This is a genomic window from Rhizobium sp. 3T7, assembly GCF_020166565.1.
Classification (GTDB): domain Bacteria; phylum Pseudomonadota; class Alphaproteobacteria; order Rhizobiales; family Rhizobiaceae; genus Rhizobium.
In genome coordinates this window covers 55,193-110,977 of record NZ_JAIQXS010000011.1, presented here as the reverse complement: position 1 = coordinate 110,977, position 55,785 = coordinate 55,193, and the positions used below count along the sequence as shown (strand labels likewise).

At 60.0% G+C, this 55,785-nt stretch carries 57 protein-coding genes and 1 pseudogene (2 of these 58 only partly in view); 37 read left to right on the top strand and 21 right to left on the bottom strand.

The window, feature by feature from the left end:
• The 4 genes from uvrC to K9B32_RS17225 form a co-directional block, all read left to right on the top strand.
• Positions 1-1,791, top strand: the 3' portion of a protein-coding gene (gene uvrC / locus K9B32_RS17240) for an excinuclease ABC subunit UvrC (RefSeq protein ID WP_224564261.1). It extends 249 nt beyond the left edge of the window; 1,791 of the gene's 2,040 nt are visible here — the last part of the coding sequence; its start codon lies beyond the left edge, outside the window; it ends in the stop codon at positions 1,789-1,791.
• A 110-nt stretch (positions 1,792-1,901) separates the two neighbouring features.
• A complete protein-coding gene (gene pgsA, locus K9B32_RS17235; RefSeq protein WP_007800987.1) occupies positions 1,902-2,492 on the top strand; it encodes a CDP-diacylglycerol--glycerol-3-phosphate 3-phosphatidyltransferase in 591 nt (196 codons plus the stop codon).
• A complete protein-coding gene (moaD, locus tag K9B32_RS17230; protein WP_132591833.1) occupies positions 2,489-2,743 on the top strand; it encodes a molybdopterin converting factor subunit 1 in 255 nt (84 codons plus the stop codon). Before pgsA ends, moaD begins: the two co-directional genes overlap by 4 nt.
• Before the next feature lies 1 nt (position 2,744).
• The gene (locus tag K9B32_RS17225; protein WP_224564258.1) at positions 2,745-3,212 is read left to right on the top strand and encodes a molybdenum cofactor biosynthesis protein MoaE; all 468 of its coding nucleotides are present in this window, start codon (positions 2,745-2,747) and stop codon (positions 3,210-3,212) included.
• On the opposite strand, the gene K9B32_RS17220 is transcribed toward K9B32_RS17225, so the two are convergent.
• Positions 3,213-4,109 carry a branched-chain amino acid ABC transporter permease gene (locus tag K9B32_RS17220; protein WP_224564255.1) on the bottom strand — a complete coding sequence of 299 codons (897 nt, stop codon included), beginning with the start codon at positions 4,107-4,109 and terminating at the stop codon, positions 3,213-3,215.
• Positions 4,110-4,172: 63 nt separating this feature from the next.
• On the opposite strand from K9B32_RS17220, the gene K9B32_RS17215 reads away from it, so the two are divergent.
• Positions 4,173-4,724, top strand: a complete 552-nt coding sequence (locus K9B32_RS17215; protein WP_037084032.1) for a CGNR zinc finger domain-containing protein — start codon at positions 4,173-4,175, stop codon at positions 4,722-4,724.
• Complete coding sequence (locus K9B32_RS17210; RefSeq protein ID WP_224564252.1) at positions 4,721-5,224, top strand: hypothetical protein; 504 nt, start codon at positions 4,721-4,723, stop codon at positions 5,222-5,224. The genes K9B32_RS17215 and K9B32_RS17210 overlap by 4 nt, the downstream gene beginning before the upstream one ends.
• A gap of 69 nt (positions 5,225-5,293) precedes the next feature.
• On the opposite strand, the gene ndk is transcribed toward K9B32_RS17210, so the two are convergent.
• Positions 5,294-5,716, bottom strand: coding sequence for a nucleoside-diphosphate kinase (gene ndk, locus K9B32_RS17205; RefSeq protein ID WP_007800975.1), 423 nt, complete (start codon positions 5,714-5,716; stop codon positions 5,294-5,296).
• Positions 5,717-5,916: 200 nt separating this feature from the next.
• Between ndk and K9B32_RS17200 the strand changes: the two genes are divergently transcribed.
• Positions 5,917-6,432: a DinB family protein gene (locus tag K9B32_RS17200; protein ID WP_224564249.1), complete on the top strand. Its 516-nt coding sequence runs from the start codon at positions 5,917-5,919 to the stop codon at positions 6,430-6,432.
• A 145-nt stretch (positions 6,433-6,577) separates the two neighbouring features.
• Positions 6,578-7,627, top strand: a complete 1,050-nt coding sequence (locus K9B32_RS17195; protein ID WP_224564247.1) for a sensor domain-containing diguanylate cyclase — start codon at positions 6,578-6,580, stop codon at positions 7,625-7,627.
• Positions 7,628-7,692: 65 nt separating this feature from the next.
• On the opposite strand, the gene K9B32_RS17190 is transcribed toward K9B32_RS17195, so the two are convergent.
• Both K9B32_RS17190 and K9B32_RS17185 read right to left on the bottom strand, forming a co-directional pair.
• Positions 7,693-9,297 carry a methyl-accepting chemotaxis protein gene (locus tag K9B32_RS17190; protein WP_224564246.1) on the bottom strand — a complete coding sequence of 535 codons (1,605 nt, stop codon included), beginning with the start codon at positions 9,295-9,297 and terminating at the stop codon, positions 7,693-7,695.
• On the bottom strand, positions 9,294-9,605 hold the full coding sequence (locus K9B32_RS17185; protein WP_224564245.1) for a hypothetical protein: 312 nt from the start codon (positions 9,603-9,605) through the stop codon (positions 9,294-9,296). Before K9B32_RS17185 ends, K9B32_RS17190 begins: the two co-directional genes overlap by 4 nt.
• A 189-nt stretch (positions 9,606-9,794) precedes the next feature.
• Here K9B32_RS17185 and K9B32_RS17180 point away from each other — a divergent pair, with 189 nt between their 5' ends.
• From K9B32_RS17180 to K9B32_RS17165, 4 genes and pseudogenes are all read left to right on the top strand, one after another.
• A complete protein-coding gene (locus tag K9B32_RS17180; RefSeq protein WP_224564244.1) occupies positions 9,795-11,678 on the top strand; it encodes an ABC-F family ATP-binding cassette domain-containing protein in 1,884 nt (627 codons plus the stop codon).
• Positions 11,679-11,778: 100 nt separating this feature from the next.
• A pseudogene (locus tag K9B32_RS17175) lies at positions 11,779-11,937 on the top strand (polysaccharide deacetylase family protein); the annotation flags it as partial.
• Between the two features lie 96 nt (positions 11,938-12,033).
• Positions 12,034-12,960, top strand: a complete 927-nt coding sequence (locus K9B32_RS17170) for a Gfo/Idh/MocA family protein (protein WP_224564243.1) — start codon at positions 12,034-12,036, stop codon at positions 12,958-12,960.
• A gap of 61 nt (positions 12,961-13,021) precedes the next feature.
• Entirely contained in the window at positions 13,022-13,570 is a 549-nt protein-coding gene (locus tag K9B32_RS17165; RefSeq protein WP_224564242.1) for a GrpB family protein, read from the top strand.
• Positions 13,571-13,573: 3 nt separating this feature from the next.
• Here K9B32_RS17165 and K9B32_RS17160 read toward each other — a convergent pair whose 3' ends face one another.
• On the bottom strand, positions 13,574-14,023 hold the full coding sequence (locus K9B32_RS17160) for a DNA polymerase III subunit chi (RefSeq protein WP_224564241.1): 450 nt from the start codon (positions 14,021-14,023) through the stop codon (positions 13,574-13,576).
• Complete coding sequence (locus K9B32_RS17155) at positions 14,020-15,513, bottom strand: leucyl aminopeptidase (protein ID WP_224564240.1); 1,494 nt, start codon at positions 15,511-15,513, stop codon at positions 14,020-14,022. The genes K9B32_RS17160 and K9B32_RS17155 overlap by 4 nt, the downstream gene beginning before the upstream one ends.
• Before the next feature lie 190 nt (positions 15,514-15,703).
• On the opposite strand from K9B32_RS17155, the gene K9B32_RS17150 reads away from it, so the two are divergent.
• The 7 genes from K9B32_RS17150 (at position 15,704) to rsmA (ending at position 24,188) form a co-directional block, all read left to right on the top strand.
• Entirely contained in the window at positions 15,704-16,474 is a 771-nt protein-coding gene (locus K9B32_RS17150; RefSeq protein WP_224564378.1) for a phosphatase PAP2 family protein, read from the top strand.
• A gap of 97 nt (positions 16,475-16,571) precedes the next feature.
• Entirely contained in the window at positions 16,572-17,750 is a 1,179-nt protein-coding gene (gene lptF, locus K9B32_RS17145; RefSeq protein WP_224564238.1) for an LPS export ABC transporter permease LptF, read from the top strand.
• Positions 17,747-18,835: an LPS export ABC transporter permease LptG gene (gene lptG, locus K9B32_RS17140; RefSeq protein ID WP_224564235.1), complete on the top strand. Its 1,089-nt coding sequence runs from the start codon at positions 17,747-17,749 to the stop codon at positions 18,833-18,835. Before lptF ends, lptG begins: the two co-directional genes overlap by 4 nt.
• Positions 18,835-21,192, top strand: coding sequence for an LPS-assembly protein LptD (locus tag K9B32_RS17135; protein ID WP_224564232.1), 2,358 nt, complete (start codon positions 18,835-18,837; stop codon positions 21,190-21,192). Before lptG ends, K9B32_RS17135 begins: the two co-directional genes overlap by 1 nt.
• A gap of 187 nt (positions 21,193-21,379) precedes the next feature.
• A complete protein-coding gene (locus K9B32_RS17130) occupies positions 21,380-22,330 on the top strand; it encodes a peptidylprolyl isomerase (protein ID WP_224564229.1) in 951 nt (316 codons plus the stop codon).
• A 5-nt stretch (positions 22,331-22,335) separates the two neighbouring features.
• Positions 22,336-23,361 carry a 4-hydroxythreonine-4-phosphate dehydrogenase PdxA gene (pdxA, locus tag K9B32_RS17125; protein ID WP_224564226.1) on the top strand — a complete coding sequence of 342 codons (1,026 nt, stop codon included), beginning with the start codon at positions 22,336-22,338 and terminating at the stop codon, positions 23,359-23,361.
• Complete coding sequence (rsmA, locus tag K9B32_RS17120) at positions 23,361-24,188, top strand: 16S rRNA (adenine(1518)-N(6)/adenine(1519)-N(6))-dimethyltransferase RsmA (protein WP_224564223.1); 828 nt, start codon at positions 23,361-23,363, stop codon at positions 24,186-24,188. The genes pdxA and rsmA overlap by 1 nt, the downstream gene beginning before the upstream one ends.
• Positions 24,189-24,296: 108 nt before the next feature.
• Here the strand turns inward: rsmA and gmk are convergent, their stop codons facing one another.
• The 7 genes from gmk to fabD all read right to left on the bottom strand — a co-directional run bounded on the left by gmk (position 24,297) and on the right by fabD (position 30,815).
• A complete protein-coding gene (gene gmk / locus K9B32_RS17115) occupies positions 24,297-24,962 on the bottom strand; it encodes a guanylate kinase (RefSeq protein WP_224564220.1) in 666 nt (221 codons plus the stop codon).
• A 3-nt stretch (positions 24,963-24,965) separates the two neighbouring features.
• Positions 24,966-25,853 (bottom strand): YicC/YloC family endoribonuclease, encoded by an 888-nt coding sequence (locus K9B32_RS17110; RefSeq protein ID WP_224564217.1) that lies wholly within the window; start codon positions 25,851-25,853, stop codon positions 24,966-24,968.
• 15 nt (positions 25,854-25,868) lie between these two features.
• On the bottom strand, positions 25,869-27,104 hold the full coding sequence (mltG, locus tag K9B32_RS17105) for an endolytic transglycosylase MltG (RefSeq protein ID WP_224564214.1): 1,236 nt from the start codon (positions 27,102-27,104) through the stop codon (positions 25,869-25,871).
• Positions 27,105-27,220: 116 nt separating this feature from the next.
• Positions 27,221-28,483 carry a beta-ketoacyl-ACP synthase II gene (gene fabF / locus K9B32_RS17100; protein ID WP_224564210.1) on the bottom strand — a complete coding sequence of 421 codons (1,263 nt, stop codon included), beginning with the start codon at positions 28,481-28,483 and terminating at the stop codon, positions 27,221-27,223.
• A 93-nt stretch (positions 28,484-28,576) separates the two neighbouring features.
• Positions 28,577-28,813 (bottom strand): acyl carrier protein, encoded by a 237-nt coding sequence (locus tag K9B32_RS17095; RefSeq protein ID WP_003547058.1) that lies wholly within the window; start codon positions 28,811-28,813, stop codon positions 28,577-28,579.
• A gap of 290 nt (positions 28,814-29,103) precedes the next feature.
• Entirely contained in the window at positions 29,104-29,841 is a 738-nt protein-coding gene (fabG, locus tag K9B32_RS17090) for a 3-oxoacyl-[acyl-carrier-protein] reductase (RefSeq protein WP_007800929.1), read from the bottom strand.
• 29 nt (positions 29,842-29,870) lie between these two features.
• Positions 29,871-30,815, bottom strand: coding sequence for an ACP S-malonyltransferase (fabD, locus tag K9B32_RS17085; protein ID WP_224564208.1), 945 nt, complete (start codon positions 30,813-30,815; stop codon positions 29,871-29,873).
• Positions 30,816-31,021: 206 nt separating this feature from the next.
• Between fabD and K9B32_RS17080 the strand changes: the two genes are divergently transcribed.
• The 6 genes from K9B32_RS17080 to rplI all read left to right on the top strand — a co-directional run bounded on the left by K9B32_RS17080 (position 31,022) and on the right by rplI (position 36,747).
• Positions 31,022-32,065 (top strand): aldo/keto reductase, encoded by a 1,044-nt coding sequence (locus K9B32_RS17080; protein WP_224564206.1) that lies wholly within the window; start codon positions 31,022-31,024, stop codon positions 32,063-32,065.
• A gap of 194 nt (positions 32,066-32,259) precedes the next feature.
• Entirely contained in the window at positions 32,260-34,035 is a 1,776-nt protein-coding gene (locus K9B32_RS17075; RefSeq protein ID WP_224564203.1) for an adenylate/guanylate cyclase domain-containing protein, read from the top strand.
• 255 nt (positions 34,036-34,290) lie between these two features.
• Complete coding sequence (gene rpsF, locus K9B32_RS17070; RefSeq protein WP_007800921.1) at positions 34,291-34,749, top strand: 30S ribosomal protein S6; 459 nt, start codon at positions 34,291-34,293, stop codon at positions 34,747-34,749.
• A 12-nt stretch (positions 34,750-34,761) separates the two neighbouring features.
• Positions 34,762-35,010 (top strand): 30S ribosomal protein S18, encoded by a 249-nt coding sequence (gene rpsR / locus K9B32_RS17065; RefSeq protein ID WP_004680498.1) that lies wholly within the window; start codon positions 34,762-34,764, stop codon positions 35,008-35,010.
• A gap of 156 nt (positions 35,011-35,166) precedes the next feature.
• A complete protein-coding gene (locus tag K9B32_RS17060) occupies positions 35,167-36,150 on the top strand; it encodes a DUF2232 domain-containing protein (RefSeq protein WP_224564200.1) in 984 nt (327 codons plus the stop codon).
• Between the two features lie 21 nt (positions 36,151-36,171).
• The gene (gene rplI, locus K9B32_RS17055; RefSeq protein WP_224564197.1) at positions 36,172-36,747 is read left to right on the top strand and encodes a 50S ribosomal protein L9; all 576 of its coding nucleotides are present in this window, start codon (positions 36,172-36,174) and stop codon (positions 36,745-36,747) included.
• Between the two features lie 60 nt (positions 36,748-36,807).
• Here rplI and K9B32_RS17050 read toward each other — a convergent pair whose 3' ends face one another.
• From K9B32_RS17050 to K9B32_RS17040, 3 genes are read right to left on the bottom strand one after another with little or no spacing between them, the layout of a single operon-like run.
• On the bottom strand, positions 36,808-37,872 hold the full coding sequence (locus K9B32_RS17050; protein WP_224564195.1) for an HlyD family secretion protein: 1,065 nt from the start codon (positions 37,870-37,872) through the stop codon (positions 36,808-36,810).
• 14 nt (positions 37,873-37,886) lie between these two features.
• Positions 37,887-39,569 (bottom strand): MFS transporter, encoded by a 1,683-nt coding sequence (locus K9B32_RS17045; RefSeq protein WP_224564193.1) that lies wholly within the window; start codon positions 39,567-39,569, stop codon positions 37,887-37,889.
• A gap of 10 nt (positions 39,570-39,579) precedes the next feature.
• On the bottom strand, positions 39,580-40,023 hold the full coding sequence (locus K9B32_RS17040; RefSeq protein ID WP_007800909.1) for a MarR family winged helix-turn-helix transcriptional regulator: 444 nt from the start codon (positions 40,021-40,023) through the stop codon (positions 39,580-39,582).
• 341 nt (positions 40,024-40,364) lie between these two features.
• Here K9B32_RS17040 and K9B32_RS17035 point away from each other — a divergent pair, with 341 nt between their 5' ends.
• A complete protein-coding gene (locus K9B32_RS17035; protein ID WP_007800907.1) occupies positions 40,365-41,861 on the top strand; it encodes a replicative DNA helicase in 1,497 nt (498 codons plus the stop codon).
• Positions 41,862-41,892: 31 nt separating this feature from the next.
• On the opposite strand, the gene K9B32_RS17030 is transcribed toward K9B32_RS17035, so the two are convergent.
• The 3 genes from K9B32_RS17030 to K9B32_RS17020 form a co-directional block, all read right to left on the bottom strand.
• Positions 41,893-42,195 (bottom strand): AzlD family protein, encoded by a 303-nt coding sequence (locus tag K9B32_RS17030; protein WP_224564191.1) that lies wholly within the window; start codon positions 42,193-42,195, stop codon positions 41,893-41,895.
• Positions 42,192-42,896 (bottom strand): AzlC family ABC transporter permease, encoded by a 705-nt coding sequence (locus K9B32_RS17025; protein ID WP_224564189.1) that lies wholly within the window; start codon positions 42,894-42,896, stop codon positions 42,192-42,194. The genes K9B32_RS17030 and K9B32_RS17025 overlap by 4 nt, the downstream gene beginning before the upstream one ends.
• Before the next feature lie 70 nt (positions 42,897-42,966).
• Positions 42,967-43,788: an AraC family transcriptional regulator gene (locus tag K9B32_RS17020; protein WP_224564375.1), complete on the bottom strand. Its 822-nt coding sequence runs from the start codon at positions 43,786-43,788 to the stop codon at positions 42,967-42,969.
• 179 nt (positions 43,789-43,967) lie between these two features.
• On the opposite strand from K9B32_RS17020, the gene alr reads away from it, so the two are divergent.
• Entirely contained in the window at positions 43,968-45,134 is a 1,167-nt protein-coding gene (alr, locus tag K9B32_RS17015) for an alanine racemase (protein ID WP_224564187.1), read from the top strand.
• Between the two features lie 4 nt (positions 45,135-45,138).
• Here alr and K9B32_RS17010 read toward each other — a convergent pair whose 3' ends face one another.
• Positions 45,139-45,774, bottom strand: coding sequence for a LysE family translocator (locus tag K9B32_RS17010; RefSeq protein WP_224564185.1), 636 nt, complete (start codon positions 45,772-45,774; stop codon positions 45,139-45,141).
• A gap of 150 nt (positions 45,775-45,924) precedes the next feature.
• Here K9B32_RS17010 and radA point away from each other — a divergent pair, with 150 nt between their 5' ends.
• The 4 genes from radA (at position 45,925) to K9B32_RS16990 (ending at position 50,527) form a co-directional block, all read left to right on the top strand.
• Positions 45,925-47,328 (top strand): DNA repair protein RadA, encoded by a 1,404-nt coding sequence (gene radA / locus K9B32_RS17005; RefSeq protein ID WP_007800895.1) that lies wholly within the window; start codon positions 45,925-45,927, stop codon positions 47,326-47,328.
• Positions 47,329-47,421: 93 nt separating this feature from the next.
• Positions 47,422-48,048, top strand: coding sequence for a CvpA family protein (locus tag K9B32_RS17000; protein WP_224564183.1), 627 nt, complete (start codon positions 47,422-47,424; stop codon positions 48,046-48,048).
• A 170-nt stretch (positions 48,049-48,218) separates the two neighbouring features.
• Positions 48,219-49,709: an amidophosphoribosyltransferase gene (gene purF, locus K9B32_RS16995; RefSeq protein WP_224564181.1), complete on the top strand. Its 1,491-nt coding sequence runs from the start codon at positions 48,219-48,221 to the stop codon at positions 49,707-49,709.
• Positions 49,710-49,786: 77 nt separating this feature from the next.
• Entirely contained in the window at positions 49,787-50,527 is a 741-nt protein-coding gene (locus K9B32_RS16990; RefSeq protein ID WP_224564178.1) for an SDR family NAD(P)-dependent oxidoreductase, read from the top strand.
• A 7-nt stretch (positions 50,528-50,534) separates the two neighbouring features.
• Here K9B32_RS16990 and K9B32_RS16985 read toward each other — a convergent pair whose 3' ends face one another.
• Entirely contained in the window at positions 50,535-51,281 is a 747-nt protein-coding gene (locus tag K9B32_RS16985) for a GH25 family lysozyme (protein ID WP_411969715.1), read from the bottom strand.
• A 349-nt stretch (positions 51,282-51,630) separates the two neighbouring features.
• Here K9B32_RS16985 and cysS point away from each other — a divergent pair, with 349 nt between their 5' ends.
• The 6 genes in view from cysS to cimA are tightly spaced (at most 30 nt apart) and all read left to right on the top strand, a layout consistent with a single transcriptional unit that may run on beyond the window.
• Positions 51,631-53,022 carry a cysteine--tRNA ligase gene (gene cysS, locus K9B32_RS16980; RefSeq protein ID WP_224564172.1) on the top strand — a complete coding sequence of 464 codons (1,392 nt, stop codon included), beginning with the start codon at positions 51,631-51,633 and terminating at the stop codon, positions 53,020-53,022.
• Positions 53,019-53,495, top strand: a complete 477-nt coding sequence (locus K9B32_RS16975) for a GFA family protein (RefSeq protein WP_224564169.1) — start codon at positions 53,019-53,021, stop codon at positions 53,493-53,495. Before cysS ends, K9B32_RS16975 begins: the two co-directional genes overlap by 4 nt.
• Positions 53,492-53,980 carry a GFA family protein gene (locus K9B32_RS16970; RefSeq protein WP_224564166.1) on the top strand — a complete coding sequence of 163 codons (489 nt, stop codon included), beginning with the start codon at positions 53,492-53,494 and terminating at the stop codon, positions 53,978-53,980. The genes K9B32_RS16975 and K9B32_RS16970 overlap by 4 nt, the downstream gene beginning before the upstream one ends.
• Positions 53,977-54,453, top strand: a complete 477-nt coding sequence (locus K9B32_RS16965; RefSeq protein ID WP_224564163.1) for a GFA family protein — start codon at positions 53,977-53,979, stop codon at positions 54,451-54,453. Before K9B32_RS16970 ends, K9B32_RS16965 begins: the two co-directional genes overlap by 4 nt.
• A complete protein-coding gene (pip, locus tag K9B32_RS16960) occupies positions 54,450-55,409 on the top strand; it encodes a prolyl aminopeptidase (protein ID WP_224564161.1) in 960 nt (319 codons plus the stop codon). Before K9B32_RS16965 ends, pip begins: the two co-directional genes overlap by 4 nt.
• A 30-nt stretch (positions 55,410-55,439) precedes the next feature.
• Positions 55,440-55,785 carry the 5' end (the start) of a citramalate synthase gene (gene cimA, locus K9B32_RS16955; RefSeq protein WP_224564159.1) on the top strand. 1,271 nt of this gene lie beyond the right edge of the window, so 346 of the gene's 1,617 nt are visible here — the first part of the coding sequence; its start codon is at positions 55,440-55,442; its stop codon lies off the right edge, out of view.

The window sequence follows — 55,785 nt, the reverse complement described above, 5'->3', positions numbered from 1 at the left end:
AAGGCCCGCAGTCTGAAGAAGCGCGTTAGCAATTATGCGCTCGGCCGCGTGCACTCCAACCGTATCGCGCAAATGGTGCGCCTGACGGCGAACATGGAGTTCGTAACGACGCGCACCGAAACCGAAGCGCTGCTCTTGGAAGCGAATCTGATCAAGCGCTTGCGGCCACGCTTTAATGTGCTGCTGCGCGACGACAAGTCGTTTCCCTACATCTTGATCACGGGCGACCACCGCGCCCCGGCGATCTTCAAACACCGCGGCGCCCGCGCCCGCAAGGGCGACTATTTCGGCCCCTTTGCGTCAGCTGGCGCCGTCGGTCGGACGATCAACTCGCTGCAGCGCGCCTTCCTCATTCGCACCTGTACCGACAGCGTTTTCGAGACGCGCACCCGCCCCTGTCTTCTCTATCAGATCAAGCGTTGTTCCGGGCCATGCACGCGTGAGATCAGCGACGAGGGCTACAGCGAGCTCGTTCAGGAGGCCAAGGACTTCCTTTCCGGCAAGAGCCAGAAGGTGAAGGAACATATGGCCGAGGCGATGAACCTCGCGGCGGAGGATCTCGACTTCGAACGCGCCGCCGTCTACCGCGACCGCCTGGCCTCGCTCTCGCATGTTTCCAGCCACCAGGGCATCAATCCGGCGGGCGTGGAAGAGGCGGATGTCTTCGCCATCCATCATGAAGGCGGCGTCTCCTGTATCCAGGTGTTCTTCTTCCGCACCGGACAGAACTGGGGCAACCGCGCCTACTTCCCAAAGGCTGATCCGCAACTATCGGCAGCCGAGGTGCTGAACGCCTTCCTGGCGCAATTCTATGACGACAAGCCAGTGCCGAAGCAGATCCTGCTGTCGGAGACAGTCGAGGAAATCGAATTGCTTGCCGCCGCGCTCGGCGAAAAAACCGGACATAAGGTGTCCATCCTCGTGCCACAGCGCGGAGAGAAGCGTGATCTGGTCGAGCATGTGATCGCCAACGCACGCGAGGCGCACGGTCGAAAGCTCGCGGAGACGGCTTCGCAGTCACGCCTGCTCGAGGGCTTCAAGGAGACGTTCCGGCTTCCCTATACGCCGCAGCGCGTCGAAATCTACGACAACTCCCACATCATGGGCACCAACGCGGTCGGCGGCATGGTGGTGGCGGGCCCGGAAGGCTTCGTGAAGAACCAGTACCGAAAGTTCAACATCAAATCGACCGACATCACACCGGGCGACGACTTCGGTATGATGCGCGAAGTGATGACCCGTCGCTTTTCCCGGCTAATGAAGGAAGAGGGAATTCCGGACCGTAGCCAGCAGGCACCGCCGGCAGATGCAGCCGACATGTCCTTCCCCGCCTGGCCCGACGTCATCCTGATCGACGGCGGACAGGGACAGATGACGGCCGTGCGCGCCATCCTTGAGGAGCTCGGGATTACCGACAGCGTGATCGCCATCGGCGTCGCTAAGGGAGTCGACCGAGACGCTGGGCGCGAGCGCTTCTTCCCGCCGGGACGCGAGAGCTTCACCCTGCCGCCGCGCGACCCCGTCCTCTATTTCATTCAGCGCATGCGTGACGAGGCCCACCGCTTCGCCATTGGCTCGCATCGTGCCCGGCGCAAGAAGGAGATGGTTAAGAATCCGCTCGACGAGATCGGCGGGATCGGGCCGTCGCGCAAGCGCGCCCTGCTGCAGCATTTCGGAACCGCCAAGGCGGTCTCCCGCGCCGCTCTTTCCGACCTGATGGCCGTCGAGGGCATTTCTGAGACCGTCGCCAAGCAGGTTTACAACCATTTTCACGACGACGCCGCGAAATAGGTGGAGACGGTCGCAAATTCCACGCAAAGGCAGCGAAAAAAAAGAAACAATGTTGACGCTTTGCGGGCAAAGCCGTCATCTACGGGCACATCACTTCAGAGACATGTTTCATGGCATCGCGCGCTTATAACATACCGAACCTGCTGACCTACGGCCGCATTCTGGCAGTGCCGCTGATCGTGCTGTGCTTCTTTCTCGAAGGAAAGCTTGCGATCAGCAATACGGCGCGATGGGTGGCGCTGTGGATCTTCGTCATCGCGTCGATCACCGACTTTCTCGACGGCTATCTCGCCCGCATCTGGAATCAGACATCGAACATCGGCCGGATGCTCGACCCGATTGCCGACAAGCTGCTGGTCGCGTCCATTCTCCTGCTGGTGGCCGCCGACCAGACGATCGCCGGCTGGTCCATTTGGGCAGCGATCACCATTCTCTGCCGCGAGATCCTTGTCTCCGGATTGCGCGAATACCTGGCGGCCCTCAAGGTCAGCGTGCCCGTGACCCGGATTGCCAAGTGGAAGACGACGGTACAACTGGTCGCGATCGCATTCCTGCTGGCCGGCCCTGCTGGTGACGAAATATTCCCCTATACGACGAAGACCGGCATCGGCCTTCTCTGGATCGCAGCGATTCTGACGATCTACACCGGCTACGACTATTTCCGGGCCGGCCTGAAGCACATCGTGGATGATGAAGAATGACAAAGCTCGTCTATTTCGCCTGGGTGCGCGAACGGATCGGCAAGGCTGAAGAAGAGATAGCCCTGCCCTCTTCCGTCGTTACCGTTGCCGATCTTCTGAATCATTTGAAGACGATGGGCGAAGAATATGAGACCGCGCTTCAGTTTCCCGACGTCATTCGCGTCGCGATCGACCAGGAGCATGTCGAGCACGACGAGCCGATCGGGAATGCCAGGGAGATCGGCATTTTCCCGCCGATGACCGGAGGCTGACGTGAGCAGCAAGGTCGAGCCCGATATTCGCGTCCAGCGCGAGGATTTCGACCTTCAGGCGGAAGTCGATCGGCTCAGCACGCGTGCCAGCGGCATAGGCGCGATCGTGACATTCTCCGGCTTGTGCCGTGACGAAGGCGGCAGGCTCGCAGCGCTCGAACTCGAACATTATCCTGGCATGGCCGAGGCGGAGATGAGCCGGATCGCCAGCCTTGCGATCGAACGCTTCGGGCTCCTCGGCCTGACGGCGATCCACCGCTACGGCACGATCGCTGCGCGGGAGAATATCGTGCTCGTCGTCGCCGCTGCGCCCCATAGACAGGCTGCATTCGACGGTGCGAATTTCGTGATGGACTACCTGAAGACAGCCGCTCCCTTCTGGAAGAAGGAGCACGGCAAGGATGGCGCTACGGGCGAATGGGTTGCGGCCAGGGACGCGGATGACGCCGCACGCGACAAGTGGAAATAATCAGGGTATCGCTCGCTCCCTCCTGCTGAGGACGAGAAGAAGCACAAGCAGCGAGAACACCACAAGATCGCGCCAGAGATAGGGGCCGTAGGCGCTCCACATCGTCTCCGCGACACCGAGACCGGCCGCGCCGGCGGCCGACTTGAACGGGTCCGAATATCCGCCGACGGCAGCAACCATCAAGACCTTGAGGCCGAACATCAGACCGGCACCGAAATCCATCGTGCCGTAGTAGAAAGTGGCGAGGATGCCACATGCTGTGGTAATCAAGCCTGCCGCCGCGTAGGCAACGAGGAAGACGCGATCGGCGCTGGTGCCGCATAGTTCCGCCGCGAGAGGATCATCGGTGACGGCCCGCCACAGGCGCCCCCAGGACGTCCCCCTCATGATAATAACGCCAAGCGCGATCATGGCGCACATCAATCCAGTATTGATGAGTTGGATCTCCGTAAGCGCAACCTTGAACGCCCCGTCGCTCCAGAACACAACGACGCTGTTCAGGAAGGGCGAAAGCCACAGGCTTTTCGTGTCGGATGCAAGCCTGGCCGTTTCCATGAGGACAATGGTGATGCCGAGCGCCGCCACGATCACTGTGTTCGAGGACTGGCGGACCAGCGGCAGCATGATGGAGCGGCCGATCCAGGCCGCCGCCAGCATTGAATAGATTAACGAGAACAGCGTCCCCATTGCCAGGGCGGCCGGCAGGATCAGCCAGAGCCTGTTGTAGCCGAGGTCGGTGAAGAGCAGCAGGATCTGACCCGAGAAGGCGAAGATCGCCCCATAGGTGATATCGGCGCGCTTGGTGACCCCAAAGGCGATGGCGTAGCCGAACGCGAGCGCAGCGTAGAGTGCAGCCACAGGGACCGCGTTCGCCAATTGCTGCAGCAGATAGGCCATAAAGAACTCCCGATTGCAGAAATCATAACTAGCAAAACGTATTTTACCAGTTATATTTTCATCATGAGCTTTTCCTGGACCCCACACCGCTTTTCCGGAGGCGCATTGGCACTGGATGTCGCCAACAGCGTCGTCCTGAGGCATGACGAGACGCGGCGGATCGACCGTTTCGAAGCACCCGCCCAACTGGAAACCTTTCCGCAGGCTGCAGCGGAGTTCTGCGCGGAGCGGGCGATCTTCGGTGACATGGTTGGTCCGACACCACATAACAAAAGGAACTTCCTGGAGTTGCGCGAGGCGACGGATAGGTATTTCCGGGCTCGCGTCTCAGGCGACAACGACGACCAGCTGCTCGCCACCCTTCTGGAGGCGCTGGCACGCACGCTGCGCGGCGCCAGTGACGCAAACGGGCTCGACGCGGCCACCGCACATTCGGTGTTGCGGCTGATCGCGATGCAGGATCCCGAGCGGATGAAGATCTGCCGCAATTGCGGCTGGCTCTTCATCGACCGTAGCAAGAACAGAAGTCGCGCCTGGTGCGACATGGCGGTGTGCGGCAATCGCGCCAAGGCGAGCCGCCACTATCGCCGGAGGAAAGAGGAGGAGGCGCCATGAAAGCGCTATCGATGGCCGTTTTCGTTGCAGCCGCAATGCTGACGGGGTGCCAGCGAGAGACCGACAAGCTGGTAGAGGTCAGTGGTCGCGTCTTCGTTTTCAACTACCGGATCGCGGTTGCGACCTATGTCGTGACCCTCAACAAGAAGGCGCCGATCCCGGAAGGCACCGTCGCCATCGCGGAATTCGAGAACCCTGCGGGCGGCGACGTGTTAGTGACCAGTGAAAAGATCTATCCGTTCTGGGACAAGATCACGCTGCAGAGCCCGGCAATTCATTGCGTCAAGAAGGACAAGCCTTACGCCGTGAGCGTGCGCCTTGTCGATGCCAAGGGAGAGACGTTGCAAAGCCTGAAGACCGAGGTAATTTCGAGCCTTGACCAGTCTGTCATGCCCGGTAAGCCACTGGTCGTTGGGCCGTTCTATACGAAGAACCCTGAGGTCTTCAAACCGGACGGCACCGTAGACTACGATTCCGCTGCGACCTGTCCTTCAACGTAAAAAGCCGGAGCACAGCCCCGGCTTTCAGCGTCAATTCAACAGTTTCAGCGGTTTCGCTGAGAGCCTGAATCAGCCGACGATTTCGGTGTCGGAGAACCAGTACTTGATTTCCTGAGCAGCGGTTTCCGGAGCGTCCGAGCCGTGAACCGAATTTTCGCCGATCGACAGGGCGTGAACCTTGCGGATCGTGCCTTCGTCAGCATTGGCCGGGTTGGTCGCACCCATGACTTCGCGGTTCTTGAGGATCGCGTTTTCGCCTTCCAGGACCTGAACGATGGTCGGGCCGGAGGTCATGGTTTCAACAAGTTCACCGAAGAACGGGCGATCCTTGTGAACGGCGTAGAAGCCTTCCGCTTCGCGCTTGCTCATCCAGACGCGCTTGGAAGCGACGACGCGCAGGCCGGCGTCTTCGAGAATCTTGGTGATGGCGCCCGTCAGGTTGCGCTTCGTTGCGTCCGGCTTGATCATCGAGAAAGTGCGTTCAATCGCCATTGGTCAAAATCCTTTATTCCGTGGGAAAAGTGGGCGGTGTTTACCCGTCTGATAGCCCGAAAACAAGTGGGCATCGGCAATTTCACGCCGCTGTCATGTTCCAGCCTACCGTCCGACCATCATCAACTTTCATGGTCTTATCAAAGATGATTGACCTAAATTGCCTTAACATCAGCTGCCAAATGGAGGCAGGAGAGAAAATGCTGAAACAATATAGGATGTTTGCGGATTACAATCGTTGGGCCAACGCGATCGTATACGCCGCCGCGTCCGAACTGACAGAGGCGGAATTTCAGGAAAATCGGGGTGCCTTTTTTGGTTCGCTGCAGAGAACACTCAACCATCTCCTGGCGGCCGATCGGATCTGGATGAAGCGCTTTACCGGCACCGGCGATGCCCCTTCAACGCTCGACAGCGTGCTTCACGAGGATCTTCCGTCACTACTCGGGGCCCGTCAAATCGAAGACCAGCGGATCATAAACTGGATAGATACGCTCGATGAATCCTCTCTTGCTGCGAACTTCACCTACATGCCGATCATCCAGCCGATCGAGATCAGGCAACCGCTGTGGTCGGGCCTCTCACATTTCTTTAATCATCAAACCCATCACCGTGGCCAATGCCACATGACGCTGACGGCGCTCGGAAAAGCCAGTCTCGGCCTCGACCTCGCATACTACCTGCGCGCAGACGGCAAACGATGGCTCGACAACTGAGTATCAAGCACCCATTAACCGCGTCACAAGAACCACCCGGGCGCACACCCCCTCAGACGGTCGGGATTCAACCTATCTTAAGCCATTGCACGCATAGGAAGAACAACGCCAGGCCGAAGAGGGCCGAAGAGCGAAGGGGACGGTCATGCGACATGCAGCATCGGATTTACAGGTGCAACGCGAAGCCTCACGCCCAGGCTCTGGAACGGACATCCAACGCGTCAGCCAGCATATCACGCGTCTCGGCATTGCGGGCCTGCCTCGCAACTACGAACTCCTGTACGAGGCAATCATCGGGCAGAACGCAGCCTTGGCACAGGATATCGCATCCCTCGGCTCGGCTCCGAACCAGGCTTCCCTCGATGATCTCGGCCTGAAGTACCGTCTCGTCAGTCATTGCGGCATGATCGACAGCACGTCCCAGGCAGAGGCCGCCAAACTCCTGCGTGAGGCAGCAGAGCACCTTGCCGACTGCCTTATCCACAGACGAGCGTTCACGCGGGCGGCAGAAACCGTATTGAACTCAATCGTCGACGATCCGCAACAGAGCCTGTCCTCTCTGATGAACGAGGTGGAGTATCTCTCGCAAGCGCTTGAGGAAGCGACAAGCGGAGAAACGGCGCTGCAGACGAAGCTGCAAGCCGATCTCGAACGGCTTGAGACGCTGGCACGCGGTGTGGCGGCGGCGCAGGTTGCCTCCGCGACCGACAAACTGACAGGCCTGCCGAACCGTATCGCGCTCAACAAGGCAATCGCCGATCTTTATGAACGCAACGAAGGCTTCGCCGGCAGCGCTCTCATCATGGTCGATATCGATGACTTCAAGGCATTCAATAGTCGCTACGGCACACACACCGGCAGCCGGCTGTTGAAGAAGCTGGCGGACATCTTCCGTAAATCAATCAAGAAGAATGACGTTGTCGCGCGAACGGACGGTGACGAATTCTCCTTTCTGTTTGCCAATGTCGGCATGCAAGAGGCCGTCGTGATTGCTGAACGCCTGCGCACGTCGGCGGAGGACAACCTGGTCTTCGCGACCTCCGACAACAGCACCGGGACGAGACTGACGATTTCACTCGGGATCGCGCTGAGCGCCGACGCAGCGACGGCATCGCAGTTGCAGGCAAATGCGCGTGTCGCACTCTACGCTGCCCAATCAAACCGCCGGCAGCCCCTGCAAGCGTTTGGGCGCTGAGCGCCGGCCTCAAGCTTTCATCCGCCCCAAGGCCACCATGCGCTTATGCGCAAAGTACTGCGCCCTCATTCTCCCGCCGCCAGTCGAAGCACTGACTGTCTTCCAACGACCGCAAAGCGACCGAGGATATCCTCAAGGCGTTCGGCCTCCGTCGTGAGCAGGCGGGCCGCGGAAGTCGAGTCCTCAACCATCGCAGCATTCTTCTGCGTGATCGCATCAATCGCACCGATTGCCGAACCAATCTCGCCGAGAGCAGCTGACTGTTCGCGTGCCCCCTCGACGATGGCGTCGATGTGCACGCGAATATCCGTAACGCTCTCGGCGATCAGCGTCAGCGTGTGTCCAGTATCGTTTACCAGGGAGACGCCTTCCCGCACCTGCGCATCCGAACAGGCAATCAGCGTCTTGATCTCGCGCGCGGCGACCGCGGAGCGCTGTGCCAGTTCGCGAACCTCTTGAGCGACGACTGCAAATCCCTTGCCCGCTTCGCCAGCTCGCGCCGCCTCGACGCCCGCATTCAAGGCGAGAAGGTTGGTCTGAAACGCGATCTCGTCGATGACCCCAACGATATTGCCGATTTCCCTGGCTGATCCCTCTATTCTCCCCATGGCACCAACGGCGGCAACCACCACAGCGTTGGACTTCTGCGCCACCTCAACGGTTTGCGCCACCAGCTGCCCCGCCTCCTCCGCGCGCTTCGCCGATTGTTGGACGGTTCCCACGATCTGCGTGACGGCAGCCGCGGTCTCCTCAACCGATGCAGCCTGCCGTTCTGCACGCCGGGCAAGATCGTTGTTGGAATCGCGGATCGACGACGAACTGGAGCGAACGGCCCTGGCTGCATCGCCGACCGTCAACATGACCTCCTGCAGATTCGCGGCAGACAGGTTGAAAGCCGTACGCAAGCGCTCGAGATCACCAGCGAAGGGTTGCTGCAACCGGAACAGTAGATCACCATTTGCCAAAGCGGCAAGGGCTTCATCGAGCCGCCTGACAGCAAAGAGCGTCTGTTCGGCTTGCTCGATGCGCTCGCGGTCCCGCGTAGCGCGCTCGTCCGCCGCACGCGCTTCCGTCTCCATCATCTTGATTCCCATTTCCTCGGCAGCCCTTTGGGCTGCCGTCGCCCGCTCGGCCGCCTCTTCCGCGGTTTCCACAGACGCGAGCGCTTTGGCTACTCGGTGAACGAGGGCGACTAGCACAGCACTCTGCAGGACCAGAACCGTCGCATGCAGAAGCACGCGCGTGAAATCCGAGGTTCCGGGAAAAACCGCCACCGGCAACAGGAAGAAAAGCACCAGGTGATGGACCGCAACGACGGCGGCATAGGCGATGATGGCGCGCCAATCGATCCATGCCGCGCAGATCGCCAGCGATGCGAAGAAATACATATGGATGTCAATCTGCAGCGGCGAGCCGCTGAAACTGTACACGAGCAAGGCGACGAGCGCCGCGTGTGCCATGGACGATACCACACGGGTGACAGCACCTGCTCGATCAATGAGCCAGAGAATGGTTGCCAACGCCACAATGGCGACGCCGCAGAGAGTAACCACCATTGCCGGCAGGCTGGAATAGGCGAACAGTCTGAGGGCCAGAAGGCCCAGATCTATCCAGAGCAGCAGCAGAATGCCACCGGCGACGCGCATGCGCAGGCTGTCGATCGATTTCATACATTCCCCCTCATCAAACAACTCTCGGTCATCCAGTGGTTAGTAACGAGCAGCGCTCCATGCCTGAGGAGGCGCTGCGCGAAATCGGCATGGTCGGAATGGGCGACTGCCATCCATGGGTAGCGTCCTTCCGCGATATATTGCCCGCCCGCTTCGCCGATCATTTGGTGCATTTGCGCTGCCCGAATGTCGGGCGAGGCGATAACGACGACGAACGGGCCGGTGGGAAAGAGCAAGGCGACGGCTGAAAGCAGGCAGATGAAGGTAAAACTCGCGACCACCACGAGAATATCGGCGTTGCGGGACATGAATGCCTATCCTTCAATCCGCGCCGACATCGCACGAGCCCACCGCCGAAACAATCATGGCGTGCAATGCACTTCAACACACGCCAATTAGAAAAAGGTTACGAAAGTTATGTAACTTTCCGCCACATCGTGCCGTCCGGCTTCGCGGCGCCCTTGCCTTCGGCCAAGAGTTCCGACAAAACCCGACCCATGATCACGATTTCCGATATTTCCGCGCGCGTTGCCGGCCGCCTCCTTCTCGATCACGCCAGCGTTTCGTTACCGGCCGGCACCAAGGCCGGCCTCGTGGGCCGCAATGGTGCGGGCAAGTCCACGCTTTTTCGGGTCATCACCGGCGACTTGGCTTCGGAAAGCGGTTCGATATCTATCCCGAAAAATGCCCGCATCGGTCAGGTGGCGCAGGAAGCACCAGGAACAGAAGACGCGCTGATTGAAATCGTACTGGCAGCCGACAAGGAGCGCTCAGCCTTGCTGGCGGAGGCGGAAAGCGCCACAGATCCGCACCGCATCGCCGAAATCCAGATGCGGCTGGTCGATATCGACGCGCATTCTGCGGAAGCGCGCGCCGCCGCCATTCTGGCCGGCCTCGGCTTCGATCAGGAAGCGCAGTCGCGATCGGCCTCGTCCTTTTCAGGCGGCTGGCGGATGCGCGTCGCCCTCGCTGCGGTTCTATTTTCCGAGCCCGACCTGCTGCTCCTCGACGAGCCGACCAACTATCTCGACCTCGAAGGCACATTGTGGCTCGAGGATTATGTGCGCCGATATCCGCACACGGTTATCATCATCAGCCATGACCGTGACCTGCTGAACAACGCCGTCAACGCGATCGTCCACCTCGATCAGAAGAAGCTCACCTTCTATCGCGGCGGCTACGATCAGTTCGAAAGGCAGAAGACCGAAGCCGACGAGTTGCAGACAAAGGCACGAGCAAAGAACGAGGCTGCGCGCAAACACCTGCAGAGCTTCATCGATCGCTTCAAGGCGAAAGCCTCCAAGGCGCGCCAGGCGCAGAGCCGTGTCAAGGCGTTGGAGCGCATGGGCACAGTGGCAGCCGTCATCGAAGATCACGTACAGCCGATCACCTTCCCCGAGCCGGAAAAGCAGCCGGCCTCCCCCATAGTTGCCATCAGCGGTGGCGCGGTCGGCTATGAGCCCGGCAAGCCGATCTTGAGAGGCCTCAATCTGCGTATCGACAACGACGATCGCATCGCACTGCTCGGCTCCAACGGCAACGGCAAATCCACCTTCGCGAAATTCATTTCCGGCCGCCTGTCGGCAGAGGCAGGAGAAGTCAAGCTCGCGCCAAACCTGAAGATCGGCTTCTTCGCGCAGCATCAACTCGAGGACCTGATCCCCGACCAGTCACCGGTCGAGCATGTGCGCCGCTTGATGCTGGATGCGCCGGAAGCAAAGGTGCGGGCGCGTGTCGCCCAGATGGGCCTTGCAACCGAAAAGATGTCCACGGCGGCAAAGGATCTCTCCGGTGGCGAGAAAGCCCGCTTGCTGATGGGTCTCGCCGCCTTCCACGCGCCGAATTTGCTGATTCTCGACGAGCCGACGAACCATCTCGACATTGACAGCCGGCGGGCACTCATCGAGGCGCTAAACGACTACGAGGGCGCCGTCATCCTGATCTCCCACGACCGCCATCTTATCGAGGCGACAGTCGATCGATTGTGGCTCGTCAACAACGGCACCGTGACGACTTTTGATGGCGATATGGATGAGTACCGCGACCTCGTCGTCGCGTCGGGCAAAAAAAAGGATGAGAAGCCTCAACTCGCTGAAGAGTCCGCCTCGAAGGCGGACCAGCGCAAGCTGAATGCCGAAAAGCGAGCTTCGTTGGCGCCGCTCAAGAAAAAAATCAACGAAATCGAATCCTTGACCGGCAAGCTGGAGAAACTGATTCAGGCGCTTGATGCAGAACTTGCGGATCCGCTGCTGTACGAGAAAGCGCCCGCAAAAGCTGCCGAGAAAGCCAAACAGCGTGGCGAGGCTGCCGCAAAGCTCGCTGTGGCTGAAGAGCAGTGGCTGGAGCTTTCGTCGGAATACGAGGAAGCCATGGCCGGATAGCCACAGCTCTACTAGAGCTAGTCGGACACCGCACTATTCGGTTCATTCCCGGACGATCGAAACCGATCGACAACGATAATCATCAAGGTTGTCTCAACATTACAAGCGCGGCCGCGGCATCATTCTCATGCACGACATCCACAATCGCACCGCGACAATGCTGTCGACGCTTCTTTCAACGCTCGAGGCCGAGGGGTATAAGGTCGTGACGCTGCAGTTCAAGAAGCCGACAGCGCCCGCCGAGATGGCGTCTCTCTGATGGGGCTATCGACGCTTGCCCGCCGGTTTCTTTCTGTTAAAACAGGCGCAAAATAAATCATACTTTTGAGCGAAACACCGAACGCGAGCCACCAGCATGTCACCTATCAACCTCGCCATCGTTGGCGTCGGCAAGATCGTCCGCGACCAGCACCTTCCTTCGATCTCCAAGAATTCCGACTTCAAGCTCGTTGCAACGGCGAGCCGCCATGGCACCGTCGAGGGTATCCAGAGCTTCACCACGATCGATGCGATGCTCGATGCAGTCCCGGCGATCGACGCAGTTTCCCTCTGCATGCCGCCGCAATACCGCTACGAAGCGGCACATAAGGCGCTTTCCGCCGGCAAGCACGTCTTTCTCGAAAAACCTCCGGGCGCAACGCTGAGCGAAGTGGCCGATCTTGAAAGTCTCGCTGCAAGCAAGGGCGTTTCGCTGTTTGCGAGCTGGCATTCGCGCTATGCGGCGGCCGTTGAAGCCACGAAGTCCTTCCTCGCGTCGACGACGATCAAGAGCGTTCACGTCATCTGGAAGGAAGATGTTCGCCATTGGCATCCAAACCAGGACTGGATCTGGCAGGCCGGTGGCCTCGGTGTCTTCGACCCGGGCATCAACGCCCTTTCGATCGTCACCCACATTCTGCCGAAAGCGATCTTCCTCACGGGCGCAACGCTCGAATTCCCGGAAAATCGTGACGCACCGATTGCTGCCGATCTGCATTTCAAGAACGCTGATGACGTGCCTGTTTATGCCGAATTCGACTGGCGACAAACCGGCAAGCAGAGTTGGGACATCCTCGCGGAAACGGACGCCGGCCATGTGCAGCTTGCGGAAGGCGGTTCCAAGCTGTCGATCAATGGCGAGCTGAAGTTCTCGGCGCCGGAAGAGGAATATCCGGCGCTCTACCGTCGCTTCGCGGAAATCGTCAAGGCCGGCAAATCCGACGTCGATCTCGCGCCTCTTCGCCATGTTGCCGACGCGTTCATGCTCGGCAAGCGCAAATTCGTCGACGCTTTTCACGATTGATAGAAACGTGCCGAACCTCCTAATATTGTGAAGAGCTCGCGGTCTGTCACGGAGGTTCGGAATGCGAGACGATGCGTCCTACGGTCTTGGCTTGAAGAACATGACGGTTTCTCTCGCCGAACCCAATACCCTGTGGCAACAAGCCTATGCCAACGAGGCGCAAGCCATCCGACAAGTGCTCGGGGACATCGCAATCGACATGCAGCACGTCGGTAGCACCGCCATTCCTGGTATCAAGGCAAAGCCGATCATTGACATACTTGTCGGTGTCAAACACTTGGATGACGGTCCGCGCTGCATCGGCGCCATGGAAGCAATAGGCTACGACTATGCCGGTGGCGACATCGTTCCTGACGATCACATCTTCGGCCGCGGCATCAAGAATGAAAGCCGGACCCATCTGGTTCATGTCGTGGAGTATCGTGGCGACAACTGGAACCGGATGATCGCCTTTCGCGACGCCTTGCGCAGCGATGTCGGGCTCGCACGTGCCTACGAGCAGTTGAAGGTTGGCTTGGCCGGAGAGCATGCAGAAAGCCGCGCGCAATATACCAAGGCAAAGCAGGCTTTCATCGACGAGGTCGTGATGGCTTCCGGCCTGGGCCAATAGAGCTCAGGCCTTCTTCTCCCATCGCCCCTCGGATGTTTGCTGCCAGTATGTCAGGCTGTGCCCCTCACCTTTCAGCTTCTTCCATTGCGCGCGGGCACCTTCCAGCTGCTCTTGGTCGTGACCATCGAACATGAAGACGATCCGCTGATAGGTTTGAACTGGAGGTGGCTCCGCCCCATCGACAATAAACCGAACTGCCGCGGCGTTGGCATTCCCTTCGGAAACCGTGAGGAGAACCGGCTGATTTGCTGCCAGGCCCCCCTCATCAGTGCCATGCGGCAGGAAGCTATCCTCGCGAAATGTCCAGAGATGATGATCGAGCAGGTCGCGCCGCGCCGCGTCTTTCAACTGTACGGCAACCCGCCAGCCGCGCTCGACGCTTTTCTCGAGCAGAGGCGGCAGGGCGTCCTCCAATTTGGATTCTGTCAGATGGTAGAACAGAACTTCCGTCATGACTCGTAGTTGGCGCGCACCAGCTCATCAAGCAGGCGCACGCCGTAGCCGGAGCCCCAGGATTGGTTGATCTCGTCCTGTGGCGACCCCATCGCAGTTCCCGCGATGTCGAGGTGCGCCCAAGGCGTATCCTGCACAAACCGTTTCAGGAAATGAGCCGCGGTGATCGAGCCTGCATGACGGCCGCCGGTGTTCTTCATGTCGGCGAACTTGCTGTCGATCAGCTTGTCATATTCTTTGCCGAGCGGCATGCGCCAGAGCTTCTCGCTCGTCGTCAGCCCAGCCGCAGTCAGCTGCTCAGAGAGCTCGTCATCATTCGAGAACAAGCCGGCATGGACGTTGCCGAGCGCAACAAGAATCGCGCCCGTCAACGTTGCCAAATTGATCATGAATTTGGGCTTGAAGCGGTCGTTACAATACCAGAGCGCATCACACAGCACGAGCCGGCCCTCGGCATCGGTATTGATGACCTCGATCGTCTGACCAGACATCGAGGTGACGATGTCGCCGGGACGCTGGGCGTTTCCGTCGGGCATGTTCTCGACGAGGCCGATGATGCCCACGGCGTTCACGGCCGCCTTACGCGCCGCGAGGACATGCATCAGGCCGGTGACCGCGGCAGCGCCGCCCATGTCGCCTTTCATTTCCTCCATGCCGGCAGCGGGCTTGATCGAAATGCCACCTGTGTCAAAGACGACGCCCTTGCCGATGAAGGCGATCGGGCTTTCATTGTCCTTGCCGCCCTTCCACTGCATGACAGCAAGTCGCGGAGGTCTGACAGAGCCTTGCGCAACGCCCAATAGGGCGCCCATGCCAAGCTTCTGCATCTCCTTCTCGGTCAGGATTTCTACCTCGACGCCGAGCTTCGTCAGTTCGCTCGCCTTGGCGGCAAACTCCACCGGGCCCAGAACATTCGGCGGCTCGTTCACGAGATCGCGCGCCAGATTGACCCCTGCCGCAACGGCTTCCGAGACCTTGAAGGCTTCTGCGGCATCGGTGGCATTTGCGGTAACGATCGTCACTGCCACCCGTCCATTGCGGTTATTGCCGTCCTCGTCCTTCTTCTTGGTTTTGTAAGTGTCGAAGCTGTAAGCGCGCAGAAGCATTCCAAGCCCAAAATCCGCCGCCTCTTTCGCGCTGACGCTGGCGCCCGGCGCATCGACAAAGATCGCGACCTTTTCGGCCTTCTTGATCTTGGACGCCACGACACCACCGGCCTTGAGCCAATCGTGAGCGGTCTGATCCTCCTGCTTGCCAAGGCCAACGACGATAAGCCGCTCGGCTGCCGAACCCTCCGGAGCGACAAGATCCAATACAGTCGTCGCCTTGGCGGAGAAGCCAGCGATCTTTGCCGCTCTCGAGATCACCCCAGTTGGGTCCGCGACCTTGGCCCCGGCGGCAAAATCTGCACCGCTTGTCTGCAGTAGGACCGCGTAGGCACCAGCGATCTCGGCGGAGGTTGCAAATGAAATATCGAACTTGGCTGACATATCTTCTCCAGTGGGATTGTCCTAAATCCGCTTTATCCGATCATTTCGGGTTTCACCCCCGAAGACAAGTCTTCGGACCGAAGACGTGGCCACTCGACTAGCCGCCAACTCGTTAACGGGATGTCATCTTCGGCGCATATTCCTCCCGTGGAACTAAGTCCACAGGAATTCCAAATTGCTCTCTCTTCTGATGTCGGCAAGGACAAGGGCGTCTTGGCGCGTACGGCAGCCTGACGGCGATACCACACATGCGTTCATAGGCCTCTTCTGTCTGTGGTGGCTGCTGCTCCTGCTGTTCAATGCCTTTCCGCAGATCGATATCGACGTGTCGGCGCATTTTTTTGTGCGCGAGGCATGCAGCGCTTCCGCGACTCTCGGGGAAAACTGCGGTTACTTTCCCTATCGGCATGAGACGTACCTTGGGCTCCTGAGAACGCTCTTTTTCCGGCTTCCGTATCTCATCGCCATCGTGTTGCTGTGGAAACTGGTGGAGTGCTATTGGCACTGTGGAACCACTTTCAATGTCACACGCGCCCGCGCATTCAAGATCGCTCTTGGCTCGCTGATCATCGGCCCCGTGATCCTCACAAATCTCATCCTCAAGACATACTGGGGCAGGCCGCGCCCGTCCCAAACGCTGGATTTTGGAGGCTATCTCGACTTCGTGCAGGCGGGCTCCATGGCCGGACGATGCGTGTCGAACTGCTCCTTCATTTCCGGCGAAGCGGCAGGCGCCGGCTGGGTTTTCTGTCTTATCTTCCTGATACCGCAGCCAGCGCGTTCGGCACTTGCACTGCCACTTGCTGCAATCTCGTTTCTGGCGCCCGCCATGCGAGTTGCTTTCGGCGCCCACTATCTTTCGGACGTGGTCCTCGGATGGCTTTCGTCCGTCGTGGTCTTCGCAGGTCTTCTTGCTCTCACCGATTCGCAACAGCGCGAAAAAAAATTGAAATTTGAATGAATTTTCGACGCCCGCTTGTCGCAAAAGCGAACCAAAGAGCGTAGATGGATTTTGCTGCATAGCGGCATCGGTTCGCAAATGGCGTTCAAGGGCATGAATGAAACTGCTTGAAACATACATACTCCGGCGTGTTGGCCAGATGTTTCTCGTTGCCCTGTTGCCGGTGCTCGCGATCATTTGGACGACTCAGGTTCTGCAGCGCGTCAATCTGGTGACCGATAGCGGCCAGTCGATGGGTTCGTTCGCCAAGTTGGCAACGCTGATCCTTCCGTCGATCATTCCCATCGTACTGCCATTCGCGCTTGTCATCGGCGTCACGCAGACGCTGACGACGATGAACAACGATTCGGAACTGACCGTCATCGATGCGGCAGGCGCCAAGCGCAGTATCATCCTGCGCCCGATTCTTATCCTCGCAGCCGTCATCAGCGCCTTTTCGTTTCTGGTGGACAACGTCGTCGAGCCAAAGGCCAAGACCGGCGTTCGCCAGATGGTGGCGGCTGCCTATGCGGATCTGCTCTCCTCCGTTATTGAGGAGAAGAACTTCCGCCGCATCGATACGGGACTTTACGTGCAGATATCGGAGCGACTGGCCGGTCGTGTGCTCAAGGGCTTGTTTGTCGTTGACGAGCGTGACCCTGCATTCGAGCTCATCTACTACGCACGCGAAGGCGCTGTTGACGAGAAGGGCACGTCACTCATCATGCATGATGGCGAGGTTCACCGCAAAACGCAGACCGGCGACGTCTCCGTCATTCGCTTCGATTCCTACTCTTTCGACCTGTCCGATCTGACCCAGAACCGCGGTCAGGCAACGCTTCGTGCATCCGACCGCGAGCTTCCATTCCTGCTTAGTCCGGATCCGAACGACAAGGACTACATCGCCAAGCCCGGCAGTTATCGTGCCGAATTGCACCGCCGTCTGACGGATTGGGCTCTGCCGATGGTGTTTGCGCTGATTTCACTCGCGATTGCCGGCGATGCGCGCTCCCATCGTGAAGGGCGGCTGCATCCGATGGTGGCGGCGCTCATCTTTGCATTCGCGATTCGTTGGGCCTCATTTTACGCAGCAAATCAGATCGACACCGACCCGGAGTATATCGGTGTGCTGTATGCGATTCCCGTGATCGCCAGCCTCCTCGCAATCGCATCTCTGTCGCATCACAAGCGTCTGTCGGTCGTGTCCGCAATGAGCGACGGCATCGCCGCATCTTGGCAGAGATTGCTGCAACGCTTCGGCCGGTCGGCGGATCCCTCCGCGGGAGGCAGTGCATGATCTTCGGGACGCTCGGCCGTTACTTCTTCCGTCGCTATGTGCTGACCACAATGTGGTTCTTTCTCGGCGTGATCGGCATTGTCTACCTCGTGGATTTCAGCGAGACGGCCGGCCGCCTATCGGGCCTTCCCGGCTATACCGTGACCGGGGGCCTCGTGATGACAGCCGTGCGCCTGCCGCTCATCCTGCAGCAGACCGTTCCCTTCATTGCCCTCTTTGTGGGCATGACGGTTTTGATCGGCCTCAACAGAAAATACGAACTGGTCGTGACGCGCGCTGCCGGCATCTCGGTTTGGCAGTTCATGTCGCCCTTCCTTATCGGCGCCTTTTTGCTTGGCGTCCTGGTCATGACTGTCCTCAATCCGCTGGCAGCATGGGGGCAACGCCAGGCGGCCATCGTAGAGAGCAACTGGCGCGGAGAAGGCTCAGCACCGAATACCGCACCGCAAGTTCCGTGGCTTCGGCAGATCAGCGGTAGCGACGATGCGATCATAGGTGCGCATACGGTTCTCGAGAACGGCACGCTACTAATGGATGCGGTATTCGTGCATTTCGATTCGACCGACCACATCATCCTGAGACAGGACGCCGCGTCGGCAAAATTGGAAGATGGTTACTGGCTTCTTAAGAATGTTGTCGAGCGCCGTCCCGGCGAAGTCGCGGCGCGCAAGGATGAGGTGCGTGTCCGCACCAATTTGAAACAGGATTTCGTCCAGCAGAGGCTAACAGCCCCTGAAAGTATTGGATTTTTTGATCTTTCGAGCCGAATCGACGCCGCGAAATCCTTTGGGATTCCGACCAAGGCTCTCGAGACGCAATTTCATTCGTTGTTGTCCCAACCACTGCTACTTGTCGCCATGACTCTCATTGCTGCAACAGTGTCCCTAAAATTTAGCCGGTTCAACCAATCGAGGTCAGTGATTCTGGGTGGAATCCTGTCAGGCTTCGTGCTTTATGTGGTCACCGTGCTTGTAAAAGCATTCGGAAGCAGTGGGGTTGTCCCGCCTTTCGTGGCGACGTGGATTCCGGTCACCGTTGCCTTGGCTTTGGGTGCAACAATTCTGCTTCATCAGGAGGATGGCTAGTGGCGGCAGGCGACCGCAAGACTCTTAGTAAACAGTTGGTTGCCCTGTTCGTAGGCGCAGCTCTGTTTACCTATTCCAATGGCTTTCCTGCTGCCTTCGCGCAGGATGCCCTGCAAGGTTTGAAGCCGAACGTATCGGACGACCAGAAGCTGATTCTGTCGGCAAACGAACTCGTCTATAACAAGGACGCGCAGATCGTTTCGGCCATCGGCGGCGTGCAAATTAACTACGGCGGCTACAGGATGGTGGCGCAGCGCGTAGAGTATAATCAGCAGACCGGGCGCCTGATGGCGCTAGGCAACGTCGAACTCATCGGCCCCGATGGCAACCGCATGTACGCCGACAAGCTTGATGTCACAGACGACTTTGGAAACGGCTTCGTAAACGCACTCAGAATCGAGACCGCCGACAATACGCGCCTGGTTGCTGAAACCGGCGAGCGTGTTGGCGGCACGCAAATGATCCTGAACAAGGGCGTCTATACTGCCTGTTTGCCTTGCGCCGAGAAACCGGAACGGCCTCCCTTCTGGCAGGTCAAGGCTGAGCGTGTCATTCAGGACGGCGTCAAGCACACGATTCGCCTCGAAAAAGCGCGCTTTGAGCTCCTTGGTCATCCACTTGCCTACGTGCCGTGGATCGAAGTCCCCGACAACACCGTGAAGCGGAAGTCCGGCTTCCTCTTTCCTAGCTTTGTCACCGCTCAAAATCTCGGCTTCGGTCTGTCCGTCCCGTATTACTACGTTATTTCGCCAAGCAGCGATATAACGGTGACGGGCACAGGTTATACCACTCAGGGCTTCCTGCTGGACGCGGAATATCGTCAGCGATTCGAAAACGGCACGCACATATTGCGCATGGCTGGTATCAATCAGCTCAGCCCGGAGACCTTTACGCCCGGCACCAGTGATGCCGAAAATGACTTCCGCGGCGTTGTAGCGTCCAAGGGAGATTTCAGGATCAATCCGCGCTGGGCGTTCGGCTGGGACGTTATGGCGCAGAGCGACAATAACTTTTCTCGGACCTATAGTCTAAAAGGGCTGGACAACTCAACGCAGACAAATCAGGTCTACCTGACCGGTCTCGGCAAACGGAATTACTTCGATCTGCGTTCGTTCTATTTCGACGTTCAGGACGCCGATCCGAACGACGTTAAGGAGAAGCAACAGGCGATCGTCTATCCGGTGATGGACTATCACTTCGTGGCGCCGCAGCCGCTAGCCGGGGGCGAACTTTCCGCCGACGTCAACTTCACGAACCTGTCGCGCACCCATGACGACTTCTACAGTGTCGCGGGCTTCGATCGGTTCCGTGGCCTTGAGGGCCAGACGTCCCGCCTGACGGGCGAACTGGAATGGAAGCGGACGTTTGTCACGCCTGAAGGTTTTCTGATCACGCCGTTGCTCGCTGCCCGTGGCGATGCCTTGGCACTGAACATGACGCCACCGCCTACTTCCGGTACGTTTGTCTATGATGGTAATTATGATGACAGCAATGCGGCGACGCGTTCGATGTTTACTGCCGGACTGGAGATGCGCTATCCGATCCTCGGGACGACCGAAAACAGCACGCACCTGTTCGAACCCATCGTTCAAATCTATGCACGGCCTGACGAACGCCTTGCTGGCGGTCTTCCGAATGAAGACGCACAGAGCTTCGTGTTCGATGCGACCAATCTTTTCGAGCGTGACAAGTTCTCCGGCTATGATCGCATCGAAGGCGGCACACGCGCTAATGTCGGCTTCCAGTACACCGGCACGTTCGACAATGGCTACAAACTGCACGGCATATTCGGCCAATCCTACCAGCTGGGCGGCCAGAACTCTTTCGATACAGCCGATCTGGTGAATGTCGGTGCGGATTCCGGTCTGGAAAGTGACGTCTCCGACTTCGTCGGTCTCGGCGGTATCGAAACGCCGCAGGGCCTCGCCCTCGCAGCCTCCTATCGGCTTGACGAAAAGAGCTTGGCTTTCCGTCGCGGCGATTTGACGGCCGGCTTCCAGAACGACAATCTCCAAAGCCAGCTGATCTACACGCATGTCGCAGCCCAGCCAGCGTATGGCTTTGCTGAGGACAACGATGAGATCCAGGCCAAGGGAACTGTTAAGTTCAAGGATTATTGGTCGGTATTTGGCGGCATAGCCTGGGATCTTCAGGACAACAGCATCGTCAGGAAAACATTCGGTCTGACCTATGAGGACGAATGCACGATCTTTACGATCGCATATAGCGAGAAGCGTGATACCACCGCCGAAACCGCTAGCGACTGGAGCATCGGCGCCAGGTTGACCTTCCGCACGCTCGGCGACATCAACCTCGGCGGCGCGGTCGATACCAACACAACCATCTACCAGAATTGACGGCGAGTTCAGTCTTACGGTGAAAGAAAGGGCCTTTCTTTCGCCGTAAGACTATGCAGGACATTGTCGCCAGTTGATATCTGGGGCATATGCTGAATTTTCAATTTAGAGCGGCAGTGCCCGTTTGTCTCGAGAAGGTATGCGCGCCGCGACGTAAATGCGCGGCGTCAATGGGAAGGGTCGATAGATGACTGGCGCAAGAAAAACCGTAACGACGATGATTGCCGGCGCGGCTTTCGCGATGCTGGCGGCTTTTGCCTCGCCTCAGACCGGCTCAGCTTTCGCTGCAAGCGAAGTCACGGTGGTCGTCAATGGCACAGCAATTACCAGCGGTGATGTTGCCAAGCGTCAGGCATTCCTCCGGCTGCAGCACCAGAAGGCAGATGCCAAGGCTGCAGAAGAGCAACTGATCGACCAGACGCTGAAGCAGCAGGAAATCGCGCGCGTGCGCATGTCAGTTTCCAAGGACGACGTCGATGCATCGTTCGCGCGGTTTGCGACCGGCAACAAGCTGACGACCGATCAGATGGCGCAGATTCTCGAACGCGCCGGCGTCGGTGTCGCGCATTTCAAGGCTTTTATTGCCGTGCAGATGAGCTGGCCGCGTCTTGTCAATGCGCGCTACGGCTCAAGCAACCGTATGTCGAATTCCGACCTTGTTGCCCGCATGATGCAGAACAAACAGAAGCCGGAAACCACGGAATATATTCTGCAGCAGATGATCTTCGTCGTCCCGGCCAGCAAGAAGGGCATCGTCGGCAAGCGCAAGAGCGAGGCCGAAGCATCCCGGTCGAAGTATCCGGGTTGCGAGCAGGCCAAGGTGTTTGCCGCAACGATGCGCGACGTATCGGTGCGCGATCTCGGTCGCGTTCTCGCGCCGGAACTTCCGGCCGAATGGAAGCCGCTTGTCGAGCAGGCTAAGGGCAACACGACAGCCACGCGCGTAACGGACAGGGGTGTTGAATACATTGCCATCTGCAGCCAGCGCCAGGTTTCCGATGACCAGGCTGCGGAAATGGTGTTCCGCCAGGAAGATCTCGACAAGGCGAAGGCGGGGAAGAACGCTCCTCCGGAGAATCCGAACGCCCAGAAATACATGGAAGAACTGCGCAAGAAGGCGCAGATCTTGCGTCCCTGAGCAAAATGACGATCTCGTTCTCGCGCCCGCTTGCTCTAAGTCAGGGGGATCCGGCTGGTGTCGGCCCTGACATAACATTGCTGGCCTGGATGCGACGTAGGGAGCTTGGTCTCCCTCCGTTCGTGTTTATTGGCGATCCTAATGTGTTGGCGTTGCGTGCCAAGCTGCTGGGCCTGACGGTTGCAATTCGCGAGACCGATTGCGCCAACGCCAATGACGTCTTTGCCGACGCCCTGCCCGTGCTTCCCATATCTGCAGGTATTGAGGTCGTGGCGGGTGAGCCCCATGTCGCGACAGCCAAGCCCACGATCGCCGCGATCGAAAAAGCCGTATCGTTGACGATATCAGGTGAGGCCCTTGGCGTCGTCACCAATCCAATCGCCAAGTCGGTGCTCTATGAGTCTGGCTTCCCCTTCCCCGGGCACACCGAGTTTCTGGCAGATCTCGGTGCACGAGCGACGGGACAAACGGCCATGCCGGTGATGATGCTCGCTGGTCCAAAGCTCCGCACCATTCCGGTCACGATCCATATTCCCCTTAAGGATGTGCCTCAAGCACTCAATGCGGAACTCATCATCAAGACCTGCCGAATTGCCGATGCCGATCTCAGGAATCGCTTCGGGATCGCGAGTCCCCGCCTGGCTGTTGCGGGTCTCAATCCGCACGCGGGGGAAGATGGTACCATCGGCAAAGAGGATGAAGCGGTCATCAAGCCGGCCATTCAATTCCTGAGGTCCAAGGGCATCAACGCAATTGGGCCGCTGCCCGCCGATACCATGTTCCACGATGAGGCCAGGGCGCGCTACGACGTTGCGATCTGTATGTACCACGACCAGGCCCTGATACCGGCCAAGGCGCTTGGTTTCGACGACTCGGTCAACGTGACACTTGGATTGCCTTTCGTGCGCACCTCGCCAGATCATGGCACCGCCTTCGGCATTGCCGGCAAAGGGCTTGCCCGCGAAAGCAGCCTCGTCGCGGCCCTAAAGCTCGCAGGCCACCTCGGACGCACCGCGGAAGGGCGCATTTGATGGCTGCCTTGGATGGGCTTCCGCCTCTTCGCGACGTCATTCAACGCCATGGCCTCGATGCACGAAAGGCCCTCGGCCAGAACTTCCTGCTCGATCTCAACCTGACGCAGAAGGTTGCTCGAACAGCCGGCTCGCTGGACGGTGTCACGGTCTTTGAAGTCGGCCCGGGTCCGGGCGGCTTGACGCGCGCCATTCTGGCACTTGGCGCAAAGAAAGTGATCGCCGTCGAGCGCGATTCCCGCTGCTTGCCTGCGCTTTCAGAAATTGCGGAGCACTATCCGGGGCGGCTCGAGGTCATCGAAGGCGACGCTTTGAAGACGGACTTCGAAGCTTTGGCGCCTGAGGGCCGTGTGAAGATCATCGCTAATCTTCCCTACAACGTCGGGACGCAGTTGCTGGTCAATTGGATCCTCCCGAAGCAGTGGCCGCCTTTCTGGGAATCGCTGACGCTGATGTTCCAGAAGGAAGTGGGAGAGCGCGTCGTCGCGACCGAAGACGACGATCACTATGGACGTCTCGGCGTGCTCTGCGGCTGGCGTACGAACGCGCGTATGGCGTTTGATATACCACCGCAGGCATTTACGCCGCCGCCGAAAGTCACGTCGACGGTCGTCCATCTGACGCCGAACGAGAACCCCATCCCCTGCTCGGTCACCGATTTGGAAAAGGTCACCCAAGCAGCCTTCGGCCAGCGCCGAAAAATGCTGCGGCAAAGCCTCAAATCCCTCGGGGGCGAAGCCTTGCTCAACAAGGCGGACGTAGATCCTCAGCGACGCGCCGAAACGCTTTCGGTCGCCGAGTTCGTTCGACTGGCGAACTGCCTCTAGGCGATGTGCAGGCGATCTCTCACGCAGAGCGATAGCTTAACCTTTGGAGACAGGTGGTAACGTCAAGCGGACCTGCTCACAGATACCTTTGCTTCAAACTTGCTGGTCTTAAAGCTTTGGCTCTTCCGTAAGTAGGCTGTTGACAAAGTCGAACAAACCGTGGCGGCGGTCCCGGCGGACGCGCTCGGCATTGACGATGCAGCTCACGTTGCGAAAAGCCTCGTCGAGATCGTCGTTGACGATGACATAGTCATATTCGCGCCAGCGTTCGATCTCGGCGCGAGAATTCAGAAGCCGCGTACGAATGACCTCTTCCGAATCCTCTGCACGCCGATGCAGGCGCGACTGCAGTTCGGTCATGGTAGGCGGCAGAACGAATATCGAGACGATATCGGCCTTCATCTTGTCCTGAAGCTGCAGCGCACCCTGCCAGTCGATATCGAACAGCATGTCGCGACCTTCAGCCATCGCAGATTCGACGGGTTCCCGCGGCGTCCCGTAGAAATTGCCGTGTACCTCCGCCCATTCGAGCAGGTCGCCTGCGTCTCGCATCCTCTCGAACTGCGGGACAGTGATGAAGTGGTAATGCTTACCGGCGATTTCGCTCGGCCGCTTGGCTCTGGTCGTAACGCTGACAGAGATTTCGAGGCTATGGTCGTCCCTCAGGAGGTTGCCGGCAATCGTCGACTTGCCTGCGCCAGACGGCGAGGACAGGACAAGCATCAGCCCGCGCCGGGCAATTTTGGTGGGTGTGCTCGAGTGGGCCGGGCTCATGTATCACTCCAGATTCTGGACCTGCTCGCGGAACTGGTCGATGACGACTTTCAGTTCGATACCGGCGGCCGTAACCGCCGCGGCATTCGACTTCGAACAGATAGTATTCGATTCTCGGTTAAATTCCTGTGCAAGGAAATCAAGCTTGCGCCCGACCGGGCCGCCCTTGCCGAGCAGGTCGCGAGCGGCAACCACATGCGCCTTCAGCCGATCGATCTCTTCACGCAGATCCGCCTTCGTGGCGAGCAGAGCAGCTTCCGCATGCAACCTCTCGCGATCCAGCTTTCCCGACCCGTCCATGAGCATTGCGACCTGTGCGGCCAATCGGCCAGCGATCTCTTGCGGGGAGCGCGAAGGATCACGCTCGATCACCTGCGTCAGTCCCTCAATTGTCGAGATATGATCCAGCAGTACACGCGACAATGCGGCGCCCTCCAATTCCCGCATCTGACGCAAATCGACAAGGGCGGCAATCAAGCCATCGACAATGTCGGAATCGCGCGCTGCAATCGCTTCATCGCCGTCTTCCCTGTCCCGGAATTCGATAATGCCGCGAATGGCGAGCAAAGTATCGAGCTGCAATGGCGCGGGATCGATGATGCCGCCAAGCTGGTCCCGCAAAGCGAGCACTGCGGAAAGCGCTTCTTGGTTGAGAACGGTTTCGATGCGGCTCTCACCGGCAGAGACGGACAGCGACGCCTGCATATTGCCCCGGCTAAAGCGCTCGCCGGCAAGGCGACGCACGTCATTTTCCATACGCTCCAGCCCCGGCGGGAGGCGCAAGCGCAGATCCAGGCCTTTGCCGTTGACCGAGCGCAGCTCCCAAGCCCAACGCCAGCGGCCGCTCGTGCCCTCACGCCGCGCAAAACCGGTCATGGACTGCAAAGCCATGCGAGCCTCCGAAAATCAGTTGGTCTTCTTTTTCTTCTGGGGAGCCGGAGCGGCAGGTGCGTCCGACTGCGTCTGGCTTTCAGGCTGTCCATCAACGACAATATTGGGGTCGGCACCCTTGGCCGCTTCCAGCTGACGCCAGCGTTTGACGTTGGCATTGTGTTCCTCGAGCGTGGCTGCGAAGACATGCCCGCCGGAACCATCGGCAACGAAGTAAAGATCCTGCGTCTTCCAGGGATTGGCGACAGCCTCCAGCGCATCACGACCCGGATTGGCAATCGGCGTCGGGGGAAGGCCCTTGACCACATAAGTGTTGTAGGGCGTTTCCTTCTTGAGGTCCGATTGATAGATCGGGCGATCCGCCGGCTTTCCATCGCCGCCGAAGAGGCCATAGATGATCGTCGGATCGGACTGAAGGCGCATCCCCTTGCCCAGCCGGTTGAGGAAGACCGAGGCCACATGGGCCCGCTCGTCGGGAACACCGGTTTCCTTTTCGACGATAGAAGCAAGGATGATCAGTTCGTCCTTTGACTTGAGCTGCAGCGACGGGTCGCGCTTGTCCCAGACCTGGTCGACCAGCTTCTGCTGTGCAGCAGCCATCTGCTCGATGATTTCGGCCCGCTTCGTGCCGCGCGAGAACTTGTAGGTATCCGGACGCAGGCTTCCTTCGGCAGGCACGACAGTCGGCAGGTCGCCTTCCAGCACGGCATCCTCGTTCAGCCGGTTGAACATCTGGCGGACAGTGAGGCCTTCCGGAAACGCTACGGAATACAGGATCGACTTTCCGGATTTCAGCAGTTCCATGATGTCGTTCATGGAAGCATGCGCCTTGATTTCGTACTCGCCCGCCTTGAGGCTCTCGCCGTCATCAAGATGCGTCGTGGTGAGGTAACGGAAGATACGCGCGTCCGACACGATGTTGTTGCGTTCGAGGCTTGCGGCGATCTCAGCAACGCCGGCGCCGCTTCGCACGATGAAATTCGTGTTTGTCTCCAGCGGACCGGGATTCTGGTAGGCAGAGATCGCGTAATAGAAAAGGAAGACGGCCGCTGCGCAGCCGAGCACGACAAGCGTCATCAGGAAGTTCAGGAAAATGATAACTTGGCTGCGCGCCTTCTTCGAGCGCTTCGGCGGCTCGGGTACGCGTTCCGGCCGAAGCGCCTCGCTCGGCGACTTGGGAATGATCGGCCCGCTCTGCGTCTGCTGGCTTTCCTCGCCGATCGTCCCGTTGCTCTGGTTCGTATCGCTCACCGGCAATCCTCTAACTTGGCCTCAAGTCCCGCTTCTTGCTAAGCAATGCGGCAAAATGCAGGTGGGGCCGCGCCGCGCAAGGTGCAGCCCTACTGTCAGGACGTCAACGCCTGCACTCAGGCGACGTAGCGGCGCAGCACCAATGATGCATTCGTACCGCCGAATCCGAAAGAATTCGACAGCGCGACGTTGATTTCCCGCTGGCGCGCCTTGTGCGGAACGAGATCGATTGCGGTCTCGCGCTCAGGATTGTCGAGATTGAGCGTCGGAGGCGCAACGTTGTCGCGGATGGCAAGCGTTGCGAAGATCGCCTCGATCGCACCAGCCGCACCGAGCAGATGGCCCGTCGCAGACTTCGTCGACGACATCGAGATCTTGGAGGCTGCATTGCCGACCAAGCGCTCTACGGCACCGAGTTCGATCGTGTCAGCCATCGTCGACGTGCCATGCGCGTTGATGTAGTCGATATCGGCGGGCGTCAAGCCGGCGCGCTTCAAGGCCATCGTCATGCAACGCTGCGCGCCTTCGCCGTCCTCTGATGGCGCAGTGATATGATAGGCGTCACCGGAAAGACCGTAGCCCACGACCTCGGCATAGATCTTGGCGCCGCGCGCCTTGGCGTGTTCCAGTTCTTCGAGAACGACGATGCCGGCGCCCTCACCCATGACGAAGCCGTCACGATCCTTGTCGTAGGGGCGCGATGCCTTGGTCGGATTATCGTTGTGCTGGGTGGACAATGCCTTGCAGGCGGCGAAGCCGGCCAGCGAGATGCGGCTGACCGGGGACTCCGTGCCGCCGGCGACCATGACGTCGGCATCGCCGAATGCGATGAGACGGGCGGCGTCGCCGATCGCGTGCGCGCCGGTCGAGCATGCCGTGACAACCGAGTGGTTCGGCCCACGCAGCTTGTGACGGATCGATACCTGGCCGGATACGAGGTTGATCAGACGGCCCGGAATGAAGAAAGGAGAAATACGGCGCGGGCCCTTGTCGCGCAGCGTGTAGCCGGCTTCGACGATGCCTTCGATGCCGCCGATACCCGAACCGATCAGGACACCCGTCGAAACTTGGTCTTCATCGCTTTCTGGGTGCCAGTTCGCATCGTTCAGCGCCATGTCAGCGGCTGCCATGCCGTAGATGATAAAAGGATCGACCTTGCGCTGTTCCTTGGGCTCCATCCAGTCGTCGACATTGAACGTGCCGTCGCTACCGTCGCCAACCGGAATGCGGCAAGCAATCTTTGCGGGAAGGTCGTCGATTTCGAATTCAGTGACCAGGCGGGCGCCGTTCTGACCCGCAAGCAAGCGGGACCACGTCACTTCCGTTCCGCATCCCAAGGGCGAGACCATACCGGTACCTGTTATAACGACCCGTCTCATCGACTGCATTCCCCTGCCTTTTATGTTCTTGGAGAACCATGCCCGAAATAAAAAGGGCGGACTCCGGGTCCGCCCTTTCTTAAATGCTCAGGATTAAGCCTGAGCCTTTTCGATAAACTTTACCGCATCGCCGACCGTCAGGATCGAGTCAGCAGCGTCATCCGGAATCTCGACGCCGAATTCTTCTTCGAACGCCATAACAAGTTCGACGGTATCGAGCGAGTCAGCGCCCAGATCGTCGATAAAGCTGGCGCTTTCGACAACCTTGTCGGCATCGACGCCAAGATGATCAATAACAATTTTCTTTACGCGTTCTGCGATATCGCTCATGTCGGTTTCCTCGACCTTATGTCCTGATCAGAATGCCTTGTGACATTCCTACCCTGTTTCAGCCTGCGGCGCCCCTTAAAGCCACCTCGGCAAACTCTTTGAACCCGGCTACCAGAAATGTCCCAGGCTTGCACAAAAGCCCGCCGGTCCGTCTGCTTTCTCGGGAGACTGTTCACAGTCATGGCCCGCTTAACACGGTTTAAGTCTGCCGCAAAGCCAGAAAATCAACCCCATCGGGTTGGTCAACACGCTATTGCGGGGAAAATCTGCCCGGAAGGCAGTTTCCCGTTTCAGATCATGGCCATGCCGCCGTTTACGTGCAGCGTCTGGCCTGTCATATACGCAGCTTCCGACGAGGCGAGATAGGCGACGGCGGAGGCAACTTCGGCGCCCGTGCCCATGCGCTTCATCGGGATCGCTCCCATGATCGCTTCCTTCTGCTTGTCGTTCAGTTTGCCAGTCATCGCGGACTCGATGAAGCCCGGCGCCACGCAGTTGACCGTGACGTTGCGGGTTGCAATCTCCTGAGCCAGCGATTTCGTGAAGCCGATCATGCCGGCCTTGGAGGCGCAGTAATTGGCCTGGCCTGGGTTACCGGTGACGCCAACGACCGAGGTGATGTTGATGATGCGGCCATAGCGGCGGCGCATCATCGGATGCGTCAACTCGCGCGTCAGGCGGAACATCGCCGTCAGGTTCACTTCAATGACGTTATCCCAATCCTCGTCGCTCATGCGAACAAAGAGGCCGTCCTTGGTGATGCCGGCATTGTTGACAAGAATGTCGACGCCTTCGAGATCGGCTTCGGCCTTGACGCCGAGCGCCTTGACTTCGTCGCGGTCTGCGAGGTTAGCCGGGAAAATCTTGACGCGATCTCCAAGCTCGTTCGCCAGCGCCTCAAGCTTCTCTACGCGCGTGCCGTGCAGGCCGACGATTGCCCCTTGCTTGTGCAGGATGCGGGCGATTTCTTCGCCGATGCCGCCCGAGGCGCCGGTAACCAGAGCCTTGCGGCCGGAAAGATCGAGCATGGAAGTGTTCCTTGTATTCGTTAAATCTATCAGGCCATCAGGGCGGCAACGGCCGCATCGATATCAGCAGGCGTGTTAACGGCGATGCCGTTCACGGTCTTGTCGATACGACGTGCAAGGCCGGTCAGGACCTTGCCGGAGCCGATCTCGTAGAGCGTCGTCGCGCCGTTGGCCGCGAACCACTCCACCGTCTCTCGCCAGCGGACCTGGCCCGTCACCTGCTCGACGAGCAGGTTTGCAATCTCATCTGCGATGGTCACCGGTGCAGCGCGCACGTTGGCGATCAAAGGCACGACCGGGTTCGACTTCTTCACCCCCGCCAGCGCCTCGCGCATTGCTTCGGCAGCAGGCGCCATCAGCGAAGAATGGAATGGAGCGGAGACCGGCAGCAGGATCGCGCGCTTTGCGCCCTTCTCGGTTGCGATCGCTGCACCCTTCTCAACGGCGGCCTTCTCCCCCGAAATGACGATCTGGCCGCCGCCATTATCGTTGGCGATCTGGCAGGAGCCGACGGCAGTGGCTTCTTCGCAGACGGCGACGACATCGTCATGTTCAAGGCCAATGATGGCAGCCATCGCGCCGACGCCAACGGGCACGGCAGCCTGCATGGCATTGCCGCGAATGCGCAGCAGGCGCGCAGTATCGGCAAGCGAGAAGGTGCCTGCGGCACAGAGAGCGGAGTATTCGCCGAGCGAATGACCGGCAACGTAGGAGACCTTCGCCTTCAGATCGACGCCCCTGGCCTCGAGAACACGGATGACCGCCATCGAGACCGCCATCAAGGCCGGCTGCGCATTCGCCGTCAGCGTCAGCTTGTCTTCCGGACCGTTGAACATGGTCTCCGACAGTTTTTCGCCCAGAGCTTCGTCGACTTCGTGGAAGACGGCGCGTGCCTCGGCGAAGTTTTCGGCGAGATCCTTGCCCATGCCGACAGCCTGGCTGCCCTGACCTGGGAATGTAAAAGCAATGGTCATGCTATGTCCCTTTTATACGGACCTCTGGTTATTTCGCCTCCAATTGACATTCTTTCCTGCAGAGTCAAGTGCCGGACGCCCGCGTTCCAAGGCTTTTGCGGCTGCGAGAAAGCCCGGTTTTGCCTCTTGCGCTTGCTCAATTCCGGTCTAGATTTGCGCCGTCCTTCCAGACCATTCCTTTTCCAGATTACCTTCAGGGCTTTCAGATGAAATATAAGAAACTTGGCCGCACGGATATTTCCGTGTCCGAAATCTGCCTCGGCACCATGACCTGGGGCACGCAAAACACGGAAGCCGAGGCGCATGAGCAGATGGACTATTCCGTCGAGAAAGGCGTCAACTTCTTCGACACGGCCGAGCTTTATCCGACTACTCCTGTCTCCGCGGAGACGCAGGGGCTGACCGAAGACTATATCGGCAGCTGGTTCCAGAAGACGGGCAAGCGCAAGGATATCGTGCTCGCCACGAAGGTCGCGGGTCCCGGCCGTTCCTATATTCGGGGCGGCGACGGGGCCGACGCCAAGAACATTCGCCTGGCGATCGAGGCAAGCCTGAAGCGCCTAAAGACGGACTATGTCGACCTCTACCAGATTCACTGGCCGAGCCGAGGGCATTTCCATTTCCGTCAGGCTTGGCACTACGATCCCTTCAAGCAGGACCACGCCAAGGCGATCGCCAATATCACCGAGATATTGGAAACGATGGGCGCCCTTGTGAAAGAGGGCAAGGTTCGCGCCTTTGGTCTCTCCAACGAGACAACCTGGGGCACGCAAAAATATCTGGCGCTTTCCGAACAGCTCGACCTGCCGCGCGCCGCCACGATCCAGAACGAATACAATCTGCTCTACCGCCACTACGATCTCGATCTGGCGGAGCTGTCGCATCATGAGGACGTCGGTCTGCTGGCCTATTCTCCCCTTGCCGGCGGCATCCTCAGCGGCAAGTATGTCGACGGCGCCAAGCCGGATGGCTCGCGCGGGTCGATCAACGGCGACATCGGCGGTCGTTTGCAGCCCTTGCAGGAAGCGCCGACGAAGGCCTACCTGGATATCGCTGCACGGCACGGGCTCGACCCTTGCGTGATGGCGCTCGCCTTCTGCCTGAGCCGCCGCTTCATGGCGTCCGTGATCATCGGCGCAACGACGATGAAACAGCTTGAAACGGACCTGAGCTCGGTCAGTCTCAAGCTGTCACACGAGGTTCTGGCTGAAATCGAGCAAGTTCACCGCCAGTATCCGATGCCGATCTAGGGCAGTCAGACGACGCATAGCGATCTGACCTTGCCTGGCCAGGTCGTTCGCCGCATGGAAGCCATGCGGCCTTCGCCAGCACTTACAACGACAAGTTTCGGCGACTTCGCCAGGGCGTCAATTTCTGCTTCTCCGTTCCGCGCATTTCAGCTAGGTTTGCAAGGCTCTGGTAGCGCCGCAGGAGCGCTCATACCGTGGAACGGAAGCTCGCAGTCATCCTTGCCGGCGACGTTGCCGGCTACAGCCGCCTCGTTGCAACCAACGAGGAAGACGCGCTTGCGACGCTGAGCATCTACACCGCCATGATCGGCGATTTCGTGCGAGAGCACGGAGGGCGCGTCTTCGGCAGCGCCGGGGACAGCGTCGTTGCGGAATTCCCAAGTGCCGTACAAGGTGTTCGCGCAGCTGTTGCCATTCAACGTGCGCTGCATCGACGCAATGCCGACCTGCCGGCGGACCGGCGGATGGAGTTCCGTCTCGGGCTCAATCTCGGCGATGTCGTCGTCTCCGGGGAGAACCTGCTTGGCGACGGCGTGAACGTCGCAGCCCGTCTCCAGGAGGTGTCGCTGCCTTCCGGTATCTGCATCTCTGGCGCGCTACGCGAACAAATCGAGGGGAAGCTCGACTTCCCCCTCGTGCCGATGGGCGACCGCACGCTGAAGAATATTCCTCGCCCGGTACCGGTGCATCGGGTTCATTGGAGCCGGGAGGATCCCGTGGAGGCGGGTGCGCTCGGTGGACCGCTCAGGCTGCCTGACAAGCCCTCGATCGCAGTACTGCCCTTCGTCAACATGTCCGACGACCCCGAGCAGGAGTTCTTCGCGGACGGGCTGACAGAGGACATCATCACCGCGTTATCGCTCTACCGCTGGTTTTTCGTCATCGCCCAGAACTCATCCTTTGCGTATAAGGGGCGCGCGGTCGATGTAAAGCAAATCGGGCGCGATCTCGGCGTGCGCTATCTCGTCGAAGGAAGTGTCCGCAGGTCCGGGACGCGCGTCCGTGTCACCGGACAGCTGATCGAAGCCGAAAGCGGCGTTCACCTGTGGGCGCAGCGCTACGACAGGGAAATATCCGATATCTTCGCCATTCAGGACGAACTGACGCAGAATGTCGTCGGCGCAATCGAGCCGGAAATCCTAATCGGTGAAAGCCGGCGTGCGTTGATAAGGACAACCGACAATCTGGACGCCTATGAGAGCCATATGCGCGGCACCTGGCTCCACAACGCGCAGGATACGGTCGAGCATTTCATCGAAGCCATTGTCTGGCATCGCCGCGCAATCGAGCTCGATCCCGATTTTGCACGCGCCCATATGATGCTTGCCCGCTCACTCTACGCCCGATGCTTCCATGGTTTCAGCGACGACGTGGACCGGGATAGCACAGAGCTGCGAATAGAGGCCGAGCGCGCTGTCGCGCTCGACCCGCGTGACCCCTACTCGCACTACGCAATGTGCCTTGCGCATTTCGTAGCCCATAACGCGCCGGCGGCGATTGAGGCCGCCCAGCAGGCGATTGACCTCAATCCCAACTTTGCCCTCGCACATATGGCTCTTGGCTGGGCGCGGATATTCAACGGTCACTTTGTCGAAGCTCTGGACCCCCTTTATATGGCGACAAGGCTAAGCCCGCACGATCCGCTGGCCTACCTCATACTCGACCGTATTGCGCTATCGCACTACCACTTGGGCAACTACGAAGAGGCTGTGCATTACTCCGAGCGAGGTCTTTCGCTCCGCCGCGCCTATTTCAATCGCGTTGTGCTTCTTGCCAGCCTGGGGCAACTCGGACGCCAGGAGGAAGCGCAGAGGCTGATACCGGAAATCCTCGCAAACGTACCGGCCGATCTCGAGCATTATTGGAAGATGCTGACACCCTATGTGGCGCACAGCCATTACGACCACTTCGTCGACGGCCTGCGCAAGGCGGGGCTGCCTTCGCTGAACTCACAGCAAGAACATTGCTGAGTGTCCCTTGCGTTTCCGCCAAAATTCCGTATAAGCCGCTCTGTTCGCAAACCCGGTCTTCTGGCTGGTGGCTGAACGGAGGGCCGGTTTTCGCAAGAGAATCGTCGGAACGGAAGTGTTCCAGCCTCCCGTGTCTCCGCTCTCGACCGTCTCGGAACGCTTTTCTTGCTTGGCGCTTGCCGCCTCTCAGGAGCAGTCGTTGAGGCTTAGCCGCCGATTATCGGGTTGAACCAACGCAAGAAAGGCAAAGCTGTCATGGCTCTTTATGAACATGTATTCCTTGCCCGACAGGATATTTCCGCTCAGCAGGTCGATGCCCTCGTAGAACAGTACAAGGGTGTGATCGAAGCTAACGGCGGCAAGGTCGGGCGCATCGAGAACTGGGGCCTTAAGTCCCTTACCTACCGCATCAAGAAGAACCGCAAGGCACATTACGTCCTCGTGGACATCGATGCGCCGGCAGCTGCCGTCCAGGAAATGGAACGCCAGATGCGCATCAGCGAAGACGTCCTGCGCTACATGACGATCGCTGTCGAAGCACACGAAGAAGGCCCATCTGCCATGATGCAGAAGCGCGACCGCGACGACCGCGGCCCGCGTGATGGTGCCGACCGTGGCCCGCGCCGCGAATTCGGTGACCGTCCGCCGCGCCGTGACGGCGACTTCCAGCGTGGCCCGCGTCCGGACCGCGCTCCCCGCGAAGACCGTGCATAAGGAGATCTAAGAATGTCTGAAGCTTCCTCCGCTCCGGTTCGTCGCCCGTTCCATCGTCGTCGCAAGACTTGCCCGTTCTCCGGCGCAAACGCTCCGCGCATCGACTACAAGGACGTTCGTCTCCTGCAGCGCTACATTTCCGAGCGCGGCAAGATCGTTCCTTCCCGTATCACTGCTGTTTCGCAGAAGAAGCAGCGCGAACTCGCTCAGGCGATCAAGCGCGCTCGTTTCCTCGGCCTGCTGCCGTACGTCGTCGCTTAATCAGCTGACGAGACCAAATCGAGGGAAGGCAGCGATGCCCTCCCTTCTCCCTTTCGCGATGGGCGCGGATCGGAACTCTTAAAACCCATGTTGAGGCCTTTCTGAAACCGATTCAGGAAAGTCCCTCTAACTGCTTGATGAAGCAGGACAGCGACCGTGACGCAACTGAATGCAAAAACGCTAGGCATCGGCGCGCTCGCCGGATTGACCGCCGCACTTCTGGTGCTCGGCGCAAGCATGCAGCCGTCGTTCAGTGCCGTTCTCTACGCGGCCTCCGCCCTTCCCATTCTTCTCGTCGGCCTCGGCTGGGGCAACATGGCGGCAATCTCCGCCGTCGTCACCGCCGCTGCCGTTGGCGCGATCGCCATCTCACCGTCCTTCGCGCTGATGATGACGCTGGTCACGCTGCTGCCGGCCGGCTGGCTCAGCCACCTTGCAAGCCTTGCCCGCCCCGCCTCCGAACTCGGCGGTCCCGAGCATCTGATGGCCTGGTATCCGCTTTCGGACATTCTGCTGCACCTCTGCGGTCTGGTGACAATCGCCGTCATCGTGGTCGGCGTGATGATCGGTTACGGTCCGGATCTCATCGATCGGCTCGTGGACGTGATGTTTGGCTCGCTTGCCCAGCAGCAGCCCGAGTTTTCGCCTGATCCGGCGGTGACGGCGCAGACCAAATCGCTGGTGCTCCTCATGCTGCCCGCCATTCAGGGCGGCATGTGGGTGGTCATGTTGTTTGCCGCCTATTACATCGCGACCCGGATCGTCAGCGCATCCGGCCGCGGCCTGCGTCCCCGCGAGGACATTCCCTCGGCGCTGCGCATGAACCGCAATTCGATCTTCGTTTTTCTCGTCGGTCTTGCCGCCACCTTCTTCGGCGGCATGCCGGCGATGATCGGAGCAACCGTGGTCGGCACCTTCGGCGCCGGCTTCCTGCTTTCCGGCTTTGCCGCGCTGCATTTCCGCACGCGCGGCAAGGATTGGCGCCTGCCAGCGCTTATCCTCTGCTACCTGGCATCGCTCATCCTGATGGTGCCAGCCTTTTTCATCCTCGTGGTGGGCTTGAGCGATACCCGCAAGGCAATCGCACTTACCCCAAACAAGGATGTCGATGCCCCCAAACAGACAGACACGAAAATCTAGAGACACGAAAGGAACACGAACATGGAAGTCATTCTTCTTGAACGCATCTCCAAGCTCGGCCAGATGGGCGAAACCGTAAAGGTTCGCGACGGCTTTGCTCGCAACTACCTCCTGCCGCTCGGCAAGGCGATGCGCGCCAACGAAGCCAACAAGAAGCGCTTCGAATCCGAGCGCGCAACGCTCGAAGCTCGGAACCTCGAGCGCAAGTCGGAAGCACAGAAGGTCGCCGACGCTCTCGACGGCAAGTCGTTCATCGTCGTCCGTTCTGCTGGCGAAACCGGCCAGATGTACGGCTCGGTCGCTGCTCGCGACGTCGTTGAAATTCTCGCCGCAGAAGGCTTCAACATCGGCCGCAACCAGGTTCACCTGAACACGCCGATCAAGTCGATCGGCCTGCACAAGGTTGAGCTGCAGCTCCACGCTGAAGTCGAAATCCACGTCGAACTCAACGTTGCTCGTTCGGCTGAAGAAGCCGGCCGTCAGGCCAAGGGCGAAACCCTCACCTCCGTCGATGCCATCTACGGCGTTGACGAAGACGCTCTGCGTCCGGAAGACTTCTTCGATCCGGAAGCCGACCTCGAAGGCGACGAAGCTTAATTTTCCCGAGAGATCCTCTCGGGAAATGGACGAAAGCCCGGCTCGCGCCGGGCTTTCTGCTTATCTGGCGGCTGTATTCTGCTGCGGCGGAGCGTTCTTGTCGACGTCGACGACGACGGAGAGCCCCGGCCCCAGATCCTTGACGACCGGCTCGTCGGGATCAAAGCCGATGCGCACGCCGACGCGCTGTGCAATCTTCACGAAATTGCCTGTCGCGTTGTCCGCCTTGATGACCGCGAATTCCGACCCGGCTGCGGGCGAGAAGCGTTCGATGTATCCCTTCAGACGCTGCTTGCCGAGCGCATCGACCGTGATGGTCACCGGCTGCCCGACCTGCATGCCGTACAACTGCGTCTCCTTGAAATTCGCCACGACCCACACATCCTCCGGCACGACGGCCATGAGCTGCGTACCCGCCGTCACATACTGCCCGACGCGTACGCCGACTTCGCCGAGATGACCGTCGCGCGGTGCGACGATCTTGGTGTTCTGCAGGTCGATTTCCGCAAGGCGCACGACGGCTTCGGCGCTTGCCACATTGGCTTCCAGAAGCGAGCGATTGACGATGATCGTTGCAAGATTTTGCTTGGAAACCTCCAGCGCGGCCTTTGCCTGGTTCAGGGCAGCCTTGGCCTGGTCAAGCGTCGCCTGCGCGGCCTCTGTCTCACTCTGCGATGCAATGCCGCGATTACTGAGATTGTTGACGCGATCCCAGGCCTGCTGCGCGCGCGTCAGGGCTGCGTTTGCGCTATCGATCTGCGCCTCGCTGGAGGCGATGCTCGCCTTTGCCGCAAGCTCTGACTGGCGGGAATTCTCCAGCGACGCCTTCTGCCCATCGAGCGCCGCACGTGCCTGGGCAAGCTTCTGGGCGTAGATGCGGTCATCGATCTGAGCAAGCGTATCGCCCTGCTTGACCTGCTGATAGTCCTTCACGGGCACATCGACGACATAGCCGCTCACCTGCGGGCTCATGATCGTGACATAGCCGCGAACATAGGCATTGTCGGTCGTCTCCACCGATGTCACGAACGGCGGCAGCCGCCACGCATAGAGAACGAGAAGGACGCCGGCGATGCCGGCGAGCACTGCGATGATAGTCGAAGGAGAGCGAGGGAACTTCAACATACTGGACCCTGAGATCACGATTGAGCGGGGATTGCATCGGGCTGGCTTATCCTGGGCCAGGTCAGCCGGCGCCACGCTTGATGGAGAAGAATGACGATCAGGCCGAAGACAGAGGAGTAGCCGATGACGAGGAAGGTGTCGTTGTAGGCGAGAATATAGGCCTCGCGGCTGACCTGCTGGGCGAGCAGCACCAGACCTTCAGCGTTGAGCAGCATCTTGTCGCCAAGCACCTTGCCGTAAGCGGCGCTCAGTTGTGAGATGCGCTGCGCCACGATCGGATCCTGCAGCAGGATGTGCTCGACGAGCACGTTCGAGTGGAACTTCTCCCGGATTGTCACGAAAGTCCCGAGCATTGCCGAGGCGAAGAGCGAGCCAATGCTCTGCGTGAAGACGAAGATCACCAGGAAGTTGACGATGTATTGCCCGCCCCGCGAGATCGCGGCCTTGAAGCCGTTCGCCATGACAGGCGGCAGGAACATCGCGGCGCCCGCGGCGACCATCGCCTGGCTCAGATACATCTGAGGCGGCCGTGTCAGGCTCGTCGACTGGCTATCCAGAAAGGCGCCGGCTGCAATGAGTGCGAGCGCCAGCACGTGGGCTGTTTCGACGTAACGCGTCGTCATCAGAAACGCACAGAAAAGCCCGCCAACCAAGGAGGCGAGAAGAATGATCGCATAGAGCGTCTCTGTCTGATCGTTCAGAAGCCCGAGCTGCTGATAGAAGTTGGCGGCAGTTGACGACTGCTCCGAGGAGACGAAGCGGAAGAGAAGCAGGACGCCTGCCATTCGCATGTTGGCGCCCGAGAACAGCCAGCGAAAATCGATCAGGGGATTGGTGCGCGGCAGCTCAATGGCCAGCATCAGAGCAAGAGAGCCGACCGATACCGCCAGTAGAACGCCGATCCAGGGCGCTTCGAACCACCAATAGAGCCGGCCGAGCGTCAGTACGACGGCAAGACACCCGAAGCCGACCGCCAGGAGGAGATAGCTCACTATGTCATGTCGTTGAATGACGTTCGCCCGAGGCGGCGCCGTAAGCGGCAGCAGATAGATGATCGGAAGGACGGCGAGCGCGAGGCCCATCTCGAACACATAGAGCGCCTGATACCCGCCGAACTGAAGCAGCGAAGGCGAGACGATGCGCGCGACGGGAGACGCAAACAGCGTGCACATCAGAGCAAGGCTGATCCCGAGCGAGAGCTTCTTTTCCTGCGGGAAAGGCTCCAGCATATAGAGGAAGCCGAGCGTCGAAAGGGGGGCTGCGGCCATGCCGCTCAGGGTGCGCACAACGATCGCGGAATGCAGGTCAGTGATGAGGAGATTGAGCACCGCCGCAACGACGAAGCAGATAATGCCAAGTTCCGCGAAACGACGAAGACCGTATTGGGTACGAATTTTGAAGAGTGCAATCGACATGCTCGCGTAAGGTGCCATATAGGCCGCCGAGAGCCAGGAAACTTCAGTGGTGGTCGCGGAAAACGAGCCCTGCAGCTGATAGATGTTGGCGGTCAGCAGGTTCATGCCGAGGCCCTGCGTCAGAAAAAGCAGGACCGACGCCGCCATGTAGAGCGGCACCTTCCAGGCCGGCATCGGCACGCCCGCTGCTGGTGGCGGCGACGGCATCTGTTGTGTGCCCGGCTTCGCCTCCTCGGCGGGCCGTGGCGCCACATTGTCGTTGGCGGTCTCGGCGAGGCTCATCGGCAGGACCTCAAATTCCGCGAATGCCCTGCAGGTTGGCTTGCATGGCGCGGATCACTTCCAAAGTAGTCTTCAGATCATTTTCGGGAATACCGGCGATAACCTGCGCCCGCACTTTTACGGCAATGTCATCGATTTCGCCCGCCACGACCTTGCCGGTCTCGGTGATGTAGATTTCCTTGGCACGGCGATCGGAGCCGGCCACGCGCCGCTGGACGAAACCCTGCCCTTCCATTGCATCGAGAATCCTGACGAGCGTTGGCGTCTCCAGCTCCAGCCGTTCGGCAAGTTCACGCTGGTTGATTCCGTCCTTTTTATTAAGCGTGAAGAAGACACGGGCGCGCGGCAACGTCATGTTGCGCTCCCGCACTATCTTGTCGAAGACGGCCCTTAGCTTACGATTGAAAGCGGCAAGGTCTTCGATAAGCTCACGCCCGAGAACGGGATTTCCCATATATTTCAGCCCTATTTTGTTAGCGCACTAATTATATCGTTACTATCTATATTGTTTTCCGATCTTTTTCAAGAGCCGGCGGCCTCTGTTTGGATGCAAGTCTCCCCCGACAGGCTTAGACTACCACGCAAGCCACGATGGAAGTGAGTCGTTTCTGGCCGTGTTCTGCAGGTGACACTTTCGGTATTTTTGCACTGACCGCAAGTACGACTGTGGAGAAGTCGAACAACGGGCAAAGCCTCCCCGTATCGACGACGGCACAGGAGCCTTCTCGCTTCCGCGCTTGATTTTGCCGCTTGCGCGCGCCACACCCGAAGCTGAAGAAGACAGAACGGATCAAGATGAACGACGTCGCTCGAAAGATTGCCGCCGTTGCTCCAGCGGAGCAGCACTACCGGGAAGCCCCCAACAATATCGAAGCCGAACAGGCGCTTCTCGGCGCGATCCTGATGAACAACGACGCCTATTATCGGGTGTCGGACTTCCTGAAACCGATCCATCTCTACGAACCGCTGCACCGCAAGATCTTCGAAGTCGCGGGCGACATCATCCGCATGGGCAAGATCGCCAATCCGGTGACAATCAAGACCTTCCTCAAGGCTGAGGAAAAGGTCGGCGACATGACGGTGTCCGAGTACCTCGCCCGACTCGCCCGGGAAGCCGTGACCATCATCAACGCCGAGGACTACGGCCGCGCGATCTATGATCTAGCGCTTCGCCGCGCGCTGATCACCATCGGTGAAGACGTCGTCAACATCGCTTACGACGCGCCGCTCGACATGCCGCCGCAGACACAGATCGAGGACACTGAGCGCCGTTTGTTCGAACTCGCCGAAAACGGCCGTTACGACGGTGGCTTTCAGTCATTCAATGACGCGGTAGCGCTGGCGATCGACATGGCGGCTGTCGCTAAGGAGCGAGATGGGGGGCTTTCCGGCATCTCCACCGGGATCCATTCGCTGGACGGCAAGATGGGCGGCCTGCAGCGCTCTGACTTGATCGTGCTCGCCGGTCGTCCGGGCATGGGCAAGACCTCGCTCGCGACCAACATCGCCTACAACATTGCCGCCGCCTACGAGGGCGAAGTGCAACCGGACGGTAGCATGAAGGCGAAACAAGGGGGCGTCGTCGGCTTCTACTCGCTCGAAATGTCGTCCGAACAGCTCGCCACGCGTATCATCTCCGAGCAGACAGAAGTCTCCTCCTCGAAGATCCGCCGCGGCGACATTAACGACGCCGACTTCGAAAAGCTGGTCGCCTGCTCGATGATGATGCAGAAGGTACCGCTCTACATCGACCAGACCGGTGGTATCTCGATCGCGCAGCTTTCGGCGCGCGCCCGCCGCCTGAAGCGCCAGCGCGGCCTCGACTGCCTGGTGGTCGACTACATCCAGCTGATGACCGGCTCGGGCAAGTCGGGCGAAAACCGCGTGCAGGAAATCACCCAGATCACGACCGGCCTGAAGGCGCTCGGCAAGGAACTGAACGTTCCCATCATCGCCCTCTCCCAGCTCTCGCGTCAGGTCGAAAGCCGAGACGACAAGCGCCCGCAGCTCTCCGACCTTCGTGAATCGGGCTCGATCGAGCAGGACGCCGACGTCGTGCTCTTCGTGTTCCGTGAGGAGTACTACGTCAAGAATCTCGAGCCTCGCGATCCTAACGATCCGAAGTATGCCGAATGGGAAGCGCTGTTCGACAAGGTAAAGGGCACGGCTGACGTTATCATCGCCAAGCAGCGCCATGGACCGACCGGCACGGTGAAGCTCGCCTTCCAGTCGGAATTCACGCGTTTCGCAGATCTCGCCGATCCCTCCTTCATCCAATACGAAGAGCACTGACGAGATCCTTCTCGTCAGTACGCTACCCGACCTACAAGCCGGCCGCTCGCAGAATGGCAACGGTTGCCACGCCAACGGCAACGCTTGCCAGCATCGGCAGCCGGCGCGCTGCGAGCGCTGTAACCAGGCAGGCAGCCGTCTCGGCCCAGCCTGTCGCAAAGGCGGTGGGCGCAATTACTGCCATTAGAACCGCCGGCGGTATCGCCTCGATGGCCGTTCGGGTCTGCTCGGTCATTTCGACATGGCGAATGAGAAGCAGGCCGCTCGTGCGGGTCAGCACCGTTGCAGCCGCCATGGCGAGAATCGCAAGAAGCGTTTGCATGTCCAGGGTCATGCCGTCACCGCCTTTGCCTTGCCTGTCCATAGTGCCGCGGCAAGCCCGGCGAGCGCACCGGCTGCGATGTACCAGACACCCGGTACGACCTGGTGAACCAGGACGGCGGCCAGAGCGCTCGCAGCCAATACCGAACCAGTCTCACGGCCTTTCCAGAACCCCATCGCCAGCACGACAAAGACTGCGGGAAAGGCGAAGTCGAGCCCGACGGCAGCGGGATCGCCTAGAAACGCGCCGAGAGAGGCGCCAATCAGCGTGGAGCCGACCCAGGCCAAATAGAATGGCATGGCGATGCCGGCGAACCATGAAGGTGTCAGCCGCGCCACGCCTGCGCGGAATTCCGCGATCGCCCATATCTCGTCAGCCAGGAACAGCATGGCCGCATATTTTCGCAAGCCAGAGAAGGCTTGCATCTTCGTGCCGAGGGACGCGCTCATCAGGACGTGGCGGATATTGACGAGCAGAGCGGCAAAGCCGACGCCCGCCCAGCTTGCCGGGTGCGTCCAGATATCCATGGCGACAAACTGTGAGCCACCGGCAAAGACGAGCGCGCTCATCAGGGTCGCTTCGACAGGAGACAAACCTTTCGCGGCCGAAACCGCACCGAAGACGAGACCAATTGGAATGACGGCGACGACGAGCGGCAGGATTGCCCGCGCTCCGGCCAAAAAATCACCGATCGATCGCCTTTGAGTGAGCATTGGAACCTCCAGAACTGCTAAAGTCGGAGGTGTTAAGCTGCTGCGCAGTGATCGTCTTGAACGAAAGTGATCAGCCCGCGCGATACTGTCCCGGCGTGACGCCGGTGCGTGCCTTGAAGTGGCGGGTGAAGTGCGCCTGGTCGGCGAAGCCGCACTGGATTGCCACATCGGCTGGCGCCTGTCCTGACCGCAATAGCTTGCGCGCCTCGCGCACGCGCTTGTCGGTCAGAAAGGCATGCGGGGTGATGTGGTACTCGCGGCGGAACGCCCGGATGAGATGCGCGCGGCTCAAGCCTGCGACCTTGGCCAATTCGTCAAGCCCGATATCGCTGTCGAAACTGTCGGTCAGATAGTCGCGAGCGCGGCCGACTGCGGTGCGCTCCTTGGTATCCACCGGCACGACGATCGTGCTGCCGTAGCGCTGGAAGATTGCCGCGAGCACGCGAAACATACCCTCTTCTGATTCCAGCGCTCCGGCACCGCTCTCCAGCACGCGATGGGCGGTATGGAAAGCGGCCGCCATCTCGGGATCATTGAGAAGCTCCTTCGGGAAGGACGGCGTGGCGTTGAAAGCGTTGCCGGTCACGTCTTCGAGAATATCGACGAAGAGCTTGGTATCGGGATAGATCATCCGGTAGCGATACCCCTCGCCGCCGGGAACGCCGTCATGCACGACGCCGGGGTCGATGAGATAGAGATCGCCCGCGCCGGTCTCCTCGCGAACACCCTTCATCGTTGCGATCTGCGTGCCACTTTCGATGGCGCCGATCGAGAAGGTGTCGTGGGCATGAGGCGCATACTCGTGCGTCAGGAAGCTCGCGCTCAGGCATTCCATGTTGCGGAATCGGCGGTCGCGCCAGAAACGCGCCCGCTCGACACCAGCAAGCGGCATCGCCTCCGCCGCCTCTTTCTGCGATACATTCTCCATCAAACCAGACTACTTCACGCGCGACCCTGCGTCTTGAACAAAAGTGATCGCAAGATCGATATCTCCTTGGCTTGCTTTCACTTTGCCTTATTGATCTCTAGACTACCACGCGACAAACGTTCTCCCTACTTTTGTGAAGCACAATGACTGATTTTGTTGATAGTTTCGAAGATGAAGACCCATTCGACTCTGCCGGCCTGCGCCTGACCGTCGACCTGACGGCACTGACGGAAAATTGGAAGGACATGGCGCGACGCTCCGGCAAGGCTCGGGCCGCGGCTGTCGTGAAGGCGGACGCCTACGGCACTGGCATCGAAGACGCTGGCGAAGCGCTCTTTATGGCCGGCGCGCGTGATTTCTTCGTCGCCACCGTCGATGAAGGCGTGACGCTGCGGCCCTACACGCCCGACGCTCGCATTTTCGTGCTCGCGGGCGTCTGGCCCGGCACAGAGCGACGGCTCTTCGAAAACGACCTCGTGCCGGTGATCTCGTCGGAAGAACAACTCGCCTTCTGGATGGCGGTGCTCGCCGAATACGGCGACTACCCCTGCGCCCTCAATGTCGATACGGGCTTCAACAGGCTGGGCCTGTCCATGGACGAGGCGATCGCGCTTGCCGACGACGTTTCGCGCCCGGTAAGTTTTGCGCCGGTGCTTGTCATGAGCCATCTCGCCTGCAGCGACGACCATTCCTCGGAGATGAACAAGCAACAGCTTGAATCGTTCCGGCGGGTTAGCGCAGCCTATGAAGGTATCGATACAAGCCTAGCGGCATCGGGTGGCATCTTCCTCGGCAGTGACTATCACTTCGATCTCACGCGCCCCGGCATCGCTGTCTATGGCGGCGAAGCCGTCAACGGCGTGGCGAACCCGATGCGGCCGGTCGTGACCGCCGAGGCGCGGATCATTCAGGTTCGTACGGCCAAGGCGGGCGATACCGTCGGCTACGGCCGCGCCATGCGATTGACCCGTGACAGCAGGCTCGCCGTGGTGTCGGCCGGATACGCCGATGGGTACCTGCGAAGCCAGTCGAGCGGCGGCGTGCCTCTGCGCCAGGTCGTGCCGCAGGGAGGCCAGGGTTTTCTGGCCGGGCGAAAGGTTCCGGTTGCCGGCCGCATCACCATGGATCTGACGATTTTCGATGTCACGGATCTTCCGGAAAATGCAGTGCTCGCAGGCGATTACGTCGAACTGTTCGGAAAGAACGTGCTCGTCGACGACGTCGCGAGGTCGGCGGGTACGATCGGCTACGAGATCTTGACCAGCATCGGCCTGCGGCACGAGCGACGCTACCTGTACGAGGAAAACTAAGGACCTACCGCGTCGTCAGGGCCAACCGCACGCCGAGCGCCACCAGCAGCGCGCCAAGGCCGCGATCGAGCCAGAGGCCGATGCTTCTCCTACGCTTGACGAGATCGGCAAGCCGTCCTCCCGCCAGGATGAGCGGAGGCTCGATGAAGGCTGCAACCGCAATGATGAATAAGCCATGGACCGCCAGCTGTAGCCAGGTCGGTCCGGCGCCCGCGACCACAAATTGCGGTAGGAAGGCGAGGAAGAAGATCGCGACCTTCGGGTTCAGCAGCGAAACGAGGATGCCCTGCCTGTAGACATGGCTCCCGGGCAGGGCGTCCTTCGCCGCCCTGACTAGGCCGCCCTCGGCTTTCGAGCGCAATGCCTGAATGCCGAGCCAGATGAGGTAGATCGCACCTGCCCACTTGACCACCGAAAAGGCCAGTGCGGAGGCGGCGAGAATCGCAGACAGACCGAATGCTGCCATCGCCACATGCAGGCAGGCGCCGGTCCAGATGCCGAACAGCGCGGCAAAACCGGTCCTCGTCCCGCTTTTGAGGGTGTGGCCGAGAATGAAAGCCATGTCGGGACCGGGCGACAGGTTGAGCAGGACCGCCGCGGTCAAGAACGCGATCCAGTGCGCGAGCGAATAGTCCAGCATCGTCGTGGCCTCCAAGACAGTGGAGAACAAGTGCCACCGTCGCCCCTGATAGGGAAATCATTAGTTTTGATCGGTGCCAGGAATGATTATTTGAGCAAGCAAACTGATTCGATGCGACGCCCTGGCGGCATCCAACCGAAAGCATGATTGATGGCGAAGGCCAGGACACAATTCATCTGCCAGAGCTGCGGTGCGGTCCATAACCGCTGGGCGGGCAAGTGCGATAGCTGCGGCGAGTGGAATACCATCGTCGAAGAAGACCCCATGGGCGGCATCGGCGGCGGACCGGCAAAGACGCCGAAAAAAGGCCGCCCAGTGGCACTGACGGCACTCTCTGGCGAGATCGAGGAAGCTCCGCGTATCCACACCGGCATTTCGGAACTCGACCGGGCACTCGGCGGCGGCTTCGTGCGCGGTTCGGCCGTGCTGATCGGTGGCGATCCTGGTATCGGCAAATCGACGCTGCTGATGCAGGGCGCGGCAGCGCTTTCGCGTCGCGGCCATCGGATCATCTACGTTTCGGGCGAAGAGGCGGTGGCCCAGGTAAGGCTGCGGGCGCAACGCCTGCAGGCAGCGGACACCGATGTCCTGCTGGCTGCCGAAACCAATGTCGAGGACATTCTGGCAACGGTGGCGGAAGGCAAGCGGCCCGATCTTGTGATCATCGATTCCATCCAGACGCTCTGGAGCGAACTGGCCGAATCCGCGCCTGGAACCGTGACGCAGGTGCGCACCGGCGTTCAGTCGATGATCCGCTTCGCCAAGCAGACCGGCGCGGCCATGGTTCTCGTCGGCCATGTCACCAAGGACGGCCAGATCGCCGGTCCGCGTGTCGTCGAGCACATGGTCGATGCGGTGCTCTATTTCGAAGGCGATCGCGGCCATCACTATCGCATCCTGCGCACCGTCAAGAACCGCTTCGGACCGACGGACGAGATCGGCGTCTTTGAAATGTCGGACAAGGGGCTGCGCGAGGTTGCCAATCCCTCCGAACTCTTCCTCGGCGAGCGTAACGAGAAATCGCCGGGAGCTGCCGTCTTCGCCGGCATGGAAGGCACCCGCCCCATCCTGGTCGAAGTGCAGGCGCTCGTTGCCCCGACGTCGCTCGGGACCCCTCGCCGCGCCGTGGTCGGCTGGGACTCCGCACGCCTGTCGATGATCCTTGCCGTACTCGAGGCTCATTGCGGCGTCCGGCTCGGCCAGCACGACGTCTATTTGAACATCGCAGGTGGCTACCGTATCTCCGAGCCAGCCGCCGATCTCGCCGTCGCCTCGGCCCTGGTTTCGTCGCTTGCCGGTATTGCCCTGCCGGCCAATTGTGTCTATTTCGGCGAAGTCAGCCTGTCGGGCGCCGTCCGGCCGGTTTCACATACGTCCCAGCGCCTCAAAGAAGCCGAGAAGCTGGGCTTTTCTGCCGCGTTGCTTCCCTCGGCGTCAGCCGACCTGCCGAAGGGTTCCGGCAGTCGCTGGAGCGAGATCGAGAGCCTGCCGGACCTGGTTGCACGTATTGCTGGGTCGAAAGGCGCACTGCGACGTGTGGAAGAAGAGGTTTGATCCTTTCATCACCAGCATCGGTGATGTTATAGGAAGCACGCAATGAGGCGCGACCAAGCCGTATATAAACGGCGGTCCTGGAGTTGAATTTATATGCCCATTACGATTTTCGACGGTATTGTCATCGGCGTCGTTCTTTTCTCCGCCGTACTTGCAATGGTGCGCGGCTTCTCCCGCGAAGTTCTTTCGATCGCAAGCTGGGGCGGCTCTGCGGTCGCCGCATACTATTTCTACCCCTATCTGGTCCCTTACGCGAAAAGGTACACGGATGACGACCGCATTGCGATCGTCGGCTCGGCCGCGGTGGTGTTCCTGATTGCGCTGATCGTGATCTCGTTCATCACCATGAAGATCGCGGACTTCATCATCGACAGCCGGATCGGCGCTCTCGACCGCACTTTGGGCTTTCTCTTCGGCGCGGCTAGGGGCATACTTCTTCTCGTCGTCGCCGTCGCTTTCTGGAACTGGCTCGTGGACGCGGATCACCGCCCGGCCTGGGTGAACAACGCCAAGTCGAAGCCGTTCCTGGACTCGATGGTCGTCAAGTTGCAGTCCGTACTGCCGGCCGAATTCGCGCAGATGGTGCGGGCGAGCGTGATGGACAAAATTCAGCCGCAGGGCGGCAATACTGAGAGCGGCAACGCGCCGGCATCCGATCAGGCGCCAGCCGAAGACGCAGCGCCCGCGCCTGCGAATGGTGCACAGCAGCCGTCGAATTGACGCAGTGTTCAACAGCTTGACCCGCCACCTGGCAATTGCCATTTGAGGGGAACGTGAATAAAGGTCCGGCCGGGCATCCGCTCTGCCGGGCCTCAGCCGTTTAAAACGCATGATAACGGCGTCATGCTATGGAAGCCGATCCATTCTTGTGAGAGCAAAGGCCCGCATCGATGAACCAGTCTCATTCCTTGACGCTCAATGATGAACTCGATGGAGACACGCTCCACGAAGAATGCGGCGTCTTCGGCATTCTTGGCCATGACGATGCGTCAACGTTGACGGCGCTCGGCCTTCACGCCCTCCAGCATCGCGGGCAGGAAGCGGCCGGTATCGTCTCCTTCGACGGGCTGCGCTTCCACTCCGAACGGCATATGGGCCTGGTCGGCGATCACTACACTGACCCGACTACCCTCGCCCGCCTGCCTGGCAACATCTCGATCGGTCACAATCGCTATTCGACGACCGGCGAAGTAGCGCTCCGCAACGTGCAGCCGCTCTTTGCGGAACTCGAAGTCGGCGGCATCGCCATTGCTCATAATGGTAACTTTACGAATGGCCTGACGCTCCGCCGCCAGCTGATTGCCGGTGGCGCTATCTGTCAGTCGACCTCGGATACGGAAGTCGTTCTCCACCTCATCGCCCGCTCGCGCTACAGCTCCACGGCCGACCGTTTCATCGACGCGATCCGCCAGATGGAAGGCGGCTATTCGATGCTCGCCATGACGCGCACGAAGCTGATCGCGGCGCGCGATCCCACCGGTATCCGTCCCCTCGTCATGGGCGAACTCGACGGCAAGCCGATCTTCTGCTCGGAGACCTGCGCGCTCGATATCATCGGCGCCAAGTTCGTCCGTGATGTCGAGAACGGCGAAGTCATCATCTGCGAAATCCAGCCGGACGGCTCGATCTCGATCGACGCCCGCAAGGCGGGCAACGGCCAGCCGGAGCGCCTCTGCCTGTTCGAATATGTCTACTTTGCCCGTCCGGACTCGGTCGTTGGTGGTCGCAGCGTCTATGTCGCGCGCAAGAACATGGGCGTCAACCTCGCAAAGGAAGCGCCTGTTGAGGCTGATGTCGTCGTTCCGGTACCGGATGGCGGCACGCCGGCAGCGCTCGGCTACGCTCAGGAAAGCGGTATTCCGTTCGAATACGGCATCATCCGCAACCACTATGTCGGCCGTACCTTCATCGAGCCGACGCAGCAGATCCGCGCCTTCGGCGTCAAGCTGAAGCACTCCGCCAACCGTGCGATGATCGAGGGCAAGCGCGTCGTGCTCGTCGACGATTCGGTTGTACGCGGCACCACCTCGCTGAAGATCGTGCAGATGATCCGCGATGCCGGCGCCAAGGAAGTGCATCTGCGCGTCGCAAGCCCGATGATTTACTATCCTGACTTCTACGGCATCGACACGCCGGATCGCGAGAAGCTGCTGGCCAACCAGTACGACGGCCTCGAGGCCATGTGCAAATATATCGGGGCGGACTCCCTGGAGTTCCTGTCGATCAACGGCCTTTATCGCGCCGTCGGCGGCGAGGACCGTAACGACGCCCGCCCGCAGTTTACCGACCACTACTTCACCGGCGACTATCCGACCCGCCTTCTCGACAAGGACGGCGAAACGATGGGCCGCAAGGTTTCCCTGCTCGCGACCAATGGCTGACAGCCATTGGCTTTGACATTTGACTAGGGGGCGCTTATTGCGCCCCTTAATTTTTCAGCGATGCAGGACCGGGCACAATGACTATCAACCTTGAAGGCAAGATCGCACTCGTCACCGGCGCATCCCGCGGCATCGGCTATTTCACGGCAATGGAACTGGCAAAGGCCGGTGCGCACGTAATTGCCTGCGCCCGCACGGTCGGCGGTCTCGAGGACCTCGATGATGCGATCAAGGCGGCTGGCGGGTCCGCGACACTGGTTCCTTTCGATCTTGCCGACATGAACGCCATCGATGCGCTCGGCGCCTCGATCTTCGAGCGCTGGGGCAAGCTCGACATCCTCGTCGCCAATGCGGGCGTGCTCGGCGTGATCTCGCCGATCGGGCATATCGAGGCGAAGACCTTCGAGAAGGTGATGAACATCAACGTGACCGCGACGTGGCGGCTGATCCGTTCGGTCGACCCGCTGCTGTCACGCTCGGATGCCGGCCGCGCCGTCATTCTCTCATCCGGTGCCGCTCACAAGTGTCGCCCGTTCTGGGGTCCCTACTCCGCCTCCAAGGCAGCTGTCGAAGCGCTGGCCCGCACCTGGGCAGGTGAAACGCAGCGCACGCCCCTTCGTATCACCAGCGTTGATCCAGGCGCAACCCGCACCGCCATGCGCGCGCAGGCCGTTCCGGGCGAAGATCCCGAGACGTTGCCGCATCCTTCCGAGGTCGCCAAGGCGATCCTGCCGCTGGTCGGTCCCGACGTGACCGAGACCGGCAAGCTCTTCATCGTTCGCGAGAACAAGCTCGTCGATTATCCTCTGCCGAACTGAGCGGCGCTCACTTGGCCGCGAGAGCTGGGAACAGGTCGGCGAAGCCTGTTTCCGACGGGCATAGCACGTTGAGATCCACCGGCCCCTGAATGCCGTCCAGCGTGCCGTTGTCGGCGAATTGCCAGATTGACCAGTCACGGCAATCGTTCTGCCGCGGCTCCTGCGCAATGCTGCGCAGCCATAGATAGTGATCGGGGAACCGTGCCTGGTTTCCTTTCAGGTACTGATCGAAGAATTGCTGGTTCAGATAGAAGATCGGTTTGCCGGGATAGGCACCATTCAGTTCGTCGAAGAATGCTTTGATTTCCGAGGTCAGTTCATCGAGCGTCGGTACTTTGCCACAGTTGCCGGTGAATTCGAGGTCGATCGCGATCGGCAACGTGTCCGTTTCGACAGGCGCTGTTTCGATGATGTTGCGCGCTTGCTCGCGGCCGGGACGGCAGAAGGTGAAGAAGTGATATGCGCCACGCACGATGCCGACCTCCTTCGCTGCCCTCCAATTTTCGGCAAAGCGCGTATCGCGGTGATCGCCGCCCTCGGTCGCCTTCATGATCACGAAGCGGACGTTCGGCTGCCGTGCCAAGGCTCGCCAATCTATGGCGCCCTGATGGTGGCTGATGTCGATGCCCTGGATGGGATAGTCCGCAAGCGTCGGAGGAGAAAACGGTGCCATGGCGCGATCGTATGCCAGATACGATGCGACCGCGACAGCCAGAATTACCACCGCGAGGACTATTCGATAGAGGGTTTTCACATCGGGGGTCTTTCGCTTTCCTTGGCGCTTGTAGCAGAATTTTGCGAGGTCGCGGCGGACGGCACCAGCCCAACCCCGGCTTACGCGCGGGCGTTCGTCGCCGCAATCGATTCGCTGGATCGATTGCTCCGGCTGGCGCCGGACCGCTTCTCACCCCCCCTTGACCAATCCCCGTTCCCGCGCCATAAAACCCGCCATGAAAACGGTTACCTGCATTATCTGCCGGAAGATTATTCGCTAGCGCGCTCGCTGGCCTGGCCGTTTTCGTCTCCCAAAGACCCAAGATGAGAAACGCCCCGGCCCGCCGGTGGAAGTATTTTTCGGATCATTGCATTTTGGGAGAGTAGATATGGCCGGCGCGCCAGACACTAAGAAGCCGGAACTGAAGCTTTACAACACGCTGTCGCGCGAAAAGACGGCCTTTGCGCCGATCGATCCGCTAAACGTCCGCATGTATGTCTGCGGCCCGACTGTCTATGACTACGCCCATATCGGCAACGCGCGTCCCGCTATCATCTTCGACGTGCTGTTTCGGCTGCTGAACCATGTCTATGGCGCCGAACACGTCACCTATGCGCGCAACATCACCGACGTCGACGACAAGATCAATGCACGGGCTCTGCGAGACCACCCCGGCTTGCCGCTGAATGAGGCGATCCGCTTGGTCACCGAAAGAACCGAGACGCAATACCTCGAAGACGCCAAGGCCCTTGGCTGCCTTGATCCGACGATCCAGCCGCGGGCGACCGACAACATCGCCCAGATGATCGAGATCATCGAGAAGCTGATTGCCAAGGGCCACGCCTATCAGGCGGAGGGCGAAGTGCTGTTCAACACGAAATCGATGGCAGATTACGGCGCGCTTTCCAGGCGCAACCTGGAGGAACAGCAGGCCGGCGCCCGCGTCGCGGTCGAGGCGCACAAGAAAAACCCGGGCGACTTCGTGCTGTGGAAGCTTTCGACCGAGAGCGAGCCCGGCTGGGATAGCCCCTGGGGGCGCGGTCGTCCGGGATGGCATATCGAGTGCTCGGCCATGAGCGAGCGCTACCTCGGCGAGGTCTTCGACATTCACGGCGGCGGTCTCGACCTGATCTTCCCCCACCATGAGAACGAGATCGCCCAGTCGCGTTGCGCCCATGGCACCAAGGTCATGGCGAACGTCTGGATGCACAACGGCTTCCTGCAGGTCGAGGGCCGAAAGATGTCGAAGTCGGAAGGCAATTTCGTCACTATCTACGAGTTGCTGCACACCGAGAAATTCGGCGGCCGGCAGTGGCCCGGCGAAGTACTGCGTCTTGCCATGCTGATGACCCACTACCGCGAGCCGATCGACTTTTCGGTCAAGCGGCTGGAGGAGGCCGAACGGGTGCTCGCCAAATGGCCGGCAGCAGATGCTGCGGGCGCGCAGCCCGACGCCGCTGTCCTCAGCGCCTTGGCCGACGACCTCAACACGGTGGCAGCCATCCAGGCGTTGCATGCGCTTGCCCAGTCCGGCGATCACGCGACATTCGCCGCCAGCGCGGCTTTGCTCGGCGTTCTGCCTGAGAAGGCCGAGATCGACGAAGCGGTCGCCATCGAAATCGACCGGCGCGTGAAGGCGCGGCTCGAATTGCTCAAGGCGAAGAACTTCGCCGAGGCAGACAAGATCCGCGACACGCTGCTTGCCGAAGGCATCCAGCTCAAGGACGGCAAGGATCCGGCCACCGGCGAACGAGTGACCAAGTGGGAGGTGAAGAGATGAGCACCCATACCGGCGGCTGCCAGTGCGGGGCGATCCGCTTCCGCGTTCGCGGAGTGTTGAAGGATTCGTCCATCTGTCATTGCCGCATGTGTCAGAAGGCGTTCGGTGCCTATTACGCACCGCTGGTCTCCGTACGCGGGGCCGAGTTCGAATGGACGCGCGGTGAGCGCAAGCGCTTTCGTTCGTCCAACATGGTCGAGCGCGGCTTCTGCGCCGATTGCGGGACGCCGCTGACCTATGAGGCGCCGGATGGAATGGCGGTCGCAGCAGGCGCCTTCGACGATCCTTCCGCCCTTCCGCCAGTCATCCAGTTTGGCACCGAGGGAAAGATCGGCTTCGTTGACCACCTACATGAGCTGCCTGCGCGCGAGACCGACGAGGATGCCGAGGCGGCCCCCTTCGTGCTCGACATCGTCTCCTACCAGCATCCGGACCACGACACCGCAACGTGGCCTGAGGAGAGAAACCCGTGACACCAGCTACGGCTCTGAGCGGAGGTTGCCAATGCGGCGCGGTTCGCTACCGGGCCGTTGGCGAACTCGGCTATCCGCACCTTTGCCACTGCCGCATGTGCCAGAAAGCGGCCGGGAACTACTTCATGCCGCTGGCGGCCGCAAAGCGAACGGATTTTGCCCTGACGCGCGGCGAGCCAAAGTGGTTTCACTCGTCCGATATTGTCCGCCGCGGCTTTTGCGCCGACTGCGGGACACCGCTTTTCTATGATGTGCCGGGTGCGGACTTCATCAACATCGTGCTCGGTTCATTGGACGATCCCGATAGCGTCAAGCCGGTGATGCAATCGAACACCGGACGCAAGATGAGCTGGTTTCACGAACTCGATGCCCTGCCCGTCGAGCCCGAACCGGAAATGCGCGAGCGTGAGAACGCGATTGCCGCGAGCAATCACCAGCACCCCGACCATGACACAGCCCATTGGCCAACCGGAGCATCAGCATGAGACAACCCATTCGAACCGGCGGATGCCAGTGCGGCGCGGTTAGATTCCGCATCAGCGGCAAGCTTGGCCGCCCTTCGATCTGCCATTGCCGCATGTGCCAGAAGCAGTTCGGCAGCTTTTTCTCCGCCCTCGTCACCGCGCCTGACGAAGGCATGGAGTGGACGCGCGGCGAGCCGAGCTATTTCCAGTCTTCCGTCAACATCGAGCGTGGCTTCTGCAAGAACTGCGGCACTCCGATGACGTACCGCCACCCCGGCGGATTGGAGTTGGCGATCGGCACCTTCGACGATCGCAGCGATCTGGCACCACAAATCCAGGTCAATTACGACGCACGCATTCCGTGGGTAGAGACGATCTTCGACCAGCCTGTTCACACGGACCCCGATTTCTATGCGCGGCAGGAGGCGATCATCTCCTTCCAGCATCCCGATCACGATACTGCAACCTGGCCAGCCGAAGGCGTCAAAATATGACTGAAGTGCTCCGCACCCTTTATCCCGAAATCGAACCCTATGCGTCGGGCCACCTCGACGTCGGCGACGGTCACAAGATCTATTGGGAGCGTTCGGGCACACCGGGTGCAAAGCCAGCGGTGTTCCTGCACGGCGGTCCCGGCGGCGGCTTTTCGCCGAGCCACCGCCGCCTGTTCGATCCCGCACTCTACGATGTGCTGCTGTTCGACCAGCGTGGCTGCGGCAAATCCACGCCGCACGCAGACCTCAATGCCAACACGACCTGGCACCTCGTCGCCGACATCGAACGGCTGCGCGAGATGGCAGGCATCGAGAAATGGCAGGTGTTCGGTGGCTCATGGGGTTCGACGCTGGCGCTCGCCTATGCCGAGAAGCACCCGGAGCGCGTTTCCGAGCTGGTCGTGCGCGGTATCTATACGCTCACCAGAGCCGAGCTCGACTGGTATTATCAGTTCGGCGTGTCGGAGATGTTCCCCGACAAATGGGAGCGCTTCATCGCGCCGATCCCACCGGAAGAACGCCATGAGATGATGCTGGCCTACAATCGCCGACTGACCGGGTCGGACCGGGCCGTTGCCCTTCAAGCGGCCCAAGCCTGGAGCATCTGGGAAGGCGAAACGATCACGCTGTTGCCGGAAAAGTCGACCAGCGGCAAGTTCGAGGAGGCCGACTTCGCCTATGCCTTCGCCCGCATCGAGAACCACTTCTTCGTCAATGCCGGCTGGATGGACGAAGGCCAGCTGCTGCATGATGCCCATAAGCTGAAGGACATTCCCGGCGTCATCGTGCATGGCCGCTACGACATGCCCTGCCCGGCAAAGTATGCCTGGCTGCTGCACGAGGCATGGCCAACGGCGGAGTTCCATCTGATCGAAGGCGCGGGGCATGCGTTTTCGGAGCCCGGCATCCTCGACAAGCTGATCCGCGCCACAGACAAGTTCGCCGGAAAGCAATAACGAGCCCACAAGGCCGACAGGACCACCATCATGACACGCGAAAAGATCTACCTCTTCGACACGACGCTCCGCGACGGGCAGCAGACGCCCGGCATCGACTTCTCCGTCGAGGACAAGATTGCGATCGCGACCATGCTTGATGAGTTCGGCCTTGATTATGTCGAAGGCGGCTATCCCGGCGCCAATCCGACGGATACTGCCTTTTTCGCCGAGAAGCGCACGACACAAGCTCGCTTCGTCGCCTTCGGGATGACGAAGCGAGCCGGTGTTTCGGCCTCGAACGACCCGGGCCTGGCAAGCCTGCTGCAGGCCAAGAGTGACGCGATCTGTTTTGTCGCCAAGAGCTGGGACTACCATGTGAAGGTGGCGCTCGGTT

Excerpts from the sequence above, each read along its gene's own strand:
- pgsA (WP_007800987.1), top strand. The coding sequence starts at position 1,902 with ATGGCATCGCGCGCTTATAACATACCGAACCTGCTGACCTACGGCCGC.
- moaD (WP_132591833.1), top strand. The coding sequence starts at position 2,489 with ATGACAAAGCTCGTCTATTTCGCCTGGGTGCGCGAACGGATCGGCAAG.
- K9B32_RS17220 (WP_224564255.1), bottom strand. The coding sequence starts at position 4,109 with ATGGCCTATCTGCTGCAGCAATTGGCGAACGCGGTCCCTGTGGCTGCA.
- K9B32_RS17215 (WP_037084032.1), top strand. The coding sequence starts at position 4,173 with ATGAGCTTTTCCTGGACCCCACACCGCTTTTCCGGAGGCGCATTGGCA.
- K9B32_RS17210 (WP_224564252.1), top strand. The coding sequence starts at position 4,721 with ATGAAAGCGCTATCGATGGCCGTTTTCGTTGCAGCCGCAATGCTGACG.
- ndk (WP_007800975.1), bottom strand. The coding sequence starts at position 5,716 with ATGGCGATTGAACGCACTTTCTCGATGATCAAGCCGGACGCAACGAAG.
- K9B32_RS17200 (WP_224564249.1), top strand. The coding sequence starts at position 5,917 with ATGCTGAAACAATATAGGATGTTTGCGGATTACAATCGTTGGGCCAAC.
- K9B32_RS17195 (WP_224564247.1), top strand. The coding sequence starts at position 6,578 with ATGCGACATGCAGCATCGGATTTACAGGTGCAACGCGAAGCCTCACGC.
- K9B32_RS17190 (WP_224564246.1), bottom strand. The coding sequence starts at position 9,297 with ATGAAATCGATCGACAGCCTGCGCATGCGCGTCGCCGGTGGCATTCTG.
- K9B32_RS17185 (WP_224564245.1), bottom strand. The coding sequence starts at position 9,605 with ATGTCCCGCAACGCCGATATTCTCGTGGTGGTCGCGAGTTTTACCTTC.
- K9B32_RS17180 (WP_224564244.1), top strand. The coding sequence starts at position 9,795 with ATGATCACGATTTCCGATATTTCCGCGCGCGTTGCCGGCCGCCTCCTT.
- K9B32_RS17170 (WP_224564243.1), top strand. The coding sequence starts at position 12,034 with ATGTCACCTATCAACCTCGCCATCGTTGGCGTCGGCAAGATCGTCCGC.
- K9B32_RS17165 (WP_224564242.1), top strand. The coding sequence starts at position 13,022 with ATGCGAGACGATGCGTCCTACGGTCTTGGCTTGAAGAACATGACGGTT.
- K9B32_RS17160 (WP_224564241.1), bottom strand. The coding sequence starts at position 14,023 with ATGACGGAAGTTCTGTTCTACCATCTGACAGAATCCAAATTGGAGGAC.
- K9B32_RS17155 (WP_224564240.1), bottom strand. The coding sequence starts at position 15,513 with ATGTCAGCCAAGTTCGATATTTCATTTGCAACCTCCGCCGAGATCGCT.
- K9B32_RS17150 (WP_224564378.1), top strand. The coding sequence starts at position 15,704 with ATGTCGGCAAGGACAAGGGCGTCTTGGCGCGTACGGCAGCCTGACGGC.
- lptF (WP_224564238.1), top strand. The coding sequence starts at position 16,572 with ATGAAACTGCTTGAAACATACATACTCCGGCGTGTTGGCCAGATGTTT.
- lptG (WP_224564235.1), top strand. The coding sequence starts at position 17,747 with ATGATCTTCGGGACGCTCGGCCGTTACTTCTTCCGTCGCTATGTGCTG.
- K9B32_RS17130 (WP_224564229.1), top strand. The coding sequence starts at position 21,380 with ATGACTGGCGCAAGAAAAACCGTAACGACGATGATTGCCGGCGCGGCT.
- pdxA (WP_224564226.1), top strand. The coding sequence starts at position 22,336 with ATGACGATCTCGTTCTCGCGCCCGCTTGCTCTAAGTCAGGGGGATCCG.
- rsmA (WP_224564223.1), top strand. The coding sequence starts at position 23,361 with ATGGCTGCCTTGGATGGGCTTCCGCCTCTTCGCGACGTCATTCAACGC.
- gmk (WP_224564220.1), bottom strand. The coding sequence starts at position 24,962 with ATGAGCCCGGCCCACTCGAGCACACCCACCAAAATTGCCCGGCGCGGG.
- K9B32_RS17110 (WP_224564217.1), bottom strand. The coding sequence starts at position 25,853 with ATGGCTTTGCAGTCCATGACCGGTTTTGCGCGGCGTGAGGGCACGAGC.
- fabF (WP_224564210.1), bottom strand. The coding sequence starts at position 28,483 with ATGAGACGGGTCGTTATAACAGGTACCGGTATGGTCTCGCCCTTGGGA.
- K9B32_RS17095 (WP_003547058.1), bottom strand. The coding sequence starts at position 28,813 with ATGAGCGATATCGCAGAACGCGTAAAGAAAATTGTTATTGATCATCTT.
- fabG (WP_007800929.1), bottom strand. The coding sequence starts at position 29,841 with ATGCTCGATCTTTCCGGCCGCAAGGCTCTGGTTACCGGCGCCTCGGGC.
- fabD (WP_224564208.1), bottom strand. The coding sequence starts at position 30,815 with ATGACCATTGCTTTTACATTCCCAGGTCAGGGCAGCCAGGCTGTCGGC.
- K9B32_RS17080 (WP_224564206.1), top strand. The coding sequence starts at position 31,022 with ATGAAATATAAGAAACTTGGCCGCACGGATATTTCCGTGTCCGAAATC.
- rpsF (WP_007800921.1), top strand. The coding sequence starts at position 34,291 with ATGGCTCTTTATGAACATGTATTCCTTGCCCGACAGGATATTTCCGCT.
- rpsR (WP_004680498.1), top strand. The coding sequence starts at position 34,762 with ATGTCTGAAGCTTCCTCCGCTCCGGTTCGTCGCCCGTTCCATCGTCGT.
- rplI (WP_224564197.1), top strand. The coding sequence starts at position 36,172 with ATGGAAGTCATTCTTCTTGAACGCATCTCCAAGCTCGGCCAGATGGGC.
- K9B32_RS17050 (WP_224564195.1), bottom strand. The coding sequence starts at position 37,872 with ATGTTGAAGTTCCCTCGCTCTCCTTCGACTATCATCGCAGTGCTCGCC.
- K9B32_RS17045 (WP_224564193.1), bottom strand. The coding sequence starts at position 39,569 with ATGAGCCTCGCCGAGACCGCCAACGACAATGTGGCGCCACGGCCCGCC.
- K9B32_RS17040 (WP_007800909.1), bottom strand. The coding sequence starts at position 40,023 with ATGGGAAATCCCGTTCTCGGGCGTGAGCTTATCGAAGACCTTGCCGCT.
- K9B32_RS17035 (WP_007800907.1), top strand. The coding sequence starts at position 40,365 with ATGAACGACGTCGCTCGAAAGATTGCCGCCGTTGCTCCAGCGGAGCAG.
- K9B32_RS17030 (WP_224564191.1), bottom strand. The coding sequence starts at position 42,195 with ATGACCCTGGACATGCAAACGCTTCTTGCGATTCTCGCCATGGCGGCT.
- K9B32_RS17025 (WP_224564189.1), bottom strand. The coding sequence starts at position 42,896 with ATGCTCACTCAAAGGCGATCGATCGGTGATTTTTTGGCCGGAGCGCGG.
- K9B32_RS17020 (WP_224564375.1), bottom strand. The coding sequence starts at position 43,788 with ATGCCGCTTGCTGGTGTCGAGCGGGCGCGTTTCTGGCGCGACCGCCGA.
- alr (WP_224564187.1), top strand. The coding sequence starts at position 43,968 with ATGACTGATTTTGTTGATAGTTTCGAAGATGAAGACCCATTCGACTCT.
- K9B32_RS17010 (WP_224564185.1), bottom strand. The coding sequence starts at position 45,774 with ATGCTGGACTATTCGCTCGCGCACTGGATCGCGTTCTTGACCGCGGCG.
- radA (WP_007800895.1), top strand. The coding sequence starts at position 45,925 with ATGGCGAAGGCCAGGACACAATTCATCTGCCAGAGCTGCGGTGCGGTC.
- K9B32_RS17000 (WP_224564183.1), top strand. The coding sequence starts at position 47,422 with ATGCCCATTACGATTTTCGACGGTATTGTCATCGGCGTCGTTCTTTTC.
- purF (WP_224564181.1), top strand. The coding sequence starts at position 48,219 with ATGAACCAGTCTCATTCCTTGACGCTCAATGATGAACTCGATGGAGAC.
- K9B32_RS16990 (WP_224564178.1), top strand. The coding sequence starts at position 49,787 with ATGACTATCAACCTTGAAGGCAAGATCGCACTCGTCACCGGCGCATCC.
- cysS (WP_224564172.1), top strand. The coding sequence starts at position 51,631 with ATGGCCGGCGCGCCAGACACTAAGAAGCCGGAACTGAAGCTTTACAAC.
- K9B32_RS16975 (WP_224564169.1), top strand. The coding sequence starts at position 53,019 with ATGAGCACCCATACCGGCGGCTGCCAGTGCGGGGCGATCCGCTTCCGC.
- K9B32_RS16965 (WP_224564163.1), top strand. The coding sequence starts at position 53,977 with ATGAGACAACCCATTCGAACCGGCGGATGCCAGTGCGGCGCGGTTAGA.
- pip (WP_224564161.1), top strand. The coding sequence starts at position 54,450 with ATGACTGAAGTGCTCCGCACCCTTTATCCCGAAATCGAACCCTATGCG.